Annotated in this window: 30 protein-coding genes; 6 read left to right on the top strand and 24 right to left on the bottom strand. The window is 73.4% G+C overall.

What is annotated here, in order from left to right; translation table 11 throughout:
• Positions 1-331: 331 nt before the first annotated feature.
• The 9 genes from ACZ6Y7_RS37070 to eccD all read right to left on the bottom strand — a co-directional run bounded on the left by ACZ6Y7_RS37070 (position 332) and on the right by eccD (position 11,368).
• Positions 332-2,017: a ribonuclease J gene (locus ACZ6Y7_RS37070; RefSeq protein WP_465762374.1), complete on the bottom strand. Its 1,686-nt coding sequence runs from the start codon at positions 2,015-2,017 to the stop codon at positions 332-334.
• A 167-nt stretch (positions 2,018-2,184) separates the two neighbouring features.
• On the bottom strand, positions 2,185-3,084 hold the full coding sequence (gene dapA / locus ACZ6Y7_RS37065) for a 4-hydroxy-tetrahydrodipicolinate synthase (protein ID WP_465762373.1): 900 nt from the start codon (positions 3,082-3,084) through the stop codon (positions 2,185-2,187).
• Positions 3,085-3,299: 215 nt separating this feature from the next.
• Entirely contained in the window at positions 3,300-4,031 is a 732-nt protein-coding gene (gene thyX / locus ACZ6Y7_RS37060) for an FAD-dependent thymidylate synthase (RefSeq protein ID WP_465762372.1), read from the bottom strand.
• Positions 4,028-4,486, bottom strand: coding sequence for a tetratricopeptide repeat protein (locus ACZ6Y7_RS37055; RefSeq protein ID WP_465762371.1), 459 nt, complete (start codon positions 4,484-4,486; stop codon positions 4,028-4,030). Before ACZ6Y7_RS37055 ends, thyX begins: the two co-directional genes overlap by 4 nt.
• A gap of 28 nt (positions 4,487-4,514) precedes the next feature.
• Positions 4,515-5,261 carry a 4-hydroxy-tetrahydrodipicolinate reductase gene (gene dapB / locus ACZ6Y7_RS37050; RefSeq protein ID WP_465762370.1) on the bottom strand — a complete coding sequence of 249 codons (747 nt, stop codon included), beginning with the start codon at positions 5,259-5,261 and terminating at the stop codon, positions 4,515-4,517.
• A gap of 28 nt (positions 5,262-5,289) precedes the next feature.
• The gene (locus tag ACZ6Y7_RS37045) at positions 5,290-6,642 is read right to left on the bottom strand and encodes a M16 family metallopeptidase (RefSeq protein ID WP_465762369.1); all 1,353 of its coding nucleotides are present in this window, start codon (positions 6,640-6,642) and stop codon (positions 5,290-5,292) included.
• Between the two features lie 121 nt (positions 6,643-6,763).
• Positions 6,764-8,971, bottom strand: coding sequence for a polyribonucleotide nucleotidyltransferase (locus ACZ6Y7_RS37040; protein ID WP_465762368.1), 2,208 nt, complete (start codon positions 8,969-8,971; stop codon positions 6,764-6,766).
• A gap of 456 nt (positions 8,972-9,427) precedes the next feature.
• The gene (gene rpsO, locus ACZ6Y7_RS37035) at positions 9,428-9,718 is read right to left on the bottom strand and encodes a 30S ribosomal protein S15 (protein WP_209416808.1); all 291 of its coding nucleotides are present in this window, start codon (positions 9,716-9,718) and stop codon (positions 9,428-9,430) included.
• Between the two features lie 189 nt (positions 9,719-9,907).
• Entirely contained in the window at positions 9,908-11,368 is a 1,461-nt protein-coding gene (gene eccD, locus ACZ6Y7_RS37030) for a type VII secretion integral membrane protein EccD (RefSeq protein WP_465762367.1), read from the bottom strand.
• Positions 11,369-11,681: 313 nt separating this feature from the next.
• Between eccD and eccCa the strand changes: the two genes are divergently transcribed.
• Together eccCa and ACZ6Y7_RS37020 are read left to right on the top strand one after the other, a co-directional pair.
• A complete protein-coding gene (gene eccCa, locus ACZ6Y7_RS37025; RefSeq protein WP_465762366.1) occupies positions 11,682-15,623 on the top strand; it encodes a type VII secretion protein EccCa in 3,942 nt (1,313 codons plus the stop codon).
• A 468-nt stretch (positions 15,624-16,091) separates the two neighbouring features.
• Positions 16,092-17,495, top strand: coding sequence for an APC family permease (locus ACZ6Y7_RS37020; protein WP_465762365.1), 1,404 nt, complete (start codon positions 16,092-16,094; stop codon positions 17,493-17,495).
• A gap of 96 nt (positions 17,496-17,591) precedes the next feature.
• Here the strand turns inward: ACZ6Y7_RS37020 and ACZ6Y7_RS37015 are convergent, their stop codons facing one another.
• The 5 genes from ACZ6Y7_RS37015 to ACZ6Y7_RS36995 form a co-directional block, all read right to left on the bottom strand.
• Positions 17,592-17,756 carry a hypothetical protein gene (locus tag ACZ6Y7_RS37015; RefSeq protein ID WP_465762364.1) on the bottom strand — a complete coding sequence of 55 codons (165 nt, stop codon included), beginning with the start codon at positions 17,754-17,756 and terminating at the stop codon, positions 17,592-17,594.
• Between the two features lie 61 nt (positions 17,757-17,817).
• Positions 17,818-19,104 carry a type VII secretion-associated serine protease mycosin gene (mycP, locus tag ACZ6Y7_RS37010; protein WP_465762363.1) on the bottom strand — a complete coding sequence of 429 codons (1,287 nt, stop codon included), beginning with the start codon at positions 19,102-19,104 and terminating at the stop codon, positions 17,818-17,820.
• 104 nt (positions 19,105-19,208) lie between these two features.
• Entirely contained in the window at positions 19,209-19,505 is a 297-nt protein-coding gene (locus ACZ6Y7_RS37005; RefSeq protein WP_465762362.1) for a WXG100 family type VII secretion target, read from the bottom strand.
• Between the two features lie 104 nt (positions 19,506-19,609).
• Positions 19,610-19,915 (bottom strand): WXG100 family type VII secretion target, encoded by a 306-nt coding sequence (locus ACZ6Y7_RS37000; protein ID WP_465762361.1) that lies wholly within the window; start codon positions 19,913-19,915, stop codon positions 19,610-19,612.
• A gap of 182 nt (positions 19,916-20,097) precedes the next feature.
• A complete protein-coding gene (locus tag ACZ6Y7_RS36995; protein WP_465762360.1) occupies positions 20,098-21,792 on the bottom strand; it encodes a type VII secretion protein EccB in 1,695 nt (564 codons plus the stop codon).
• Between the two features lie 215 nt (positions 21,793-22,007).
• Here ACZ6Y7_RS36995 and eccE point away from each other — a divergent pair, with 215 nt between their 5' ends.
• The 3 genes from eccE (at position 22,008) to ACZ6Y7_RS36980 (ending at position 26,586) form a co-directional block, all read left to right on the top strand.
• Positions 22,008-23,411 carry a type VII secretion protein EccE gene (gene eccE / locus ACZ6Y7_RS36990; protein WP_465762359.1) on the top strand — a complete coding sequence of 468 codons (1,404 nt, stop codon included), beginning with the start codon at positions 22,008-22,010 and terminating at the stop codon, positions 23,409-23,411.
• Entirely contained in the window at positions 23,411-24,178 is a 768-nt protein-coding gene (locus tag ACZ6Y7_RS36985) for a hypothetical protein (RefSeq protein WP_465762358.1), read from the top strand. The genes eccE and ACZ6Y7_RS36985 overlap by 1 nt, the downstream gene beginning before the upstream one ends.
• A gap of 230 nt (positions 24,179-24,408) precedes the next feature.
• Positions 24,409-26,586, top strand: coding sequence for a MinD/ParA family ATP-binding protein (locus ACZ6Y7_RS36980; RefSeq protein WP_465762376.1), 2,178 nt, complete (start codon positions 24,409-24,411; stop codon positions 26,584-26,586).
• 59 nt (positions 26,587-26,645) lie between these two features.
• On the opposite strand, the gene ACZ6Y7_RS36975 is transcribed toward ACZ6Y7_RS36980, so the two are convergent.
• The 10 genes from ACZ6Y7_RS36975 to rimP all read right to left on the bottom strand — a co-directional run bounded on the left by ACZ6Y7_RS36975 (position 26,646) and on the right by rimP (position 39,934).
• A complete protein-coding gene (locus ACZ6Y7_RS36975) occupies positions 26,646-27,590 on the bottom strand; it encodes a bifunctional riboflavin kinase/FAD synthetase (RefSeq protein WP_465762357.1) in 945 nt (314 codons plus the stop codon).
• Between the two features lie 65 nt (positions 27,591-27,655).
• On the bottom strand, positions 27,656-31,282 hold the full coding sequence (locus ACZ6Y7_RS36970) for a serine protease (protein ID WP_465762356.1): 3,627 nt from the start codon (positions 31,280-31,282) through the stop codon (positions 27,656-27,658).
• Between the two features lie 190 nt (positions 31,283-31,472).
• The gene (gene truB, locus ACZ6Y7_RS36965; RefSeq protein ID WP_465762355.1) at positions 31,473-32,402 is read right to left on the bottom strand and encodes a tRNA pseudouridine(55) synthase TruB; all 930 of its coding nucleotides are present in this window, start codon (positions 32,400-32,402) and stop codon (positions 31,473-31,475) included.
• A gap of 42 nt (positions 32,403-32,444) precedes the next feature.
• Positions 32,445-33,548 carry a DHH family phosphoesterase gene (locus ACZ6Y7_RS36960; RefSeq protein ID WP_465762354.1) on the bottom strand — a complete coding sequence of 368 codons (1,104 nt, stop codon included), beginning with the start codon at positions 33,546-33,548 and terminating at the stop codon, positions 32,445-32,447.
• 2 nt (positions 33,549-33,550) lie between these two features.
• Complete coding sequence (gene rbfA, locus ACZ6Y7_RS36955; protein ID WP_402226343.1) at positions 33,551-33,994, bottom strand: 30S ribosome-binding factor RbfA; 444 nt, start codon at positions 33,992-33,994, stop codon at positions 33,551-33,553.
• Positions 33,995-34,147: 153 nt separating this feature from the next.
• Complete coding sequence (locus ACZ6Y7_RS36950) at positions 34,148-34,444, bottom strand: DUF503 domain-containing protein (RefSeq protein WP_030289887.1); 297 nt, start codon at positions 34,442-34,444, stop codon at positions 34,148-34,150.
• A 149-nt stretch (positions 34,445-34,593) separates the two neighbouring features.
• Entirely contained in the window at positions 34,594-37,716 is a 3,123-nt protein-coding gene (infB, locus tag ACZ6Y7_RS36945; protein ID WP_465762353.1) for a translation initiation factor IF-2, read from the bottom strand.
• Between the two features lie 226 nt (positions 37,717-37,942).
• Positions 37,943-38,185: a YlxR family protein gene (locus ACZ6Y7_RS36940; protein ID WP_465762352.1), complete on the bottom strand. Its 243-nt coding sequence runs from the start codon at positions 38,183-38,185 to the stop codon at positions 37,943-37,945.
• 149 nt (positions 38,186-38,334) lie between these two features.
• Positions 38,335-39,339, bottom strand: a complete 1,005-nt coding sequence (nusA, locus tag ACZ6Y7_RS36935) for a transcription termination factor NusA (RefSeq protein WP_465762351.1) — start codon at positions 39,337-39,339, stop codon at positions 38,335-38,337.
• A gap of 55 nt (positions 39,340-39,394) precedes the next feature.
• Positions 39,395-39,934: a ribosome maturation factor RimP gene (rimP, locus tag ACZ6Y7_RS36930; RefSeq protein ID WP_402226332.1), complete on the bottom strand. Its 540-nt coding sequence runs from the start codon at positions 39,932-39,934 to the stop codon at positions 39,395-39,397.
• A 263-nt stretch (positions 39,935-40,197) separates the two neighbouring features.
• Between rimP and ACZ6Y7_RS36925 the strand changes: the two genes are divergently transcribed.
• Positions 40,198-41,082: a ferritin-like domain-containing protein gene (locus ACZ6Y7_RS36925; RefSeq protein ID WP_465762375.1), complete on the top strand. Its 885-nt coding sequence runs from the start codon at positions 40,198-40,200 to the stop codon at positions 41,080-41,082.
• Positions 41,083-41,227: the final 145 nt, after the last annotated feature.

Raw genomic sequence — 41,227 nt, 5'->3', positions numbered from 1 at the left:
AAGGAACGGACGCTTCCTTCGAGCCGCCTTCCAGCAGGCCCTCCGGGCTTCGTTCTTTCGTGTTTCCAGCTTATCAGATGTTTTCCGCTCCGTTTTCCGGAGTTTCTTTCATCGAATCGGCTTTTGCCTTTCGGCGCTCCCGAACTCTACCAGAGTTTTTCGGGCCGTTTTCCCCGGTAGTTCTCGAATTCAGATTCGAGCCCGTTCCGAGGGGCCGTCCCGTGGGGCAACCCGGAGAACATTACGCACCGGGCCGCCCCACGTCAAACCAGCCTCAGCCGGGGACGAACGGGCGCCTGAACAGGCGCCTGAACGAGCGCCAGGGCGAGTGTCAGACCTCGACCACGACCGGCAGGATCATCGGCCGGCGGCGGTAGTTGTCCGCCACCCACTTGCCGACGGTCCGGCGAACCAGCTGCTGCACCTGGCGGGGCTCCAGTACGCCGTCGCTCGCCGAGCGGTCCAGGGCCTCCTGGAGCTTGGAGGCCACGGGGACGAAAGCACCGTCGTCGATGCCGGAACCGCGCGCCTGGATGGTCGGGCCGCCGACGATCTTGCCGTTGGTCGAGTCGACCGCGACGAAGACCGAGATGAAGCCCTCCTCGCCGAGGATCCTGCGGTCCTTGAGCGAGGCCTCGGTGATGTCGCCGACCGACGAGCCGTCCACGTAGACGTACCCGGCCTGCACCTTGCCGACGATCCGGGCGACGCCCTTCTCCAGGTCGACGCACACGCCGTCCTCGGCGATGACCACGCGGTTGCGCGGCACGCCGGTGGCGATGCCCAGGTCGGCGGCCGCCCGCAGGTGGCGCCACTCGCCGTGGACCGGCATCAGGTTGCGCGGCTTGCAGATGTTGAAGAAGTAGAGCAGCTCGCCGGCCGAGGCGTGGCCGGAGACGTGCACCTTGGCGTTGCCCTTGTGCACGACCTTGGCGCCCCACCGGGTCAGGCCGTTGATCACCCGGTAGACGGCGTTCTCGTTGCCGGGGATCAGGGAGGACGCCAGGACGACGGTGTCACCCTCGACGATGCGGATCTGGTGGTCGCGGTTGGCCATCCGGGAGAGTGCGGCCATCGGCTCGCCCTGCGAGCCGGTGCAGATCAGCACGACCTCCTTCTCCGGGAGGTCGTCCAGCTGCTTGACGTCCACGATCAGGTTGCCGGGGACCTTCAGGTAGCCGAGGTCGCGGGCGATGCCCATGTTGCGGACCATCGAGCGCCCGACGAAGGCGACCTTGCGGCCGTACTCGTGCGCGGCGTCCAGGACCTGCTGGATGCGGTGCACGTGGCTCGCGAAGGAGGCGACGATGATGCGCCGGTCCGCGTTCGCGAAAACGTTTCGCAGCGCGGCCGAGATGTCCCGCTCGTGCGGGATGAAGCCGGGGACCTCGGCGTTGGTGGAGTCCACCAGCAGCAGGTCCATGCCCTCCTCCGCCAGCTTGGCGAAGGTGGGCAGGTCGGTCAGGCGGCCGTCGAGCGGCAGCTGGTCCATCTTGAAGTCGCCGGTGGCCACGACCATGCCGGCGGGGGTGCGGACGGCCACGGCGAGGGCGTCCGGGATGGAGTGGTTGACCGCGATGAACTCGCAGTCGAAGGGGCCGATGCGCTCGCGCTCGCCCTCCTTGACCTCCAGCACGTACGGGCGGATCCGGTGCTCGGCGAGCTTGGCCTCGATCAGGGCCAGGGTCAGCTTCGAGCCGATCAGCGGGATGTCCGGGTTCTCCCGCAGGAGGAACGGGACGGCGCCGATGTGGTCCTCGTGCCCGTGGGTGAGGATGATGCCGTCGATCTTGTCGAGGCGGTCCCGGATGTAGGTGAAGTCCGGAAGGATCAGGTCCACGCCGGGCTGCTCGTCCTCGGGGAAGAGGACGCCGCAGTCGACGATCAGGATGCGGTCCCCGTATTCGAAGACCGTCATGTTGCGGCCGATCTCACCGAGGCCGCCGAGCGGAGTGATGCGGAGGGCGCCCTCCTTCAGGGCCGGGGGTGCGCCGAGTTCGGGGTGCGGGTGGCTCAAAAGACTCTCCTCACGACGCACGCCATATGCCCGGGGTCCTCCCCCGGCGACATATGGCGTGCGTACTCAGTGTCGTTTTCCTACTGGGTCTGTGCTCTCGCGCCTTCGGTCCGGTCCAGCGGCGGACCCGGGGGTCCGGCGAGCCGGGGCGCGCACGTCTGTGTCTGCTACAGGTGTACCCCGCCGGCGGCGAGATCCTGCTTCAATCGCGCGATCTCCTCGGGCGTCGCTCCGATCAGCGGGAGCCGCAGCGGACCGGCCGGAAGGCCCTGCAGCTCCAGCGCCGCCTTGGTGAGGATCACGCCCTGCGTGCGGAACATACCGCTGAACACCGGCAGCAGGCGCTGGTGGATGCTGGTGGCCTTGACCACATCGCCCGCCAGGTGGGCCTCGATCATCGTGCGCAGTTCGCCGGCCACGACGTGCCCGACGACGCTGACCACACCGACGGCTCCGACGGACAGCAGCGGCAGGTTCAGGATGTCGTCGCCGGAGTACCAGGCGAGGTCGGAGCGGGCGATCGCCCAGGCCGCGGCGCCGAGGTCGCCCTTGGCGTCCTTGTTGGCGACGATCCGCGGGTGCTCGCCGAGACGGACCAGCGTCTCGTGGCTGAGCGCCACCCCGCTGCGGCCCGGGATGTCGTACAGCATGACCGGCAGCTCGGTGGCGTCGGCCACGGCGACGGTGTGCCGGTACAGGCCCTCCTGCGGGGGCTTGCTGTAGTACGGCGTGACGGCCAGCAGGCCGTGTGCTCCGGCGGCCTGCGCCTGTCGGGCCAGCTCGATGCTGTGGTGGGTGTCGTTGGTGCCGACACCGGCCACCACGTGGGCGCGATCCCCGACCGCCTCCACCACGGCGCGGATCAGCTGGGCCTTCTCGGCGTCGCTGGTGGTCGGGGACTCACCGGTGGTGCCGTTGACGACGAGGCCGTCGTTGCCGGAGTCGACGAGGTGCGTGGCGAGGCGCTGGGCGCCGTCGAGGTCGAGTCCGCCGTCGGCGGTGAACGGGGTGACCATCGCGGTCAGGACCCGGCCGAACGGCGTCTGGGGGGTGGAGATCGGAGCCATGCGTCCAAAACTACTCGTAGGCGGTGGGGCGGTACCCATGCCGGTCCAGGGTTCGGACAGGTGTGGCGGGCCGGGGGCAAAGAGATGGGATCCCGGTGCTGCCCGCTCGGGGGTTCAGGCAGCACCGGAATCCGTGTTCACGAATGTAGGGAGCGGCTAGAAAAGCCGCAATCCAGACATGCCAGACACTCTGCCCATATGCCTGTCGTCCCAGGTCAGGGGGCGACTCGACCGTGCTTCTCGAAGGCCGCATGGGTGAGCGGCATGAGCTGCGCCCACTGCTCCTCCATCTGCTCGGCGACCATCTCGATCTCGCGCTGCGGGAAGGACGGCACCGCCGAGTTCTCCCGCTTGGTGCGCAGCGACAGGAAGTGCATCAGCGAGCGCGAGTTGCAGGTCGCGTACATCGAGGAGAACAGGCCCACCGGCAGCACCGCGCGGGCCACCTCGCGCGCCACCCCGGCCGCCAGCATCTCCTGGTAGCGGGCGTAGGACTCGCGGTAGGAGGCCTCCATCGCCTTGGTGACGGTCGCGTGCTGCTTCGGGGAGCCCTCGACGAACTCGTAGCGCCCCGGACGGCCCTGCTGGACCAGCTTGCGGTCCTCGGCGGGCACGTAGAAGACCGGCTCCAGCTCGCGGTAGCGGCCGGACTCCTCGTTGTACGACCAGCCGCTGCGGTGCCGGTGGAACTCCCGGAAGACGAAGATCGGCGCGCTGATGAAGAAGGTCATCGAGTTGTGCTCGAACGGCGTGCCGTGCCGGTCGCGCATCAGGAAGTTGATCAGACCCTTCGACTTCTCCGGGTCCTGCGAGAGCGCCTCCAGGGACTGCTCCCCCGCGGTCGAGACCCGGGCCGCCCAGATGACGTCCGAGTCGGCGGCGGCGCTGCGGACCAGCTCCACCGTCACGTCGCTGCGGAAACTGGGGGCCGTCGGTTCGTCGCTCACGCGTTGCTCCTTGCGGGTTCGGTGCTGTGCAGCTTGATGGCGTGCTGCATGGTCTTGCGGGCGCGCGGGGTGTCGCCGGCGTCGGCGTAGGCCACGGCGAGTCGGAACCAGACCCGCCAGTCGCCCGGCTCGGCCTCCGCCTCGGCCTGGCGGCGGGCGAACACCGCGTCGGCCGAGGCCCGGTCGATCCGCCCGCCACTGGAGCGCTTCAGCTCGTCCACCGGCAGGCCGCCCTCGGCCTCCAGCTCCCGGGCGAGGCGCTCGCTGTCCCGTCCGAAGCGGACGGTCTGGCGCAGGAACCAGACGCCGATCACCGGGATGACGAAGGCGCAGACCCCGATGCCGATGCCGAGCGGCTTGCCGGTGGCGACCAGCTGGACGCCCTCCCCCACGCAGATCAGGGCGACCAGCAGCAGCACGCCGGACAGGACGAAGAAGCCGGTACGGGAGGTCATGACGCGCTCCTCCTGGGAATCGACACGGTCACAGGTCCAGGAAGTGCTCGAGGCCGAAGGTCAGCCCCGGCGTCTCGACGACCTTGCGCACGCCCAGCAGGATGCCCGGCATGAAGCTGCTGTGGTGCAGCGAGTCGTGCCGGATGGTGAGCGTCTCGCCGGTGTCGCCGAACATCACCTGCTGGTGGGCGAGCAGACCGCGCAGCCGCACCGCGTGCACCGGCACCCCGTCCACGTCGGCGCCGCGCGCGCCGGGCAGGCTGTGGGTGGTCGGGTCCTGCTGCGGCGGGCGGCCGGCCTCGGCCCGGGCGGCCGCGATCAGCTGCGCGGTGCGGGTGGCGGTGCCGCTGGGCGCGTCGGCCTTGCGGTCGTGGTGCAGCTCGACCACCTCGACCGACTCGAAGTACTTCGCCGCGACCTGGGAGAACTTCATGCCGAGGATCGCGCCGATGGAGAAGTTCGGCGCGATCAGCAGACCGAGTTCCGGCGCCTCGTCCAACCAGCCGCGGACGGTGGCGAGCCGCTCGTCCGTCCAGCCGGTGGTGCCGGTGACGACGTGGATCCCGTGGTGGACGCAGTAGTCGAGGTTGCCCATCACCGAGTCCGGATGGGTCAGCTCCACGGCCACCTGGGCCCCGGAGTCGGTCAGCTCCGTCAACTCGGAGCCGCGGCCGAGCGCGGCCACCAGCTCCAGGTCCGGCGCGGCCTCCACCGCCTTGACCGCCTCGGAGCCGATCCGTCCCTTGGCGCCGATCACGGCGACACGCAGCGTCATAGCGAAGTTCCTCTCACACCGGCCGGTCTCAGACCAGCAGATCGGCGAGCTTGGCGGCCCGCTTGTCGTTGATCGGACCGATCAGCGCCAGCGACGGCCGGTACGCGCCCAGCACATCACGGGCCACCTCCTGGACGTCGTCCAGGGTCACCGCGGCGATCCGCTCCAGCATGTCGTCCACCGACAGGTGGTGGCCGTAGCTGAGCTCGGCCTTGCCGATCCGGTTCATCAGCGAGCCGGTGTCCTCCATGCCGAGCACGGTGGAGCCGGAGATCTGCCCGATCGCGCGCTGCAGCTCCTCCTCGGTGATGCCGTCGGCCACCACCTTGGCCAGCTCGGCGCGGCAGATCCGCAGCACCTCCTCGACCCGCTTGGGCTGGCAGCCGGCGTAGATGCCGAACAGGCCGCTGTCCGCGTAGGACGAGGAGTACGAGTAGACCGAGTACGCCAGGCCGCGCTTCTCGCGGACCTCCTGGAACAGCCGGGAGCTCATCCCGCCGCCCAGCGCCGCGTTGAGCACGCCCATCGCCCAGCGGCGCTCGTCGTGGCGGGGCACCCCGGGCACGCCCAGCACCAGGTGGGCCTGCTCGGTGGACCGGTTGAGCACCTCGACCTTGCCGGCCGTCCGCACCGCCTTGACGCCGCGGCGGGCCTCGGCGGGGGCCGCCGAGGAGCGGACCAGCACCGGGGCGAAGGCCTCCTCGACCTGCTTGACCACCTTGCGGTGGTCCAGGTTGCCGGCTGCGGCGACGACCAGGTGCTCGGGCCGGTAGCGGCGGCGGTAGAAGCCCGCGATCTGGTCCCGGGTGAGCGTCCTGATGGTCTCCTGGGTGCCGAGGATCGGGCGGCCGAGCGGTCCGCTGCCGTAGATCACCTTGGCGAACAGGTCGTGCACCACGTCGCCCGGGTCGTCCTCGGCCATCGCCATCTCCTCGAGGATGACGCCGCGCTCGGCCTCCACGTCCTCGGTGCGGATCAGCGAGCCGGTGAGCATGTCGCAGACCACGTCGATGGCCAGCGGCAGGTCGGTGTCCAGGACCCGGGCGTAGTAGCAGGTGTTCTCCTTCGCGGTGAAGGCGTTCATCTCGCCGCCGACCGCGTCCAGGGCCGCCGAGATGTCCAGCGCGCTGCGCCGCTCGGTGCCCTTGAAGAGCAGGTGCTCCAGGTAGTGGGTGGCGCCGTTGAGCTGCGGGGTCTCGTCCCGCGAGCCGACGCCGACCCAGATGCCGAAGGTCGCGGAGCGGACCGTCGGCAGGGTCTCGGTGACGACCCGCAGGCCGCCGGGGAGGACGGTGCGGCGCACCGTGCCGGCGCCGTCGACGCCCTTGAGCAGGGTCCGGGTGGTGCCGGGGCGCTGCTTTACCGCCGGGGCCTGGGCCACGGGGGGTACCTCCAGAGGAAACGCACGTGGGTGAAGGCACGTGCGGACGAAAGCATGGACAACGGGGTGCGGCCCGCACGCCGCGGAGGCGTACGGGCCGCAGGGATCAGCTAGCGGCGCTTCACTCGGAAGCGGCCTCGCCGCCCTCTTCGCCCTCGATGACCGGGATCAGGGAGAGCTTGCCGCGCGGGTCGATCTCGGCGATCTCGACCTGGACCTTGGCGCCGACGCCGAGGACGTCCTCGACGTTCTCCACGCGCTTGCCGCCGGCCAGCTTGCGGATCTGCGAGATGTGGAGCAGGCCGTCCTTGCCCGGCATCAGCGACACGAACGCGCCGAAGGTCGTGGTCTTGACCACGGTGCCCAGGTAGCGCTCGCCGACCTCCGGCATGGTCGGGTTGGCGATCTGGTTGATCGTGGTGCGGGCGGCCTCGGCGGCCGGGCCGTCGGCGGCACCGATGTAGATGGTGCCGTCGTCCTCGATCGTGATCTCGGCGCCGGTGTCCTCCTGGATCTGGTTGATCATCTTGCCCTTGGGGCCGATGACCTCACCGATCTTGTCCACCGGGATCTTGATGGTGATGATGCGCGGCGCGTTCGGCGACATCTCGTCCGGGGAGTCGATGGCCTCGTTCATCACGTCGAGGATGTGCAGGCGGGCGTCCTTGGCCTGCTTCAGCGCGGCGGCGAGCACCGACGCCGGGATGCCGTTCAGCTTGGTGTCCAGCTGCAGGGCGGTGATGAAGTTGCGGGTACCGGCGACCTTGAAGTCCATGTCGCCGTACGCGTCCTCGGCGCCGAGGATGTCGGTCAGCGTGACGTAGTGGGTCTCGCCGTCGATCTCCTGGGAGATCAGGCCCATCGCGATGCCGGCGACGGCGGCCTTCAGCGGCACACCGGCGTTCAGCAGCGACATGGTCGAGGCGCAGACCGAGCCCATCGAGGTGGAGCCGTTGGAGCCGAGCGCCTCGGAGACCTGGCGGATGGCGTACGGGAACTCCTCGCGGGAGGGCAGCACGGGCAGGATCGCCCGCTCGGCCAGCGCGCCGTGGCCGATCTCGCGGCGCTTGGGCGAGCCCACGCGGCCGGTCTCGCCGACGGAGTACGGCGGGAAGTTGTAGTTGTGCATGTAGCGGCGGCGCGTCTCCGGGGAGAGCGTGTCCAGCTGCTGCTCCATGCGCAGCATGTTCAGCGTGGTGACACCCAGGATCTGGGTCTCGCCGCGCTCGAACAGGGCCGAGCCGTGCACCCGCGGGATGGCCTCGACCTCGGCGGCCAGGGTGCGGATGTCGGTGACGCCGCGGCCGTCGATGCGGACCTTGTCCTTGATGACGCGCTCGCGGACGATCTTCTTGGTCAGCGCGTTGTAGGCGGCGCTGATCTCCTTCTCGCGGCCCTCGAACTCGGGGAGCAGCTTCTCGGCGGCCAGCGCCTTGACGCGGTCCAGCTCGTTGTTGCGCTCCTGCTTGCCCGGGATGGTGAGGGCCTGGGCGAGCTCGTCCTTGACGGCGGCGGTCAGCGCGGCGAGGACGTCGTCCTGGTAGTCCAGGAAGACCGGGAACTCGCCGGTCGGCTTGGCGGCCTGGGCGGCCAGCTGCGCCTGCGCGGCGCAGAGGACCTTGATGAACGGCTTGGCGGCCTCGAGGCCGGAGGCGACGACCTCCTCGGTCGGCGCGTCGGCGCCGCCCTCGACCAGCTTGATGGTCTTGTCGGTGGCCTCGGCCTCGACCATCATGATCGCGACGTCGCCGTCCGGCAGGACGCGACCGGCGACGACCATGTCGAAGACGGCCGACTCCAGCTCGCTGTGGGTCGGGAAGGCGACCCACTGGCCGTTGATCAGCGCGACGCGCACGCCGCCGATCGGGCCGGAGAACGGCAGGCCCGCCAGCTGGGTGGAGGCGGAGGCGGCGTTGATCGCGACCACGTCGTACAGGTGGTCCGGGTTGAGCGCCATCACGGTGACGACGACCTGGACCTCGTTGCGCAGGCCCTTGACGAAGGACGGGCGCAGCGGGCGGTCGATCAGGCGGCAGGTGAGGATCGCGTCCTCGGAGGGCCGGCCCTCACGACGGAAGAACGAGCCGGGGATGCGGCCCGCGGCGTACATCCGCTCCTCGACGTCCACGGTCAGCGGGAAGAAGTCGAAGTGCTCCTTCGGCTGCTTGGACGCGCTGGTGGCCGACAGCACCATGGTGTCGTCGTCCAGGTAGGCCACGGCGGAGCCGGCGGCCTGACGGGCCAGACGGCCGGTCTCGAAGCGGATGGTACGGGTGCCGAAGGAACCGTTGTCGATCACGGCCTCGGCGTAGAACACGTTCTCTTCCACCTGGAAGATCTCCTCTTTCGTACGTCTCCGGGAGAGCGCCCCCGCGCAGTGCCTGCGGTCGGCCCTGGGGCCCTCCTTGCCGGGGAGGGCGGCAGTCGGGCCGGTCTTCGATCGAAGCCTCCGGGGTGCCCCGCTCGGTCTGCGGGGGTTCCGGCGGCCACTACCGAGGACCGGCGCCACACGGCTGCCGGGCCGGAGGGGCGGTCCGCGTCTGGACGCTCTCTCGGATGCGGGCGGCTTCCGTTTGAAGCCTTCGTCCCGCGGGGGGTTCGGGTCTTTCGCCTGGGTGGCGCGCTGGTGCGCCATCACCCGGCATGCCCACAACCCTACGGTGCAATCCTCGGGCACCCGGGGAGGTGCGCGCGAGTTGTTATGTCCGGGCGCCGCGGCCCGACGGCCGCGGCATACGCGCGAGGGGCGGCTCCCCGGAGTGGGGAGCCGCCCCGAGCGGCGGTCTTAGCGGGCGCCACCGGCGGCACCGCGGCGGATGCCCAGGCGGTCGACGAGCGTACGGAAGCGCTCGATGTCCTTCTTGGCCAGGTACTGCAGCAGACGGCGGCGCTGGCCGACCAGGATCAGCAGGCCACGACGGGAGTGGTGGTCGTGCTTGTGCGACTTGAGGTGCTCGGTCAGGTCCGAGATGCGGCGGGAGAGCATGGCCACCTGAACCTCGGGGGAGCCGGTGTCGCCCTCCTTCTGGCCGAACTCGGCGATGATCTGCTTCTTGACGTCAGAGGCGAGAGCCACTGCAACTCCTTCGGGGTCTACCGAGCGGTCCTGGTCGACAACACAGGACTCATCGAGAACTCGGTGTCGTGAGCGCCGCCCGCGCTGTGCGCCCCGGGGGGCTGCGGACACACGGCTGCACTCGAAGGCCAAGCGTACCAGTGCCGCCCACCCGGCCGATCAGCGGGCCGGCGGGAGGCCCGGGGCGGGTCAGCCGATGGCGCCGCGGACCAGTCGGTAGACGTCCAGGACGGCGAGCGCCAGCGGGACGAGCGAGATCAGGGTGAGGCTGTCGACCAGGTCCAGCATGCGGCCCCAGAAGGGGGAGACGCCGAGCCGGGGCACCACCAGCGCGATCGCGACGAGCAGCGCGGCGCCGAAGGCGATGGAGACCGCCAGCCAGATGGTGCGCAGGTCGAGCTGGGTGGTGGAGCCGGCCACCCGCAGGAAGAACTGCGGGGTGTGCAGGGACAGCCCGACGATCAGCAGGCACAGGCCGAGCAGGCCGGCCACGGTGAGGCTGAGGACCTGCGCGGTGTAGCGGAACAGCCGGGCGCGCAGCATGGTGGCCAGGCCCAGGGCGAGCGCGAGCACCTCGGGGAAGGTCTCGTCGGTGAAACCGAGGACGGCGCAGGCGCCGACCACGACCGCGGCGCAGCCGCCGACCAGGCCGACCAGCACCTCGTGGCCGCGGCGGGCCTGGTGCGCGATCTTCTCGTACTGGACGGCCTCGGCGCGCTCGGCCTCCTCGTCGTAGTCGCGGCTGCGGGTGCGGGTCTGGCCGGGGGCGCTGAAGCCGACCGGCAGCCGGGCGAAGCGGGCGGAGAGGCCCGGCAGGAAGCCGACGGCGGCGACGGCGGCGACGCCGGTGACGGCGGCGATGTGCCCGGCCGGGGTCGCGGGCATCAGGACGGCGGCGAAGGTGGCGAGCGCGCCGGCGGCGGCGACCAGGGCGGCGGCGACGAACACCGCGTCCTTCTCCGGCAGCAGACCGCTCAGCAGGACGGCGACCACCAGGACGGCGGTGCAGCCGGCCAGGAACTGGAGCCGGCCGGGGCCGTCCCACGGGTGGGCGACGGCGATGAGCCCGCTCCCGGCGATCATGGCGTGCGGCAGGGCGCCGAGGCCGAGCGCGAGCGCGGCGTGCGCGTCCTGGTAGACCCGGGCGCGGACGCCGGCCAGCGCGGTGAGCACGACGGCGGTCACGCCGGCCAGCACGCCGGGCAGGCCGTGCATGTCGTGGCGCAGGTCGGAGAACCAGAGCGCGAAGCCGAGCAGGGCGAGCAGCACCCCGGCGCCGATGAGTCCGAAGCCGCGCATCAGCTCGGCGGTCCAGAACCGGCGGTCGGCCTCGACGGCGCTGGCGATGGCGTCGGCGACGTCGTCGTAGACGGCCGGCGGCAGGGACTCGGCGAAGGGGCGCAGCGCGAGCAGGTCGCCGTCGCGGACCTGCTGGGCGGCCAGTGGCAGACCGCTGTCCAGGACGGTGCCGTCCCGGCGGACCAGGTGGAAGCCGGTGGGGGCGCCGTCGGGCTGGCTCTGGTTGGCCAGGCGCAGCACCTCGGGGTAGACGTCCGCGAGCGGGATGTCCTCGGGCAGGGCGACGTCGATCCGGCGGTCCGGGGCGACGACGGTCACCCGGCAGTAGCCGGTCGCGGCGGACGTGGTCATGGCCGCACCTCGATCCTTCGACGCACGTGGCGCTCCCCCTTGTTGACGGTGCCGAGGCCGGCGGCGCTCGGTGTGGCTGCGGAACCGGCCCGACCGGGCCGCGAGTTGGCGCGGCGTTACCCTACCCGTTCGGCTGGTGACCGGGGCCTGTCGGGCGGTACGGGCCCGACCGTTAGGATCGGCGCCTGCGCGAAGGTACGGGGGGCTGCGCTGTGTGGGGCGTCCTCAGCCACCGGATTCCCGTACGGGCCGTGCGCAGTCGCGTGCGGGCTGATGCCGAAGTGATCGATCGACGCCACGGGGTGGATGACACATGGGTGTGATCACGGTCAAGCGACCGGCCAGGGCCTATCCGCCCACGGTGCCGGACGAACCGGTGGAGCTGGTCAGCCCGCCCGAACTGCCCCGGCAGGGCGGCGAGGACTGGCTGATGAGCATCCTGCCGATGCTCGGCATGGGCGGTTCGGCGGTCTTCTTCTTCGCGCCGGGAGCGGCCGCCCCGATGAAGGTCATGGGCGGTCTGATGATCGCCTCGACGGTCGGCATGGTGCTGGCCCAGATCGTGCGGGCCCGCAAGGGCGGCTCCACCGCGATGGCGGACGAGCGGCGCGACTACCTCAAGTACCTGCAGCAGACGCGCCGCCAGGTGCGCCGCACGGCGGAGCGCCAGCGCGGCGCGCTGCTGTTCCTGAACCCGGCACCGGACCAGCTGTGGTCGATCGTCGAGGACGGCCGGCGGCTGTGGGAGCGGCGCCCCGGGGACGGCGACTTCGCGCAGATCCGGGTGGGTCTGGGGCCGGTGCAGCTGTCCACGCCGCTGGTGGCGCCGCAGACCGCGCCGATGGACGAGCTGGAACCGCTGTCGGCCGCCGCGATGCACTCCTTCCTGAAGGCGCACGGCACCCTGCAGGACCTGCCGTTGGCGGTGTCGCTGCGCGCCTTCTACCACATCACGGTGTGCGGGGACCCGGACTCGGTGTACGGCAACGTGCGGGCGATGATCGCCCAGTTGACCACCCTGCACTCGCCGGACGACCTGATGGTGGCGGTCGCGGCGGCGCCCGGCGCGGCCGAGGAGTGGGAGTGGACCAAGTGGCTCCCGCACAACCAGCACCGCAAGGAGAACGACGGCGCGGGCTCGCGCCGGCTGTTCGCCACCGACCTCGGTGACCTGGAGCACCTGCTGCAGGACGAGCTGGCCGGGCGCCAGCGCTTCGTCCGGGACGCGGCGCCGGCGGCGGACCAGCCGCACCTGGTGGTCGTCATGGACGGCGCCGGGGTGCCGCACGACTCGCTCCTGGCGAGCCCGGAGGGCGTGCAGGGCGTGACCGTCGTCGAGGTCGTCCCGGGCGAGGTGGACGAGCCCAGCGGGCACCTGATGGTGACGGTCAACTCCGAGGAGCTGGTGCTGCGTTCGGCCTCCGGGGCGACGTACACCGGCAAGCCGGACCTGCTCTCGGTGTGGCAGTCGGAGGCACTGGCGCGGCAGTTGGCGCCGTACCGGATCTCGGCCGGCGGGGACGACGAGCCGCTGCTGTCCAACCTGGACTTCACCGACATGATGAACTCGGGCGATCCGGGCTCCTTCGACGTGAACCGCAGCTGGCGCCAGCGCGCCCAGCACGAGCGGATGCGGGTGCCGATCGGGGTCGGCGCCAACGGCGAGCACGTCTACCTGGACATCAAGGAGGCCGCGCTGGAGGGCATGGGCCCGCACGGCCTGTGCGTGGGCGCGACCGGTTCCGGCAAGTCGGAGCTGCTGCGCACCCTGGTGCTGGCACTGGCGATGACGCACTCCTCGGAGATCCTCAACTTCGTCCTCGCCGACTTCAAGGGCGGTGCGACCTTCTCCGGCATGGCCGACATGCCGCACACCTCCGCGGTGATCACCAACCTGGAGGGCGAGCTCACCCTGGTCGACCGCATGCGCGACGCGATCGAGGGCGAGCTGCACCGCCGGCAGGAGCTGCTGCGCTCGGCGGGCAACTACGCCAACATCCACGAGTACGAGCGGGCCCGGGCGGCCGGCGCGGCGCTGGACCCGCTGCCCTCGCTGGTGCTGATCATCGACGAGTTCTCCGAGCTGCTCACCGCCAAGCCGGACTTCATCGAGATGTTCATCCAGATCGGCCGGATCGGCCGGTCGCTGGGCGTGCACCTGCTGCTGGCCTCGCAGCGCCTCGAGGAGGGCAAGCTGCGCGGCCTGGACACCTACCTCTCCTACCGGATCGGTCTGCGCACCTTCTCGGCGGCCGAGTCGCGGGCCGCGATCGGCGTGCCGGACGCGTACCACCTGCCGCCGGTGCCGGGCGTCGGCTACCTCAAGTTCGGCGAGGACGTGATGGACCGGTTCAAGGCCGCCTACGTCTCGGGCCCGTACCGGGCCCCGGGGCAGCAGCGGTCGACCGGCGGGCGGCGGGTCGCCGCGCGGCCGGTGGAGTTCACCGCGGCCTTCGTGGACCTGCCGGACCCGGTGGAGGAGGAGGCCCCGGCGGCGCCGGAGCAGGACGACGCGCTGGTGGACACCGTGCTGGACGTGTTCGTCCAGCGGATGGCCGGCCAGGGTCCGGCCGCGCACCAGGTGTGGCTGCCGCCGCTGGAGGAGGCGCCGAGCATGGACCACCTGCTGCCGCCGCTGCAGGTGGTGCCGGAGCGCGGGCTGACCGCCCCCGGCTACCCGGTGGGCCGGCTGCGGGCGCCGATCGGCGTCGTGGACAAGCCGCGCGAGCAGAAGACGGACATCCTGGAGGTCGACTACGCGGGGGCGGCCGGTCACGGCCTGGTCGTGGGCGGCCCGCGTTCGGGCAAGTCGACCGTGGTGCGCACCACGGTGGCGGCGTTCGCGCTCACCCACACCGCGCGCGAGGTGCAGTTCTACCTGCTGGACTTCGGTGCGGGCAGCTTCGGGTCGCTGGCCGGGCTGCCGCACGTCGGCGGGGTGGCCGGGCGCCTGGACGTGGACAAGGTGCGCCGGATGGTCTCCGAGGTGCACGGGGTGATGAACCGGCGCGAGGAGCTGTTCCGGGTCGCCGGGATCGACACCATCGGCACCTACCGGGCCCGCCGGGCGGCCGGGCAGTTGCCGGACGAGGCCTTCGGCGACGTCTTCCTGGTGATCGACGGCTGGAACACCTTCAAGCAGGAGTTCGAGGGCCTGGAGCCGGTCATCGGCGACATCGCGCAGCGCGGCCTCGGCTACGGCGTCCACCTGATCATCACCGCGGCCCGGTACGCGGAGGTCCGCCCGGCGCTGAAGGACCTGCTGCAGAACCGCACCGAGCTCAAACTCGGCGACGCGATGGAGTCCGAGGTCGACCGCCGGGTGGCGCAGAACGTCCCGCCGCTGGCCGGCCGCGGCGTCACCCCGGAGCGGCTGCACTTCCTGTCCGGTCTGCCGCGCCTGGACGGCTCCTCCTCCGTGGAGGACCTGCAGGACGGCGTGGCCGGGCTGGTCGCCGCGATCGACGGCGCCTGGTCGGGGCCGCGCGCCCCGCAGGTGCGGATGCTCCCGGCCGTCCTGGACGGGAACTCGCTGCCGAAGGGCTTCGAGCACCCGGAGCGCGGCGTGTCCTTCGGCGTGGACGAGGCGGAGCTGGCGCCGGTCTTCGTGAACTTCGAGACCGACCCGCTGTTCATCGTCTTCGGCGACACCGAGTCCGGGAAGTCCGCGCTCCTGCGGATGCTGATCAAGCAGATCACCGAGCGCTACACGCCGGAGCAGGCGGGCATCGTGGTCGGCGACTACCGCCGCGCGCTGCTGGGCACGGTGCCGCCGGAGTACCTGGTCGAGTACGCGGCCGCCCAGCCGGCCATGTCGGCCGTCGTGGACATGCTGCGTGGCGCCTGCTCGCGCCGTCTGCCGGGCCCGGACGTGACCGCCGAGCAGCTGCGCAACCGCAGCTGGTACAGCGGCAAGGACATGTTCGTGATCGTCGACGACTACGAGCTGGTCGCCACCGGCTCGGGCAATCCGCTGGCGCCGCTGGCCGAGTTCCTGCCGTTCGCCCGGGACATCGGCCTGCGGGTGATCGTGGCCCGCAGCGCGGGCGGCGCCGGGCGCTCGCTGTACGAGCCGGTGCTGCAGCGGATGCGCGAGCTGGGCGGCCAGGGCGTGATCCTCTCCGGGAACCGGGACGAGGGCGCGCTGCTGGGGACGGTCAAGCCCCAGGCGCTGCCGCCGGGCCGCGGGGTGTACGTGTCACGCCGCGCGACCAACGGGCAGATGGTCCAGACGGGCTGGCTACCGGTGGTGTAGCCACGCCGGCCGTGACGGACGGTGATCGAAGGGGTCGGACTCCGCAGAGTCCGACCCCTTCGGCGTCCCAGGTGCTGAAACGTTACCTAGATCTTTCCCGCCCGGTGCTGCGGTTCCCGTACCCGGCACGGGCGTCCTCCCGCCGTTTCGGGGCGCCTGGGCGTATCGCCGTCCACTCGGAGTCACGCCTTTGAATGCCGTACTTCAACTCTTTGTTTACCTTCGATTCAATCCCGAGGACGCCGAGGTAACAAGTCGGACAAACCGCGCAATGACCGAACGTGATCATCGGATCGCATGCTTATGCCGTGCACCGCAACGGATTCCGCAGCGGTTCCCACGTTGACGCAGTCAATACGCCCAAGGTTCCATTGCGGCCCGGGAGCGACTGGACCGAGACCGAGCAGCCAGCCAGCGGAGGCGATACCGCTCCCCATCCAGGACCGCCCAGAGCCGATCGGAAGCCACATGACCGACACGCTTCGCCCGCCACAGAACGTAGCCGCCCCGGCGGCCGAGGCGGCAGCGCCCCAGCAGCTCAAGCGCTCGATCGGCGTCGTGGGCGGCACGCTGCTCACGCTGTCCTGCGTCACCCCCGCGTCGACGCTCTTCGTGATCGTGCCGGAGCTGTTCTCCAGCATCGGCAGCGCCACCGCCCTGGCCATCGCCATCGGCACCGTGCTCTGCGTCGCCGTCGCGTTCTGTTACTCCGAGCTCGGCACGCTGATCCCCAGCGCCGGCGGCGAGTACGCGATGGTCGGCACCCTGGCCGGACGGCTGATGGGCTGGCTGGTCTTCGTGCTCTCCCTGATCGTGGTGATGATCGTCCCCTCGGTCATCGCGCTCGGCACCGCCGACTACCTCGCACCCGTCCTGCACGTGGACAAGGCCATGACCGGCGCCGCCGTGATGCTGGCCGCCACCCTGGCCGGTCTGCTCGACCTGCGCGCCAACGCCTGGATCACCGGCATCTTCCTGGTGCTGGAGGTCATCGCGGCCGGCGTCGTCTCGGTGCTCGGCTTCGCCCACGCCAACAGCCACGCCCCGAGCCTGCTGCACGGCGTGGTCGCCGGGGACGGCGGCGCCACCACCACGGTGAGCGTGGGCGCCGTGGTCGGCGCGCTCGGCATCGCCCTCTTCATCACCCAGGGCTTCTCCACCGCCGTCTACCTGTCCGAGGAGCTGGAGAACCCCCGCCGCAACGTCTCCCGCACCGTGCTGTGGACGCTCGGCATCTCCTCCGCGGTCATCCTGATCCCGGTCATCGCCATCACCGTGGGCGCCCCCGACCTGCAGACCCTGACCTCCGGCGACATCTCCGGCATGGTCACCGCCTGGAGCAACTCCGCGGTCGGCACCTTCATCAGCCTCTGCGTCGCGCTGGCCATCATCAACGCCGGCATCGTCATGGTCATCCAGAACTCCCGGGTGCTGTTCGCCTCCGCCCGTGACAAGGCCTGGCCGGAGCCGGTCAACAAGGCCTTCGGCACCCTCGGCCGCTTCGGCTCCCCCTGGATCGCCACCCTGGCCGTGGGCCTGCCCGGCGCCGCGCTCTGCTTCGTCAAGGGCGAGCTGCTGAGCAACATCACCGGCGTCGCCGTCACCGGGATGTACCTGCTGGTCGCGGTCGCCGCGCTGCTCTCCCGCCGCGCCCACCACAAGCACGCCCCCGCCTGGCGGATGCCGCTGTGGCCGGCCGTCCCGGTCGTCCTGATCGCCGTCCTGGTCTACGTGATGACCCAGCTGGACACCGAGCCCCTGCTGTGGACCGGCGGCATCACCGCCGCCGCCACCCTCTACTGGCTGTTCTACCTGCGCCCCCGGCAGGACACCCGCTGGGTGATCAGCCTCCCCGAGGACCAGCAGGCCTGACCCCCACCCCTCCCCCACACTCCCCCACACAGCGGTGCCCCGGGCCTCCCCCAGCCCGGGGCACCGCCGCGTCCGGGCACCCGCCCACCGGGGCCGCTACCGGTCGCCCCGCCACTGCGGAGCGGTGACGACCGCCGCGGCCGCCACCGCGCCGGGCGCCGACGACGTGCCGGCCAGGTCGGCCGGTCCGGTGCGGAAACCTTCACCCGTACGGGTGAGGTCGTACAGCAGGTCTTCCCCGAACGGGTCGGGTTCGGACATGTGGTCCGGCCACCCTGACGCTTCATCGATGGGGAGGAGTTCTCCGGTGGTCGGGTCCGGATCAGTCGGCGGACCTGCGCCGGTGGTCGCGCAGCACCACGCCGCCGCCGATGAGCAGCGCGACCAGCAGCGCGCCGGCGCCGAGGACGTACGTCGCGGTGCGGCCGTCGCGGTCGGCCTGGGTCTCGCCGAGCCCGACCGGCCGCGGCACGATCGGCGCGGAGGCGAGCTGCACCGGGGCGTCCGGGACCGCCGCGAACGGCGCGACCTCGGGGGCCTTGGTGACCGCCTTGACCGGGTCCACCACGCCCCAGCCGACGAACGGGTCCGGGTCGCGCCGGGTGCGCTGCGCGGTCTGCTCGATCCAGGCGCGCACCTGGGCGGCCTTCCACGACGGGTGCGCACCGCGCAGCAGCGCGGCCAGCCCGGAGACGTACGGGGCGGCGAAGCTGGTGCCGTTGTCCACGCACTGGCCGCTGACGGGCACCGTGGACAGCATGTCGACGCCGGGTGCGGCGACCTTCACGAACGAGCCGTACTGGGAGAACGGTGCCCGCTCGTTGTTGCGGTCGGAGGCGCCGACGGCGAGCACGGTCGGGAAGGCGCCCGGGTAGGTGTCGCCCTCCTTGCCGTCGTTGCCGCTGGAGGCGACCACCACGACGTCGGCATCCTCGGCCCGCTGGATGGCGGCCTTCAGCTCCGGGTAGCCGCCGAAGCCGGCGTCGCCCGCGCCGCGCACGTCCTGGGAGATGTTGATGACCCTGGCCTTGGCGGCGACCGCCTCGTTGATGGCCGCGACGAGGGTGGAGACGTCGCCGTTGCCGTCGCCGTCGTTCTGCCGGATCGACAGGATCTGGGCGTCCGGTGCCAGACCGACGAAGCCGCTCCGGTCGCTGCGGCGGGCGGCGATGATGCCGGCCACCTTGGTGCCGTGGCCGACCGGGTCCTCCAGGGCCGTGCCCGGGATCTTCTCCTTGGTCTCCCGGTTGACCAGGAGGTTGGACCCGCCCTGGACCTTGTCCACCGGAGCAGCCTTGGGGTCCTCGGTCGGGACCTGGCCCGCCAGCTGCGGGTTGGTCCGGTCGACCCCGGTGTCGATGACGGCGACCTTGACGCCCGCGCCGGTGGTCCTCCCGCCCTGCCACAGCTCGTCGAGCAGCAGGCGCTGCAGGGACCACGGCACGGTCTGCACGTCGGGCGCGGGCTTGGGGCAGTCGCCCGCGGCGGCCAGCCCCGGCCCGCCGTCGGCGTGCGCCGGGGCGGTGAGCGGACCGCCCAGCACCGCGAGCGCGGCCAGTGCCGCGGCCGCCTTCCGGTACCCGCGTCCGGCCACCCTGCCACCCCTCATGTCGATCGTCCTTGCCGCGCGCCGGAGGGCGGGTCCCCGAAGTCCGGGTACCCGCCCCCTGTCACTCCCGTGCGTTCCCGCTCCTCATCGGCGGGAACGCGCGGTCAGTGGTTGCCCCAGAGCTGGGCGTTCTTGTTCTCGGTGGTGCGGTAGCTCTGCGCGGCGTTCTCCAGCGAGGTCGCGATCTGCGTGCAGGTGGTGTGCAGGTCGTTGGCGGCGGAGTCCCACTTGGCCTGCTGGACGTTGTAGCCCTCCTGGGCCTTGCCCTGCCAGCTCTGGGCGATGCGGGTGACGTCCTTCTTCAGGTCGCTCAGCATCTGCTCGATGCGGGCGGCCGACGCCTTGACCTCCTCGGCGGCGTGGTGGACGGTCTCGAAGTTGACGAGGATGTGGTCGGACACGGTGTTGTCTCCCTTGACGAGGATGGGGGCGCTCCGCGGTCAGCGGCGGACACCCCGTCGGACGGCGGTTCGGAACGGTCCGGCGATCAGCGCGGGTTCGGCGATCAGCCCTGGGCGTTGGCGAACAGCGCCTTCTGCTCTTCCTCGGTGGTGGCGTAGTGCTTGGTGGTCAGCTCGATCGCGTGCTTGATCGCGGTCAGCGACTCCTTGAGCTTCGCGATGTCCTCGTTGACCTTGTTCTGCAGGTTGGTGTAGGCGGTCGCCGCCTGGCCCTGCCAGCCGGCGGTGATGCCCGTGACCGTGCTGATCAGCTTGGTCTTCTCAGCCTCGATCTTGCCGATGGCCTGCTCGATCTGGTTGGCGAAAGCCAGCATCTCCTGCGCGGTCATCGTGAACTGACCCTGAGCCATGCTCTACCGTCCCCCATGAGACAACATTGCGTGTACGGAGGGCCCCGGAGGGCCCCACCGTCGCATCACCCGTGTGATGTCCACCAGCACTGTAGTCGGCACACGCAACTCACCCAACACCGAACACTGAGTAGTTACCAGACCATGACACGGCGGCCAATTCCCGCACCGCGCTTGGCCGGTCAGGCGTTCTGCGGCTGCGCGGCGCTCTTCGCCGTCAGCGGCGGACCGGCCGGCACCAGGTCCGACCACTCCTTCGGCACCGGCAGCGGCTGGACCCCCTGGAGGCCCAACCGGGCCTGGTTGCCGCCGGGTTCGTCCTGCGGCTGACCGGGCTGCTGGCCCGACTGGTCCGGCGCCCCCGCGGTCGGGGCCGCGGACTGCGCGCCCGGGGGCTTCGGGGCCCCGCTCTGGCCGGGCTTGGCGCCCGGCGCGGGCGTCGCGCCGGGACCGTCCCCGTTGGACGGGACGGCGTAGCGCAGCCCCGTCTCGGTGATCAGGAAGTCCGTTCCGGAGGCCGTCATGGCGTGGTCCAGCGCCCGGTAGAACAGACCGTGGCCCGGGGTCACGTACGCCGCGCCGGCGCCGTTGTTGTACGCCGCCGGGTACGAAGTCCCCGCCCAGACGCTGCGCTTGGGCGTCTTGCCGTCCTCGGCGATGCCGTCGAAGGTGCTGCACACCACCAGCCGGGCGTCCTGGCGGTCCTGCCAGTTGTTCACCGGCGCACCGGTCTTCAGCGGCCAGTCCGCCGCGGTGCCGGGCAGCGGGGTGTCGCTGCCGACCAGGGCCTGGTCGGCCGGGGTCATCTCGTCGCTGCGCGGCTTCTTGTCCTGGTCGTACTTGTAGAGCATCTGGTACGCCGGGTTCTGCCGGATCAGCTCCGCCTGGAACGCGGTGACCAGGTAGAGCCGGTCCTCGCCGACCACGTAGTGGCGGTCCTGGTAGTGCACCAGCCGTCCGACCCGGTGGTCGGCGGGGTTCCCCAGCTGCACACTGGAGTTGGGGTTCGGGGTGTCGGCCACGCCCTTGACCTGCGGGAAGGTGATCGGGGTGCCGTTGACCAGAGTGTCCAGCCAGTCCCGCTTGACCCGCTGCGGCACCGCGTTGGGCCCGAAGACCGCGGTGATCAGCGACTTGCGCTCCTTGTCGTCCGACTGCGGAGTGCCGATCTCGTGCTTGCGGCCCTGCGCGTCCACCAGGAAGACCTTCGGGCCGCCGGCGGCCTGCTGCCCGGGCGCCGGCGCCGCGGAGACCTGCTGCTCGTCGGCCTGCTGCACCAGCATCAGCTGGTCCGGGCCGAGCATCCGGTCCTTGGCCGCGAGCGCCGCCGCGTCCGGGCCCGCCGCCACGAACACCGCCTGGTTGACGGTCTCCTGCTTGTCGTCCGACCCCGGACGGTCGCACACCGCCCACTTCATCGGCTTGCTCGCGTTGTCCCGGGCCGGCAACTTGTCCGGCGCGTACGGGATGCCGATGGTCGGGCCGTGGTTGGGGTACCGGTCGAGCACCCCGTCGTCGACCACCACCACCTTGGCGTTGGCGGGCAGCACCAGCCGCGCCGAGGACATGTTGAGCACCTGGTGCAGCCGCTTGGTCCTGCCGTCCGGGTCCGTCAGCACCACGTAGCGGGTGGTCGACTGCTTGCCCTGGATGACGTTCGTGCCGTCGTCCCACTTCAGCGGGGCACTGGGTTTGAACACCCCCCACAGCCCGAACCCGGCCACCACCACCGCACCGGCCAGGATGCTCGGCAGCACCGCCTTCACCGGACGCGGCGCGTCCTCGTCACTGCCGCCGCCGGCGGGCAGCAGGAACGCCCCGACCGTGCGCTTGCGGGCGAAGGTGTACGCGTTGAGCTCGTCCCGGCGCGATGCCATCCTCGTCGTCCCCCTTGTCAGACGTGTCCAGACGCCGTCAGACGTCTTCGGCCCTCGTCGGACGCCGTCCGACCGGCCTGCCCCTGGTCCACCCGCCGGGCGCGCACCGGCGCGAACCCTCTACGATGCGGCAGCGGACGGTGAGTACGGTACGGGTACGGTCCGCGAACCAGCCAGCCGGGCCGCGACAACGGATCAGAGAGGGCCACCGGGGGATGCCAAGCCAGACCGCTCCAGGACGCCGGCGCAGCGCGGGCGGCGGGGGACCGCGCCGGTCCGGCCGGGCCCGGCGCGGCGGACCGACCACCGGAGCGGCGCCCGGCGGACCGCAGCCGAACCACGGCGGCGGCGCCGTCCAGGCGCGCGTCAATCCCCGACCCGGGCTGCTCGGCGGCCGGTTGAAGCTCCAACAGCTCGTCCTGGTCGAGGTCGCGGCGGCGCTGGTCGCGGTCGGCTGGACGATCAGCCGCCCGGTCGCGGCCGGCTTCGGCGCGGTCGCGCTGGTCCTGCTCGTCCTCGCGGCCGTCCCGGTGCGCGGCCGGACCGTCCCCGAACTGCTGCTGGTGCGGTCCGCCCTCAAGTCCCGCCGCAAGCAGGCCCGCACGCTGCTGCCGCCGGCCGGCACCGACCCGGCGCTGGCGCCCGCGCTGGAGCTCGAACCGGCGCTGCGCACCTGCACCCACGCCACCGAGGCCGAGTTCGGCGGCCGCCCGGTCCGCCGGGAGACCGGCATGGTCGGCGACGGCACCTTCCTCAGCTCGCTGCTGCTCGTCCAGGCCAAGGACCAGCCGCTGCGCCCGGTGCGCACCGCGCTCCCGCTGCCGCTGGACGTTATCTGCTCGGCGCTCACGGTGGACGACATCACCCTGGAGTCGGTGCAGCTCGTCCAGCACACCCAGCCCGCCCCGGCCCCGCACCTGCCCGAGCAGTCACTGGCCGCCCGCGCTTACCGGGAGCTGCCGGACGGCACCTCCACCCCCGGGCTGCGGCTGACCTGGATCGCGCTCAAGCTCGACCCGGAGCGCGCGGCGGCCGCCGTGCGCGCCCGCGGCGGCGGCGAGGAGGGCGCCCGCAAGGCGCTCCAGCGGGTGACCGACCAACTCGCCGGACGGCTCAACAGCGCCGGGTTCAACGCGACCGTCCTGGACGAGCGCGAGCTGATCTCCGCCCTGGCCATCTCCACCTGCGCCAACCCGATCGCGGTGGCCGGCCGCCAGGGCACCGGCAGCGGCGGCGGCACCACCCGCCGCACCCAGGAGGGCAACCGGTTCTGGCGGATCGACGACCGCTGGCACTCCACCTACTGGATCTCCCGCTGGCCGCAGCTCAGCCGCCCCGGCGGCGCCCCCGGCCGGATCGCCGCGCCGGACCTGGTCAACCTGATCACCGGCACCCCGGCGCTGGCCAGCACCTTCAGCCTCACCGCCGGGCACGGCACCGGCGGCTCGGTGACCATCAGCGGCCACCTGCGGGTGACCGGGCGCAGCGAGAGCGAGGTCGCCCAGGTCGGCCGCCAGGTGGAGACCAGGGCGCAGAGCGCCGGCCTCGGCCTCGTCCGGCTCGACCTGGAGCAGGCCCCCGGCATGCTCGCCACCCTGCCGCTGGGAGGAGCGTCCTGATGGCGTACCAGACCTATCCCGCGCTCGGCCCGCAGCCCGGTACCGAGCAGCGCCGGGTCCGCCCGCGGATCCTGCCCGGCTTCGGGCTGCGCGGCCCGCGCCGGGAGAAGCACGTCCTGGAGGCGGCCGACCTCGCCGCGCTGGCCTTCCCGGTCGGCGACGACGGCGTGGTCATCGGCGTCGACCCGCAGGGGCTGCCCGCGGTGCTCGGCCTGTTCCGCCCCAGCGCGTACGACCTGGTCCTGGTCGGCGGCATGTGGACGGCGCAGATCATCGCGCTGCGGGCGGCCGCGATCGGCGCCCGGGTCGTGGTGGAGACGGCCCGCGGACAGCTCTGGGGCCCGATGGCCCAGGCCGCCGGCGGCGGGCAGCCGTGCGTGACGGTCCACCAGGTCGGCCGGCTCGGCCCGCAGGGTGCCTCGGTGGCCTCGCCGGTGCTGGTGGTGCGCGACCTCGGCGCCCGCCCGCCGCGCAGCCGGCTCTCCGCCGCGCCCTGGCAGACCACCCTGACGCTGCTGCCCTACCTGGGCCCGAACGCCTCCCGGGTGCTCAACGCCGCCGACCTGGTCGGCGTGCAGCGGATCTCCCCGCAGGAGGCGGAACTGACCGGCCGGGTGCTGTCGCTCCCGCCCGAGGACGTGGCCACGCTGCCGACCCTCGGCGACGACCTCACCCTGTGGGCCACCCGGATGCGGCGGCAGTACGTCCGGGCCGTGGCCGGGCAGTCCGAGCAGCAGGTGCTCGGCGGCCCGCGCCGGATGGACTGAGCGCCGGCCCGCCGCACCCGGCGGGCCGCCGCGGAACCGAAGCCGCCTTCAACGGGGCTTGCCGTACGGCCTAGTCTGGGATGCGGCAACGGCACCGCTGAACAAGCGGCGGCGAACACGAGGGAGCCAGAGTGAGCAGCGATCGGGACGGCGTCTACGTCGGCGACAACGCGGCGGAGGACGACGACGACTGGTCGGACGCGCCTGACTACACTCCCCCGTCCTGGTACGTGCAGACGGAGGGCCCGGCCGCCGCGCCGGCCCCGACGGCGGCCTCGACAGCGGCCCCGACGGCGGCTCCGGTGAGCGCGCCCGCCGGACCGGCCGACGGGCCGGCAGCGGCCCCGGCGCCGACTCCCGTGCCCGCTCCGGCACCTGCTGCACCGACACCCGCCGCCTCGGCACCGGCATCGGCACCCGCGCCGAGCCCCGCTCCCGCCGTGGAGGCGGCGGCGCAGGTCCCGGCTCCGGCCCCCGCGCCCCGGGCCGAGGCCGCGCCGAGCCCGGTGCCCGCCACCGCCCCCGCGCCCGTTTCGCCCGTGCCCCCGGTGCCGCCGGTCCAGGCCGAGGCCCAGCACGTCCCGTTCCCGGCGGCGTCCCCGTCGCCGCACCCGGCACCCGCCCCGGCGCAGGCCCCGGCCTCCGGCGCCGAGCAGCCGCAGGCCGTCGCCCCGGGCTGGCCGACACCCGAGGCCCTGGCGCAGCAGTCCGCGCCGCAGCCGTACCCGGCGGCCCCCGCGCCCGCCGCGCCGGCGCAGCCCGTCCCCCAGGCGTACCCGCAGCCGGCCGCCCCGGCGGTCCCGCCGCAGGACCAGCAGGCCGCGTGGGACCCGCAGGCCGCCTGGGCGGCTCAGGCCCAGGCGCAGCACGCGGCACAGGCGGCGCAGGCGCAGGCCCAGCAGCCGGCCCCCGCCCCCGCTCCTGCTCCCGCCCCGCAACCCGGTCCGGTGGACCCGCGCCAGGGCGGCTGGCCGCAGCCCGCCGCCTACCAGCAGCCGGCCCAGCCCCAGCCGCAGCAGGCCCAGCCCGGCCAGCCCCAGCCGCAGCAGGCCCAGCCCGGCCAGCCCCAGCCGCAGCAGGCCCAGCAGCCGGGTCCCGCCCAGCCGTGGCAGCAGCAGCCGCAGACCCAGCAGCCCGCCGCGTTCCAGCAGTCCGCGGCCCCGCAGCAGACCGCCCACGGCGCCCCGCTCGGCTACACCGCCGCCGTGGAGCTCTCCTCGGACCGGCTGCTGCGCAGCCAGCCCAAGCAGCAGCGCCAGCAGCCCCGGTTCCAGTTCGGCGGCAAGGCCGCAGCGGCCGAGAAGGCCCGCAAGCTGGAGATCATCCGCACCCCTGTGCTGAGCTGCTACCGGATCGCCGTGATCAGCCTCAAGGGCGGCGTCGGCAAGACCACGACCACCACCGCGCTCGGCGCGACCCTGGCCAGCGAGCGCCAGGACAAGGTGATCGCGATCGACGCCAACCCGGACGCCGGCACCCTGGGCCGCCGGGTCAAGCGCCAGACCGGCGCGACCATCCGCGACCTGGTGACGGCCATCCCGCACCTGCGCAGCTACATGGACATCCGTCAGTTCACCTCGCAGGACCTGAACTCGGGTCTGGAGATCCTGGCGAACGACGTCGACCCGGCGGTCTCCACGACCTTCAACGACTCGGACTACCGCCAGGTGATCGACGTGCTGGGCCGCCAGTACCCGATCATCCTGACCGACTCCGGCACCGGTCTGCTGTACAGCGCGATGCGCGGGGTGCTGGACCTGGCCGATCAGCTGATCATCGTCTCCACTCCCAGCGTGGACGGCGCCTCCAGCGCCTCGACCACCCTGGACTGGCTCTCCGCGCACGGCTACGCGGACCTGGTGCAGCGCAGCATCACGGTGGTCTCCGGGGTGCGCGAGACCAGCAAGATGATCAAGGTCGAGGACATCGTCGCGCACTTCCAGACCCGCTGCCGCGGCGTGGTCGTGGTGCCGTTCGACGAGAGCCTGGCAGCCGGTGCCGAGGTCAACCTCGACATGATGCGGCCCAAGGTCCGCGAGGCGTACTTCGAGCTGGCCACCCTGGTCGGCGAGGACATCGCCCGGGCCCAGCAGGCCGCCGCGCAGCAGGCCGCCTGGCAGCAGCCGCAGGCCCCCCAGCCGCAGCCGTACCCGGCCCAGCCCGCGCCGGCCCCGCAGCCCGCCCCCGGCGCACCGTGGGCGCCGCAGCCCGGCCAGACCCCGCAGCCCGGCCAGACCCCGCCGCCCCCGCCCGGCTACGGCTACCCGCCGGCCCAGCAGCCCTGGCCGCCCCAGCACGGCGCCCCGCAGCCCGGCCCCGGTTACGGCTACCCGCCCGCGCCGGACGGCCACCAGCCCCCGCCGCCGCCCGGCTACGGCTACCCGCCGCAGGCGTCCCCGCAGCAGTGACGGCACGCGGAAGGGCCCGCCGACCAGCAGGTCGGCGGGCCCTTGCGCGTCACCGGGGTTCAGACCCCGTCGGTCAGCTCGCGGGCGCGCTTGACGTCGTCGGCCATCCGGTCCAGCAGCGCCTCGATGGAGTCGAACTTCTCCATCCCGCGCAGGTAGGCCAGGAAGTCCACGGCGACGTGCATCCCGTAGAGGTCCAGGCCGACCCGGTCGATGGCGTACGCCTCGACCGTGCGGGCGGTGCCGTCGAAGGTCGGGTTGGTGCCGACCGAGATCGCCGCCGGCATCCGCTCGCCGTCGGCGGTCAGCCAGCCCGCGTACACGCCGTCGGCCGGGATCGCGCTGTGCGGCACGGTCTCGACGTTCGCGGTCGGGTAGCCCAGCTCCCGGCCGCGCTGCGCGCCGCGCACCACCTCGCCCTCGACCCGGTGCGGGCGGCCCAGCACCTCGTTGGCACCCGCCATGTCCCCGGCCTCGACCAGCCGGCGGGTCAGGCTGGAGGAGAACGGCTCGCCGTCCCCGGCCGTGCCGCACACCTGCAGGTCGACCACCTCGACCTCGAAGTCGTCCGCCCGGCCCAGCTCGGCCAGCAGCGCGACGTCCCCCGCCGCCCGGTGCCCGAAGCGGAAGTTGGGGCCCTCGATGACGACCCGCGCGTGCAGGGCGTCCACCAGGACCTGCCGGACGAAGGTCTCCGGGGACTCCTGCGAGAACTCGGTGGTGAACGGCAGCACCAGCACCGCGTCCACGCCGAGTCCGGCGATCAGCTCGGCCCGCCGCGGGTGCGGCGCGAGCAGCGGCGGGTGGCTGCCCGGGCGGATGACCTCGCGCGGGTGCGGGTCGAAGGTCACCACGACCGCGGGGAGGCCGAGCTCGCGGGCCCGCTCGACCGCCTGCCCGATGATCAGCTGATGTCCGCGGTGCACCCCGTCGAACGAGCCGATGGTGACGACGCTGCGTCCCCAGTCACCGGGGATCTCCTCCAGGCCACGCCAGCGCTGCACCTGACCGCTCCTTGTTCCGTACGGCGCGTACCCTCTGTACGCTCAAACGCTCAAAACCCGAACCCCTATAGCGTGCCATGCGCCTGCCCCGGCTCAGGCACCGGAATACGGGTTGAGCGCACCGGCGGACGCACCGCCCGGTCCGGCGCGGTCCGCTCCGCCTCGGCCGCGGCGTACTGCGGGTCCCGGCCGGCCGCCGCCAGGGCCCGCATCCGGGCCAGCCGGGGGCCGTCCGGCGCGGCCGGAGCGGCGTCCCGCGGCCACCGGACGAGCAGCCGGGCGAAGGCCGCGCAGCGGCCGGCGCAGCGCACCAGCAGCTCGTCGGCGCCCGGCAGCGCGGGGACCGCCCGGGCCAGGACCGCGCGGACCCGGGCGGGCTTCTCGGCCGCGCAGTGCTCGGCCAGCCGCTCGACGGCGACGGTCAGCACCGCCGGGTCGGTCTCGGTGGCGAGGAGGGTGTCCAGCAGCTCGCAGCGCAGCGCGTCCGCCGCCGGGTCCGCCACCGGCACCGACAGCACCTCGGCGAACGGCCTGCGCACCGTCGCCGTCCGGGCGGCCAGCGCGGCGCCGAGCAGCACCCGCAGCTCCAGCCGGTCGGCCGGGCCGACCGCGGCGGCGCGGGCCAGCCGGCGGCCGAGGTAGTCGACCGCGACCGGGCCGGCCAGCCCCGGGTGCGCGCGCAGCAGCCGGGCCGCCAGCTCGGCACCCCGCCGGACGGCCACCGGGGCGGCGGCGTCCGCCAGCACCCGCAGCGTCTCGGCAGTGGCCGCGCCGGGCGTGGCCAGCCGCTCGGCGAGCGCGGCCAGGACGGGCTCCGGGTCGCTCTCCAGGGCCGGGGCGAGCGCCCTCGGGGTGAGGAAGGCGTCGCCACCCGCCCGGTGCAGGGCGAGCGCGGCCGGGAGGTGCTCGGCCCTGGTCACCGGGTCGGCGACCAGCAGGGCCAGCGCGGCGCCGTGCAGCCCCGGTTCGTCCTCGCGGGCGAGCAGGGTCAGCGCGGTGAACCGCAGCAGTTCGGCCCCGGCCCCGGTCGCGTGCGGGGCGGTCCGCAGCGCGTGCACGGCCGCCGCGACGTGCCGCTCGGGCCGCCGGTCGTGGCTCCAGCGGTCCACCGCGCGGCAGAGCGCGGACGGCTCCTGCGCGGCGAGCACGGTGAGCAGGGCGTCCGCCCGCGGGTGCGCGGCGGCGGCCAGCGCGTCGGCCAACTCGTCGAGGGCGAGCCGCCGGTGTGCGTACAGCAGGTCGTGCGCGAGGTCGGCGACACTCGTGCACCCGCCGGCGCCGGCCCGGCCCGGCAGGCCGCGCGGATCGTCGAACCAGGCGCAGAGCAGCGGGAACACCGTGACCGGGTCGGCCCGCAGCCGTTCGGCCACCGCCCCGAGGAACCGCTGCCCGGGGCCGTCGGCGACCACCAGGTGGCGCAGCAGGGCGAGTTCGGCCTCGACCGGCAGGCCGAGGCCGGTCCAGAACGCCGGGCCGAAGCGGCCGAGCCCGGCGGCCGGGAGCGCGGCCGCCCCGCCCACGGCGGCGGCCCGTTCGGCGATCCGGCCCGCCAACTGGTCGAGCAGCGCCCGGTGTTCGGCCGGGTCCGGGCTGGCGGCCAGCCCGGCGGTGAGCAACCGGGCCGCCCACCAGGCGGGTTCGCTGCCGGGCGGGCGCAGGTCCAGCGCCCGCCAGATCCGGTGCAGCCACGGGTCCAGGGCGGGCGCGCCCCAGGTCTCGGCCACCCGGCGCAGCGCGGCGGCGACCGGGCCGATCCGGTGCCGGGGCACGGAGTTCGCCGCGGGGCCCCGGCCGGGGCCGGGCGGGCCGTCGGCGGGCGCGGGGGGCGTGTCCGCGGCCTCGCCGAGCAGCAGCCGCAGCGCCGCGTCCAGGTCCAGGTGCAGGCCCTGCAGCCAGTCCGCGAACTCGCCGTGCGCGAAACGGAACCCGGGCCCGGCCGGGACGAACAGGCCCTCGGCGAGCACCGCCGTGGCCCAGCCGCCGTCGACCGGGAACAGCTCCTCGAAGGTCGTCCGGTCCAGCCCGCCCGGCTCGCTGCCGAGCATCCGCCGGGCCGCCTCGTGGACCCGGCCGGCCACCGCCGCCGCGAGCCGGCGCACCCGCCCGTGGCGCGGTCCGCCGGGCCGGGCGGTGCCCCGCCGGTGGGCGCCGGGGCGGCGTGCGCGGCCGTCCTCGGCCAGCCGCTGGGCGACCCGCAGACAGCGCAGGTCGAGGAAGGCGCCGAACAGGTCGCCCCGGCCGGCGGGCCCGTCGCGCAGCCCCTCGGCCCACAGCTCCCCGGCCAGCCGTACGGCCAGCGGGTGCCGGGCGTCCTCGGCGGCGGCCGGGCGGCCGGGCGGCAGCCCGTACCGGCGGCGGACCCGCTCGGCGGCCTCGGTCGGCAGCGGGCCCAGCCGGTGCCCGGCCAGGCTCGGCGCGCCCGGGCCGGCGCCGTCCATCCGCACGGTGGGGGCGCTGGCCAGGTCGCCGTCCGGGTGCGGCTCCTGCGCGCGCGCCGCGGCCGGTGCGCCGCCGCCCCAGGGCTCGGCCGCCAGCCGCTCCCAGAGCTCCTCGCCGCAGGCCGTCAGGAGCCGGGCCCCGCAGCCGGTCAGCCATTGCCCGGCGCCGCGCAGCCAGCGCGCGTCCAGCCCCACCGGGGCCTCCTCCGGGCCGTCCAGGACGACCAGCAGCGGCCGCCCCGCCGCGGCGCACAGCGCCGCCACCGGTTCCGGCGCGGGCGCCGGGATGCCCAGTGCGGCCGCCGCCGCGGCCAGCGCGCGCTCCACCGGTTCGGCGAGCGAACGGTCCTCGGCGCGCAGGTCGGCGCCGCGCAGCCAGAGGGTGGGCAGCGGGTGCGCGCCGCCGGAGCGGCGCACGGCCAGCGCGGCCAGTTCGGTGGAGCGCCCGCTGCCGGGGGCGCCGACCAGCGCGGTGACGGTCGTGCCCGGCTCGTCCCCGGCCAGGCCGTCCGGCCGGTCCACCCGGTCGGCGGCCAGCCCGGCCACCCGCCCCGGCCCGGCCCCGGCGGCCGCCAGCTGGGCGGCGGTCAGCCGCAGCACCCCGGCGAGGTTGAGCGCCGGACCGTACGCGGGCACGGCCGCCGCGTTGCGCGCCAGCAGGCCGGCCAGCGCGTCGGCGACCAGCACCGCCCCGCCGCCCGCCGCCACCGCGGGCAGCGGCCCGCCCCGCCCCGGCTCCCGGACGGCGGGCGCGGCCAGCGCGACCACCGCCCCGCTGCGGGCGTCCAGCACCGGCGAGCCGGCCGGCACCGCGACACCCGCGACCACCGGCACGTCCAGCAGCAGCACCCCGCCCAGCAGGTGACCGCCGTAGGCGGCGCCGGTGACCCCGAGCAGCCCGCAGCGCAGCGCGACCGCCCGGCCGTCCTCGCCCACCAGGGCGGGCAGCAGCACCTCGGGCCCGGCGCCGACGGCGGCCACCGGCAGCGGCGGCACCGGCACCCCGCCGACCGCGTCGGTGCGCAGCAGCGCGAGCCCGTGCTCGGGCAGCGGCAGGACGGCGTCCGGGCCGAGCACCCGGGTCTGCCCGCCCGGGGTGTGCAGGACGACCCGGTCCAGGCCGGCCACGCTCTCGTACGCCGTGAGCACGCCGCCCTGCGGGTCGGCCACGAACCCTAAGCCGTGCAGCCGCCCGTTGAGGTCGCGGATCCGCAGCAGGAACCGCCCCGGATCGCCCTCCGAGAACCCCGCCATGCATGGCCCCCTCGACCGTCGCCCGTTCACCGCCGGGAGCCTGCCCGCCGAGGGGGCGGCCCGACCGCGCCCGCGCCGCTCACCACGGTCGTTCACCTCTCGCGCTCCCCCGAACCGGTGAATGCGCCCCCACGGGAAAACCCCGCCGGGAGGATCTCCCGACGGGGTCACGAGCGGTCGTGCGGGACCGTCAGCCGACGAACACCGCGACCGGCTTCGCCTGCCCGCCCTTCTCCTCCACCAGCGCGAGGAAGCGCCCGTCCGGCCCGAACACCGCGATCGGTCCGTCCGCGCCGATTCCGGGCGCCTTGAGCCGGGCGCCGTGCGACAGCTTCTCCGCCGAGGCCTCGTCCAGGTCCCAGCGCGGGAAGGCGGCCGCGGCGGCCTCCCCGATCGGCAGCACCTGCAGCCCCGCGGGGGCGTCGCCGGTGACCGCGGCCTCCAGTTGCTCCAGGGTGTGCGCCGACTCCACCCCGTACGGGCCGACCTTGGTGCGCCGCAGCGCCGTCAGGTGCCCGCCGACGCCCAGCCCGGCGCCCAGGTCCCGGGCGAGGGCCCGGATGTAGGTGCCGGAGGAGCACTCGACGGTCACGTCCAGGTCGATCACCGGCGTGCCGTCCTCGGCGACCGCGCCGCGCTGCTCGTGCACGCGGAAGGAGTGGATCGTGGTCGGCCGGGCCGCGAGCTCGAAGTCCTCGCCCTCGCGCACCCGCGCGTACGAGCGCTTGCCGTCGATCTTGATCGCGCTGACCTTGGACGGCACCTGCATGATCTCGCCGGTGAGCGCCGCGATCCCGGCGTCGATCGCCTCCCGGGTGACGGCGTCGGCCGGGGTGGAGGCGGTGACCTCACCCTCCCGGTCGTCGGTGACCGTGGTCTGGCCGAGCCGGATGGTCGCCTCGTAGGTCTTGGCGGTGAGCATCAGGTGGCCGAGCAGCCGGGTGGCCCGCTCGACGCCGATCACCAGCACGCCGGTGGCCATCGGGTCCAGCGTGCCCGCGTGCCCGACCTTCCGGGTCCCGGCCAGCCACCGCAGCTTGGCGACGACCCCGTGCGAGGTGATGCCCTCGGGCTTGTCCACGATCACCAGGCCGTCCGGGCCGGTGCCTTTGCGCTTCATCGAGTTCTTTCTCTGGAAACTTCGGACAACGTCAGCAGGGGGTCACGGTAGCGGCCGCAGCGCGGCGCGGAACCGCTCGACCACCGCGGCCACGTCCTCCCGGACGCTGAATCCGGCCGCGTAGACGTGCCCCCCGCCGCCCAGTTCGGCACAGGCCGCGGCGACGTCCACCGCGCCCTTGGAGCGCGAGGAGCCGCGCAGCGTGCCGTCCGGGTCCTGCTTGAGCACCAGCGCCACCTCGGCCTCGGCCGGGCGGCGCAGGATGTCGATCAGCCCCTCGATCTCCTCGACCGTGACGCTGAACAGCGCCAGGTCCTGGTACGGCACCCAGGTCCACACCAGGCCCAGGCCGCCGGCCGCCTCCGGCTCGTAGACGGCGCGGTCGAGGGCGCCCGCGAGCACCTTGAGGTAGCCGAAGGAGGAGGTGTCCCACAGCTGCCGGGAGATCAGGTCGTGCCGGATGCCGGTGGCCAGCAGCCGTCCGGCGAGTTCGTGGGTGGCGGGCGTGGTGGCCCGGTACTTGAACGAGCCGGTGTCGGTGGCGACACCGGTGTAGAGGCAGGTGGCCAGGTCCGGATCGAGCCCGACGCCGAGCCGGCGCAGCAGTTCGTCGACCAGCACGGCGGTGGCCGGTGCGGTCGGATCGATCAACTGGTGGGTCCCGAAGCCCGGGTTGGAGGCGTGGTGGTCGAACACCACCAGGACGGGCGCGGCGAAGGCCTTGTCGTGCAGCAGGCCGAGCCGGCTCTCCGCGGCCACGTCGAAGCAGAGCACCAGCTCCGGCACGTCCGGCACCTCGGCGGCCGGCACGATCAGCTCCTGGCCGGGCAGGAAGGCCAGCGACTCGGGCACGATCTGCGGGTCGTCGCCGAACGAGACCCGCACCTCCTTGCCGAGCGCGCGCAGCGCCAGGGCGGCCGCCAGCGAGGAGCCCAGCGCGTCGCCGTCGGGGCAGATGTGGCAGATCAGGTCGATCGAACGGGCCCGCCCGATCTCCGCCACCACCTGCTGCCAGACCAGCTCGAACCCGCTCTCCTCGGCGCGCGGGGCCGGGAGCGCCGCGAGGGCACCCTCCACCGTGCTGGTGGAGGACGCCCCCGTGGTCGATCCGGCTCGCGAGGCGGCCTGCGCCGGCTCACCCGCCATGACTACTCGTCCTCGTCGTCACGCTCGGACGCCGGAACCCGGTACGGGTCCGCGTCGCCGGCGTAGGTCGCCCCCGCGGCCTGCGTGCGCACCTCGGCGTCGGAGAGCCGGGCCCGGTCGAGCAGGTCGTCGATGTTCCGGGCGTTCTCCGGCAGCGCGTCCGCGACGAAGGTCAGCGACGGGGTGAAGCGCACCCCGGTCTGCTTGCCGACCTCGGAGCGGAGCACGCCCTTGGCGCTCTCCAGCGCCGCCGCGGTGGCCTGGCGCTCGGTCTCGTCACCGAAGACGGTGTAGAAGACGGTGGCCTCGCGCAGGTCGCCGGTCACCCGGGTGTCGGTGATGGTCACGAACCCCAGTCGCGGGTCCTTGATCCGCCGCTCCAGGGTCTGGGCGACGACCACCTGGATGCGGTCGGCGAGCTTGCGCGCCCTTGCGGTGTCGGTCACGTTGCCTCCTCGTGCAGTGGGCCCGGTACCCGGGCGAGCTGCGCACCCGTCGGGGCCCACGCCCCAAAGTACCGGCCCGCGCCCGGCCTTGCGGGCGCTCTCGGTCCTGATCTGTGTGAGAACGGCGACTTCCGCCGGCCGGCTCCACAGCTCTCATTCGTCGTCGTCGTTGTGGTACCTCCTCCTCGCGGAGAGGAGCTGCACCTCGGGGCGGCCGGCGACCAACCGCTCACAGCTGTCCAGGACCTCGGTGACGTACCCGGCTTCGCCGGACACCACCGCGAGGCCGATCTCGGCCCGGCGGTGCAGATCCTGGTTCCCGGTCTCGGCAGCGCACACGCTGTACTTGCGCTGCAGTTCGGCCACGATGGGCCGCACGATCGAACGCTTCTCCTTGAGCGAGTGGACGTCGCCCAGCAGCAGGTCGAAGGTGAGTGTTCCGACGAACATGTGTGACAGGTCTCGCCGACCTGGAAGGCCTCGGGGGCGGCCCGGCAAGGGCCGGAGCCGCTACGTCTGACTACCCCCGGACCCTACACAGCGAGACCGGGGCCGGTCGACGGAAATACCACCCGTCGACCGGCCCCGGCTGACACCGACTAGGCGCGCGGCTTCTCGCGCATCTCGTAGGTCTCGATGACGTCGTCGACCTTGATGTCGTTGAACGACCCCAGGGTCACACCGGCCTCGAAGCCCTCGCGGACCTCGGTCGCGTCGTCCTTGAAGCGGCGCAGGCCCTCGATCGAGAGGTTCTCCGCCACGACCTTGCCGTCGCGCAGCAGGCGGGCCTTGGCGTTGCGGCGGATGACTCCGTCGCGGACCAGGACACCGGCGATGTTGCCGAACTTGGAGGAGCGGAAGACCTCGCGGATCTCCGCGGCGCCGAGGCGCACCTCCTCGTACTCCGGCTTGAGCATGCCCTTGAGGGCGTTCTCGATCTCCTCGATCGCCTGGTAGATGACCGAGTAGTACCGGACGTCCACGCCTTCCTTCTCGGCCGCGGTGCGCGCACGGCCTTCGGCGCGCACGTTGAAGCCGATGATGATGGCGTCCGAGCCCATCGCCAGGTCCACGTCGGACTCGGTGATGGCACCCACACCGCGGTGCAGGACCCGGAGCTCGACCTCCTCGCCCACGTCCAGCTTGACGAGGGCGTCCTCGAGGGCCTCGACCGAACCGGAGACGTCACCCTTGATGATGAGGTTGAGCTGCTCGATGGAGCCGGCGGCGATGGCCTTGTCCAGGTCCTCCAGGGACACCCGGACCCGACGCTGCGCGAAGGCGGCGTTGCGGTCGCGGGCCGAGCGCTTCTCGGCGATCTGACGGGCGGTGCGGTCCTCGTCGACGACGATGAAGCTGTCGCCGGCGCGGGGCACCGAGGTCAGACCGAGCAGCAGCACCGGGCGGGACGGGCCGGCCTCGGAGAGGCTGTTGCCGTTCTCGTCCAGCATCGCGCGGACGCGGCCGTAGGCGTCGCCCACGACGATCGAGTCGCCGACGCGGAGGGTGCCGCGCTGGACGAGGACGGTCGCCATGGCGCCGCGGCCCTTGTCCAGGTGCGCCTCGATGGCAATACCCTGCGCGTCCTGCTCGGGGTTGGCCCGCAGGTCCAGCGAGGCGTCCGCGGTCAGGACCACGGCCTCCAGCAGCTGGTCGATGTGCAGGCCCTGGCGGGCGGAGATGTCGACGAACATGGTGTCGCCGCCGTACTCCTCGGCCACCAGGCCGAACTCGGTCAGCTGACCGCGGACCTTGGTCGGGTCGGCGCCCTCGACGTCGATCTTGTTGACGGCGACCACGATCGGCACACCGGCGGCCTTGGCGTGGTTCAGCGCCTCGACAGTCTGCGGCATGACACCGTCGTTGGCCGCGACCACCAGGATCGCGATGTCGGTGGACTTGGCACCACGGGCACGCATGGCGGAGAACGCCTCGTGACCCGGGGTGTCGAGGAAGGTGATCGGGCGCTGCTCGCCGTTCACCTCGGTGACGACCTGGTACGCACCGATGTGCTGGGTGATGCCACCGGCCTCGCCGGCCACCACGTTGGACTTGCGGATCGCGTCCAGCAGGCGGGTCTTACCGTGGTCGACGTGACCCATGACGGTGACGACCGGCGGGCGCGGGGCCAGCTGGTCCTCGTCGCCCTCGTTCGCGCCGAAGTCGATGTCGAACGACTCCAGCAGCTCGCGGTCCTCGTCGTCCCGGCTGACGATCTCCAGGACGAAGCCCATCTCGTCCGCCAGCAGCTGCAGCGTGGCGTCGGAGACCGACTGGGTCGCGGTGACCATCTCACCGAGGTTGAACATGACGGAGACGAGCGCGGCCGGGTTGGCGTTGATCTTCTCCGCGAAGTCCATCAGCGAGGCGCCGCTCGACAGGCGAACGGTCTGGCCGTTGCCGCGAGGCAGCATCACACCGCCGACGGACGGGGCCTGCATGGCCTCGTACTCCTGGCGCTTCGCCCGCTTCGACTTGCGACCGCGCGCCGGGCGACCGCCCGGGCCACGACCGAAGGCGCCCTGCGTGCCACCACGGGCACCCGGACCGCCGGGACGACCGCCGAAGCCGCCGGGACGCGGGCCGAAGCCGCCGCCGCCACCCGGGGCACCGCCACCGGGACGCGGGCCGCCGAAGCCGCCGCCACCGGCCGGACGCGAGCCCGGACCGGCCGGACGACCCTGGAAGCCCGGACGGGCGCCACCGGCACCCGGACCACCCGGACGGCCACCGGGGCCACCCGGACCACGGCCACCCGGACCCGGACGCGGGCCGGCCGGACGCTGCGGCATCATGCCCGGGTTCGGGCGCGGCATGCCGGACGGGGTCGGGCCGCCGGGACGCGGCGCGGCCGGACGGGGCATGCCGTCGGGACGCGGGGCACCACCCGGACGGGGGGCGCCGGCACCCGGAGCACCGGGACGCGGGGCACCACCGGGACGCGGCGCACCGGCACCCGGAGCACCACCCGGACGCGGACGGTCGCCACCGGGACGCGGCGCACCGGCACCCGGGGCACCGGCGGGACGCGGACGGTCGCCGCCCGGACGCGGACGGTCGCCACCGGGACGCGGCGCACCGGCACCCGGAGCACCACCCGGCGCACCCTGGCGACGGTCGCCGGGGCGACCCATGCCGGTGGCGCTGCCCGAGGTGAACGGGTTGTTGCCCGGACGCGGGCCGGCCGGACGCGGGCCCGGACGGGCACCGCCGGTGGCCTGCCCGCCCTGGCGCGGAGCCTGGGCGGCCGGACGCGGGGCGTCACCGGCCGGAGCCGGCGAGGAGAACTCGGCCGCGGGCGCGGCCGGGGCCGCCGGAGCGGCGGGACGCGCGGCCGGACGCGGACCCGGAGTCGGGCCGCCGGCCGGCTTCGGGGCCGCCGGGGCGGGGGCGGCCGGAGCGGCGGGAGCCGCGGCGGCCGGCGTCGGACGGGGACCAGGGGTCGCGCCGGGGCGCGGACCCGGGGTCGGAGCCCCCGGCTTCGGGGCACCCGAGCCGGCGGCGGGGGAGGGCGCCGCGGTCTTCCGCGGGCCCGGCTTGGCAGCGGAACCACCACCGGTGGGGGCCACACCAAGCGCGTCAGTCAACTTGCGCACGACCGGCGCCTCGATCGTCGAGGACGCCGAACGGACGAACTCACCGAGCTCGGTGAGCTTGGCCATGACGGCCTTGCTCTCCAAGCCAAGCTCCTTGGCGAGTTCGTAAACCCGGACCTTAGCCACTTCACTCCTGTCTATGAGTCCGGGGGTCTCGTCCGCCGGACTGTCGCTACTTCATGGGCGTACCCATCGCGTACTCATCGCGTACTCATCGAGTGCTCATCGCAATCTCGACCTACTTCCACATCGCGAGGTACCTGACTGGTGGCACGGCGCGCGGCTGACCGAGCGCTGTGCTTGTTGCGGTGGTTCTCCGCCGCGTGGAGCGGCGGCCGTCGCGGGAGGGGGCCTAGGAGGCTCCGCCTGCCCGCTCCTCGATGAACCCGCGGAGCCGCTCCGTGTCGAGCGCGCCCTGGAGCCGGAAGGCCCGGGGGAACGCCCGACGGCGGACCGCGAGGTCGAGGCAGCCCGGGTCGGGGTGCAGGTGAGCACCCCGGCCCGGCAGTGCGCCACGGGGATCGGGGACGCACTCGCCCTCGACCGCCGTGACACGCAACAGCTGGTGCTTGGCCGCGCGCTTGCGGCAGCCCACGCAGGTGCGTTCCGGGCGTGCTCGGACATGCGTCCGGCCAGACGAAGGCAAGTCTACCCCTCCGAAGCGACATGGCGCCGCCCCGCTGATCCCGGGGGACCGGCGGGGACGGCTACGACAACACCGACCACGGGCCGACGGCCACCCGATTACTGGGGCCGGCCGCCGTCCTCCGACTGGCCCTCGGTGTCCGGCCGGATGTCGATCCGCCACCCGGTGAGCCGGGCGGCCAGGCGGGCGTTCTGCCCCTCCTTGCCGATCGCCAGCGACAGCTGGTAGTCCGGCACGATCACCCGGGCGGAGCGCTGCGCGGCGTCGACGATCTCCACGCTGGTCACCCGCGCGGGGGACAGCGCGGCGGCGACCATCTCCCGGGGGTCCTCCGACCAGTCGACGATGTCGATCTTCTCGCCGTGCAGCTCGCCCATCACCGCGCGCACCCGGGCGCCCATCGGGCCGATGCAGGCGCCCTTGGCGTTCAGGCCCTGGCGGCGCGACCAGACCGCGATCTTGGTCCGGTGGCCGGCCTCACGGGCGATGGCCGCGATCTCCACGCTGCCGTCCGCGATCTCCGGGACCTCCAGCGCGAACAGCTTCTTCACCAGGTTCGGGTGCGTGCGCGACAGCGTCACGGACGCCCCGCGCACACCCCGGCGCACGGCCACCACGTAGCACTTCAGCCGGGTGCCGTGCCGGTAGTCCTCGCCCGGGACCTGCTCCTGCGGCGGCAGGATGGCCTCCAGCTTGCCGATGTCGACCAGCACGTTCTTCGGGTCGTTGCCCTGCTGGACGACACCGGTGACGATGTCGCCCTCCTTGCCCGCGTACTCGCCGAAGGTCTGGTCGTCGGCGGCGTCGCGCAGGCGCTGCATCATCACCTGGATGCCGATGCTGGACGCGATCCGACCGAAGCCGTTCGGGGTGTCGTCGAACTCCTTGGGCTCGACGCCCTCGTCCAGCTCCGCCGGGTCCTCCATGGCCCACACGGTGACGTGGCCGCTCTTGCGGTCCAGGTGCACCCGGGCGCGGCGGCGCGAGCCCTCGGTGCGGTGGTACGCGGTGAGGAGGGCGGACTCGATGGACTCGACCAGCAGGTCGAAGGGGATGTTCTTCTCGTTGACCAGCGTGCGCAGGGCACTCATGTCGATGTCCACGGCTACGCCTCCTCGTCTTTCGTCACGTTCGTCATGGTCGTACGGCACCCGGGGGTCACTCGGCGCCGTCCTCCCCCTCGTCGAAGTCGGCGGCCTCGTCCAGGAGCTTCTCGTCTTCCTTGCGGTTGAACTCGACCTGGACCCGGGCCCGGGCCACCTCGCCGTACTCCAGACGGCGCTCCTTCGGGCGGCCGCGCCCCTTCACCGGCTGCACCTCGACCAGCGCGCCGTCCTCGTCGGCCTCCAGCACCCGGGCGACGATCTCCCCGCCGTCCGCCAGGTGGATCTTGGCCAGCCGACCCTCGGCCCGCTGCCAGTGCCGGGGCAGCACCAGCGGGCGCTCCGCCCCCGGCGAACCGACCTCCAGCAGGTAGGCCTCGTCACCCATCAGGTCCGACGCGTCCAGGGCCTCGCCGACCACCCGGCTGAACTCGGCGATGGTGTCCATGTCCACGCCGCCGTCGGTGTCGACGTCGATCTGCACCTGCCGGCGGCTGCCCGCCTTGGTGACCCTGACGTCCTCCAGGTCCAGTCCGGCCTGAACGGCCAGCGGCTCCAGCAACGCTCGCAGCCGGTCGGTGTGGGTGGTGCTCATCCGGGTGGACTCCTCGGCCGCGTCTGCTGTTGTCAGAAGGTCGCCCCGCGCCCTCGGCGCCACACCGGGTCACGGCAGCTCGGCCCAAAGCCTAGCCGGTGAAGCCCCCAACCACCGATTCCGGACCATCCAGGACCGCTCGGGCACCACCGACTGCGAGCAAGCTCACACCGGCCCGGGAACGGTGGGGACTCTGCCATCATTCACGCCAACGAGGGCAGGCGGGGAGGCCGTCCTCCCGTACACGCCCCGGAGTGACCGCGATGCAGCCGCTTAGCCGACGGACCTTCCTGGCCCTCGGACTGCTCACCCTCACCGCCTGCACCGCCGACCACACCCCCGGCACCGGAGGTCTGCGCCCGGACCCGGACACCCCCGTCCGCCTCCGCGCCCTCGCCGCCACCGACGCCCTCCTCGCCGGCTACGACGCCCTGGCCGGGAACCCCGACCTCCGCGCCGAGACCGCCCTCCACCGCGCCGCCCTCGCCGAAAGCCTGTCCTCCTCGGCCACCCCGTCCCCCACCGCCGACCCCACCCCCGCCGACCTGGCCGCCCTGGAACTCCGGACCGCCGACGCCCACCTCGCCGACCTCGACGCAGCCGGCCCGTCGCTCGCCCGCCTGCTCGCCTCCATCGCCGCGGCCAACACGCTCCACGCCACGGCCCTGGGCGCCCCCGTCCCCCCGTCCCCCGCCCGCACCACCACCCCCACGACAGCCACCCCCACCCCCGCCGCCGCCCTCACCGCCCTCCAGAACGCCCTCGCCGCCGAACACGCCGCCGTCTACGGCTACGGCGTCGTCGGCGCCCGCCTCCCGGCGGACCCCCAGCGCGCCGACGCCCGCACCGCCTACACCGCCCACCAGGCCCAACGCGACACCTGGCAACGCCTCCTCACCACCCTCGGCACCACCCCCACCCCCGCCGCCGGCGGCTACCAGCTCCCCTTCCCCGTCACCTCCCCCACCGACGCCACCAAACTCGCCGCTCACCTGGAAACCCGCCTCACCACCGTCTACGCCGACCTGGTCGCCGCCCTCCCCACCCCCCACCGCCTCCCCGCCGCCCAAGCCCTCCGCGACTCCACCCTCCGCGCCCACCACTGGGGCGCCCCCACCACCCCCTTCCCCGGCATCCCCACCACCTGACCCCCAGCACCACCCACCCACCCACCCACCCACACCCACCACCCTCCACCCCCCACCTCCCCCTCACCCGCCCCCGCGAGAGGGACGCGCTGCGGAAGGGGCGGCGCAGGGGGTGGCCCGGAGAGGGGCGTTGCGGGTGATTTTC

It is taken from the genome of Kitasatospora sp. NPDC053308 (assembly GCF_055585785.1).
This window is presented reverse-complemented; position numbering and strand designations above follow the sequence as displayed.

Excerpts from the sequence above, each read along its gene's own strand:
- dapA (WP_465762373.1), bottom strand. The coding sequence starts at position 3,084 with ATGGCTCCGATCTCCACCCCCCAGACGCCGTTCGGCCGGGTCCTGACC.
- ACZ6Y7_RS37055 (WP_465762371.1), bottom strand. The coding sequence starts at position 4,486 with ATGACCTCCCGTACCGGCTTCTTCGTCCTGTCCGGCGTGCTGCTGCTG.
- dapB (WP_465762370.1), bottom strand. The coding sequence starts at position 5,261 with ATGACGCTGCGTGTCGCCGTGATCGGCGCCAAGGGACGGATCGGCTCC.
- eccD (WP_465762367.1), bottom strand. The coding sequence starts at position 11,368 with ATGACCACGTCCGCCGCGACCGGCTACTGCCGGGTGACCGTCGTCGCC.
- eccCa (WP_465762366.1), top strand. The coding sequence starts at position 11,682 with ATGGGTGTGATCACGGTCAAGCGACCGGCCAGGGCCTATCCGCCCACG.
- ACZ6Y7_RS37020 (WP_465762365.1), top strand. The coding sequence starts at position 16,092 with ATGACCGACACGCTTCGCCCGCCACAGAACGTAGCCGCCCCGGCGGCC.
- ACZ6Y7_RS37015 (WP_465762364.1), bottom strand. The coding sequence starts at position 17,756 with ATGTCCGAACCCGACCCGTTCGGGGAAGACCTGCTGTACGACCTCACC.
- mycP (WP_465762363.1), bottom strand. The coding sequence starts at position 19,104 with ATGAGGGGTGGCAGGGTGGCCGGACGCGGGTACCGGAAGGCGGCCGCG.
- ACZ6Y7_RS37000 (WP_465762361.1), bottom strand. The coding sequence starts at position 19,915 with ATGGCTCAGGGTCAGTTCACGATGACCGCGCAGGAGATGCTGGCTTTC.
- ACZ6Y7_RS36995 (WP_465762360.1), bottom strand. The coding sequence starts at position 21,792 with ATGGCATCGCGCCGGGACGAGCTCAACGCGTACACCTTCGCCCGCAAG.
- eccE (WP_465762359.1), top strand. The coding sequence starts at position 22,008 with ATGCCAAGCCAGACCGCTCCAGGACGCCGGCGCAGCGCGGGCGGCGGG.
- ACZ6Y7_RS36985 (WP_465762358.1), top strand. The coding sequence starts at position 23,411 with ATGGCGTACCAGACCTATCCCGCGCTCGGCCCGCAGCCCGGTACCGAG.
- ACZ6Y7_RS36970 (WP_465762356.1), bottom strand. The coding sequence starts at position 31,282 with ATGGCGGGGTTCTCGGAGGGCGATCCGGGGCGGTTCCTGCTGCGGATC.
- truB (WP_465762355.1), bottom strand. The coding sequence starts at position 32,402 with ATGAAGCGCAAAGGCACCGGCCCGGACGGCCTGGTGATCGTGGACAAG.
- ACZ6Y7_RS36960 (WP_465762354.1), bottom strand. The coding sequence starts at position 33,548 with ATGGCGGGTGAGCCGGCGCAGGCCGCCTCGCGAGCCGGATCGACCACG.
- ACZ6Y7_RS36950 (WP_030289887.1), bottom strand. The coding sequence starts at position 34,444 with ATGTTCGTCGGAACACTCACCTTCGACCTGCTGCTGGGCGACGTCCAC.
- rimP (WP_402226332.1), bottom strand. The coding sequence starts at position 39,934 with ATGAGCACCACCCACACCGACCGGCTGCGAGCGTTGCTGGAGCCGCTG.
- ACZ6Y7_RS36925 (WP_465762375.1), top strand. The coding sequence starts at position 40,198 with ATGCAGCCGCTTAGCCGACGGACCTTCCTGGCCCTCGGACTGCTCACC.